This window comes from Vibrio neptunius (assembly GCF_000967495.1).
Classification (GTDB): domain Bacteria; phylum Pseudomonadota; class Gammaproteobacteria; order Enterobacterales; family Vibrionaceae; genus Vibrio; species Vibrio neptunius.
On the sequence record NZ_JXXU01000001.1, the window covers coordinates 230,092 to 287,762 of the forward strand.

The 57,671-nt window shown below is 43.9% G+C and carries 52 protein-coding genes (1 of these 52 running past the window's edge); 14 read left to right on the plus strand and 38 right to left on the minus strand.

Going from position 1 to position 57,671, the window contains the following annotated elements:
* From tnaA to TW84_RS01015, 9 genes are all read right to left on the minus strand, one after another.
* Nucleotides 1–318: the start of a tryptophanase gene (gene tnaA / locus TW84_RS00975; protein WP_045973904.1), read on the minus strand. It extends 1,089 nt beyond the left edge of the window; only the first 318 of its 1,407 coding nucleotides appear in the window; its start codon is at nucleotides 316–318; its stop codon lies beyond the left edge, outside the window.
* Nucleotides 319–587: 269 nt separating this feature from the next.
* On the minus strand, nucleotides 588–1,499 hold the full coding sequence (locus TW84_RS00980; protein WP_045973905.1) for a VirK/YbjX family protein: 912 nt from the start codon (nucleotides 1,497–1,499) through the stop codon (nucleotides 588–590).
* A gap of 85 nt (nucleotides 1,500–1,584) precedes the next feature.
* Nucleotides 1,585–2,361 carry an outer membrane protein OmpV gene (ompV, locus tag TW84_RS00985; protein ID WP_045973784.1) on the minus strand — a complete coding sequence of 259 codons (777 nt, stop codon included), beginning with the start codon at nucleotides 2,359–2,361 and terminating at the stop codon, nucleotides 1,585–1,587.
* A gap of 82 nt (nucleotides 2,362–2,443) precedes the next feature.
* The gene (locus TW84_RS00990; RefSeq protein WP_045973786.1) at nucleotides 2,444–3,751 is read right to left on the minus strand and encodes an ATP-binding protein; all 1,308 of its coding nucleotides are present in this window, start codon (nucleotides 3,749–3,751) and stop codon (nucleotides 2,444–2,446) included.
* A gap of 21 nt (nucleotides 3,752–3,772) precedes the next feature.
* Complete coding sequence (locus TW84_RS00995; RefSeq protein WP_045973787.1) at nucleotides 3,773–4,489, minus strand: response regulator; 717 nt, start codon at nucleotides 4,487–4,489, stop codon at nucleotides 3,773–3,775.
* A 124-nt stretch (nucleotides 4,490–4,613) separates the two neighbouring features.
* Nucleotides 4,614–5,861: an aromatic amino acid transport family protein gene (locus TW84_RS01000; protein ID WP_045973789.1), complete on the minus strand. Its 1,248-nt coding sequence runs from the start codon at nucleotides 5,859–5,861 to the stop codon at nucleotides 4,614–4,616.
* Nucleotides 5,862–6,406: 545 nt separating this feature from the next.
* Nucleotides 6,407–7,027: an IbrB-like domain-containing protein gene (locus TW84_RS01005; protein WP_045973792.1), complete on the minus strand. Its 621-nt coding sequence runs from the start codon at nucleotides 7,025–7,027 to the stop codon at nucleotides 6,407–6,409.
* Between the two features lie 14 nt (nucleotides 7,028–7,041).
* Nucleotides 7,042–8,271: a DUF3440 domain-containing protein gene (locus tag TW84_RS01010; RefSeq protein ID WP_045973794.1), complete on the minus strand. Its 1,230-nt coding sequence runs from the start codon at nucleotides 8,269–8,271 to the stop codon at nucleotides 7,042–7,044.
* A 356-nt stretch (nucleotides 8,272–8,627) separates the two neighbouring features.
* Nucleotides 8,628–9,701: an Lcl C-terminal domain-containing protein gene (locus TW84_RS01015; protein ID WP_157633985.1), complete on the minus strand. Its 1,074-nt coding sequence runs from the start codon at nucleotides 9,699–9,701 to the stop codon at nucleotides 8,628–8,630.
* Between the two features lie 794 nt (nucleotides 9,702–10,495).
* On the opposite strand from TW84_RS01015, the gene TW84_RS01020 reads away from it, so the two are divergent.
* Nucleotides 10,496–11,302 (plus strand): phytochelatin synthase family protein, encoded by an 807-nt coding sequence (locus TW84_RS01020; protein ID WP_045973797.1) that lies wholly within the window; start codon nucleotides 10,496–10,498, stop codon nucleotides 11,300–11,302.
* Nucleotides 11,303–11,358: 56 nt separating this feature from the next.
* Here TW84_RS01020 and msrQ read toward each other — a convergent pair whose 3' ends face one another.
* Both msrQ and msrP read right to left on the minus strand, forming a co-directional pair.
* Entirely contained in the window at nucleotides 11,359–11,961 is a 603-nt protein-coding gene (msrQ, locus tag TW84_RS01025; protein WP_045973799.1) for a protein-methionine-sulfoxide reductase heme-binding subunit MsrQ, read from the minus strand.
* Nucleotides 11,958–12,965 carry a protein-methionine-sulfoxide reductase catalytic subunit MsrP gene (gene msrP / locus TW84_RS01030; protein ID WP_045973801.1) on the minus strand — a complete coding sequence of 336 codons (1,008 nt, stop codon included), beginning with the start codon at nucleotides 12,963–12,965 and terminating at the stop codon, nucleotides 11,958–11,960. The genes msrQ and msrP overlap by 4 nt, the downstream gene beginning before the upstream one ends.
* 176 nt (nucleotides 12,966–13,141) lie before the next feature.
* Here msrP and TW84_RS01035 point away from each other — a divergent pair, with 176 nt between their 5' ends.
* Nucleotides 13,142–13,339: a DUF2986 domain-containing protein gene (locus tag TW84_RS01035; RefSeq protein ID WP_045973803.1), complete on the plus strand. Its 198-nt coding sequence runs from the start codon at nucleotides 13,142–13,144 to the stop codon at nucleotides 13,337–13,339.
* On the opposite strand, the gene TW84_RS01040 is transcribed toward TW84_RS01035, so the two are convergent.
* Nucleotides 13,319–13,801, minus strand: a complete 483-nt coding sequence (locus TW84_RS01040) for a LabA-like NYN domain-containing protein (RefSeq protein WP_045973805.1) — start codon at nucleotides 13,799–13,801, stop codon at nucleotides 13,319–13,321. The genes TW84_RS01035 and TW84_RS01040 overlap by 21 nt on opposite strands.
* Nucleotides 13,802–14,483: 682 nt before the next feature.
* Here TW84_RS01040 and TW84_RS01045 point away from each other — a divergent pair.
* The gene (locus TW84_RS01045; RefSeq protein ID WP_045973807.1) at nucleotides 14,484–15,527 is read left to right on the plus strand and encodes a GGDEF domain-containing protein; all 1,044 of its coding nucleotides are present in this window, start codon (nucleotides 14,484–14,486) and stop codon (nucleotides 15,525–15,527) included.
* 20 nt (nucleotides 15,528–15,547) lie between these two features.
* Here TW84_RS01045 and TW84_RS01050 read toward each other — a convergent pair whose 3' ends face one another.
* From TW84_RS01050 to TW84_RS01070, 5 genes are all read right to left on the minus strand, one after another.
* Entirely contained in the window at nucleotides 15,548–16,213 is a 666-nt protein-coding gene (locus tag TW84_RS01050; RefSeq protein WP_045973808.1) for a DUF2726 domain-containing protein, read from the minus strand.
* A 101-nt stretch (nucleotides 16,214–16,314) separates the two neighbouring features.
* Complete coding sequence (locus tag TW84_RS01055) at nucleotides 16,315–17,118, minus strand: hypothetical protein (protein WP_045973810.1); 804 nt, start codon at nucleotides 17,116–17,118, stop codon at nucleotides 16,315–16,317.
* Between the two features lie 36 nt (nucleotides 17,119–17,154).
* Nucleotides 17,155–17,916, minus strand: a complete 762-nt coding sequence (locus TW84_RS01060) for a substrate-binding periplasmic protein (RefSeq protein WP_045973812.1) — start codon at nucleotides 17,914–17,916, stop codon at nucleotides 17,155–17,157.
* Between the two features lie 105 nt (nucleotides 17,917–18,021).
* On the minus strand, nucleotides 18,022–18,702 hold the full coding sequence (locus TW84_RS01065) for a response regulator (RefSeq protein ID WP_045973814.1): 681 nt from the start codon (nucleotides 18,700–18,702) through the stop codon (nucleotides 18,022–18,024).
* Nucleotides 18,699–20,318 carry a sensor histidine kinase gene (locus TW84_RS01070; RefSeq protein WP_045973816.1) on the minus strand — a complete coding sequence of 540 codons (1,620 nt, stop codon included), beginning with the start codon at nucleotides 20,316–20,318 and terminating at the stop codon, nucleotides 18,699–18,701. The genes TW84_RS01065 and TW84_RS01070 overlap by 4 nt, the downstream gene beginning before the upstream one ends.
* A 339-nt stretch (nucleotides 20,319–20,657) precedes the next feature.
* Here TW84_RS01070 and TW84_RS01075 point away from each other — a divergent pair, with 339 nt between their 5' ends.
* Nucleotides 20,658–20,882, plus strand: a complete 225-nt coding sequence (locus TW84_RS01075) for a hypothetical protein (protein WP_045973818.1) — start codon at nucleotides 20,658–20,660, stop codon at nucleotides 20,880–20,882.
* 43 nt (nucleotides 20,883–20,925) lie between these two features.
* Here the strand turns inward: TW84_RS01075 and TW84_RS01080 are convergent, their stop codons facing one another.
* The 10 genes from TW84_RS01080 to TW84_RS01125 all read right to left on the minus strand — a co-directional run bounded on the left by TW84_RS01080 (nucleotide 20,926) and on the right by TW84_RS01125 (nucleotide 30,466).
* Nucleotides 20,926–22,095, minus strand: a complete 1,170-nt coding sequence (locus TW84_RS01080) for a tetratricopeptide repeat protein (protein ID WP_045973820.1) — start codon at nucleotides 22,093–22,095, stop codon at nucleotides 20,926–20,928.
* Nucleotides 22,092–22,709 carry an energy transducer TonB gene (locus TW84_RS01085; protein ID WP_045973822.1) on the minus strand — a complete coding sequence of 206 codons (618 nt, stop codon included), beginning with the start codon at nucleotides 22,707–22,709 and terminating at the stop codon, nucleotides 22,092–22,094. The genes TW84_RS01080 and TW84_RS01085 overlap by 4 nt, the downstream gene beginning before the upstream one ends.
* Nucleotides 22,709–23,113, minus strand: coding sequence for an ExbD/TolR family protein (locus TW84_RS01090; protein ID WP_019275114.1), 405 nt, complete (start codon nucleotides 23,111–23,113; stop codon nucleotides 22,709–22,711). The genes TW84_RS01085 and TW84_RS01090 overlap by 1 nt, the downstream gene beginning before the upstream one ends.
* Nucleotides 23,110–23,667: a MotA/TolQ/ExbB proton channel family protein gene (locus tag TW84_RS01095; RefSeq protein ID WP_045973828.1), complete on the minus strand. Its 558-nt coding sequence runs from the start codon at nucleotides 23,665–23,667 to the stop codon at nucleotides 23,110–23,112. The genes TW84_RS01090 and TW84_RS01095 overlap by 4 nt, the downstream gene beginning before the upstream one ends.
* Complete coding sequence (locus TW84_RS01100; RefSeq protein WP_045973830.1) at nucleotides 23,667–25,025, minus strand: MotA/TolQ/ExbB proton channel family protein; 1,359 nt, start codon at nucleotides 25,023–25,025, stop codon at nucleotides 23,667–23,669. Before TW84_RS01100 ends, TW84_RS01095 begins: the two co-directional genes overlap by 1 nt.
* A 1-nt stretch (nucleotide 25,026) precedes the next feature.
* Nucleotides 25,027–25,791: a DUF3450 domain-containing protein gene (locus TW84_RS01105; RefSeq protein WP_045973832.1), complete on the minus strand. Its 765-nt coding sequence runs from the start codon at nucleotides 25,789–25,791 to the stop codon at nucleotides 25,027–25,029.
* A gap of 738 nt (nucleotides 25,792–26,529) precedes the next feature.
* A complete protein-coding gene (locus TW84_RS01110; RefSeq protein WP_045973834.1) occupies nucleotides 26,530–27,918 on the minus strand; it encodes a histidine kinase sensor domain-containing protein in 1,389 nt (462 codons plus the stop codon).
* A 2-nt stretch (nucleotides 27,919–27,920) separates the two neighbouring features.
* Entirely contained in the window at nucleotides 27,921–28,586 is a 666-nt protein-coding gene (locus tag TW84_RS01115) for a response regulator transcription factor (RefSeq protein WP_038158988.1), read from the minus strand.
* A gap of 116 nt (nucleotides 28,587–28,702) precedes the next feature.
* On the minus strand, nucleotides 28,703–29,479 hold the full coding sequence (locus tag TW84_RS01120) for an MBL fold metallo-hydrolase (RefSeq protein ID WP_045973837.1): 777 nt from the start codon (nucleotides 29,477–29,479) through the stop codon (nucleotides 28,703–28,705).
* Between the two features lie 114 nt (nucleotides 29,480–29,593).
* Nucleotides 29,594–30,466: a DMT family transporter gene (locus tag TW84_RS01125; RefSeq protein WP_045973838.1), complete on the minus strand. Its 873-nt coding sequence runs from the start codon at nucleotides 30,464–30,466 to the stop codon at nucleotides 29,594–29,596.
* Nucleotides 30,467–30,930: 464 nt separating this feature from the next.
* Here TW84_RS01125 and TW84_RS01130 point away from each other — a divergent pair, with 464 nt between their 5' ends.
* Nucleotides 30,931–31,326 (plus strand): hypothetical protein, encoded by a 396-nt coding sequence (locus tag TW84_RS01130; protein WP_045973839.1) that lies wholly within the window; start codon nucleotides 30,931–30,933, stop codon nucleotides 31,324–31,326.
* Nucleotides 31,327–31,517: 191 nt separating this feature from the next.
* A complete protein-coding gene (locus tag TW84_RS01135; protein WP_045973840.1) occupies nucleotides 31,518–32,621 on the plus strand; it encodes a phosphoribosylaminoimidazolesuccinocarboxamide synthase in 1,104 nt (367 codons plus the stop codon).
* 44 nt (nucleotides 32,622–32,665) lie between these two features.
* Here the strand turns inward: TW84_RS01135 and TW84_RS01140 are convergent, their stop codons facing one another.
* Nucleotides 32,666–33,007, minus strand: coding sequence for a DUF7709 family protein (locus tag TW84_RS01140; RefSeq protein ID WP_045973841.1), 342 nt, complete (start codon nucleotides 33,005–33,007; stop codon nucleotides 32,666–32,668).
* Nucleotides 33,008–33,163: 156 nt separating this feature from the next.
* Between TW84_RS01140 and TW84_RS01145 the strand changes: the two genes are divergently transcribed.
* On the plus strand, nucleotides 33,164–33,877 hold the full coding sequence (locus TW84_RS01145) for a helix-turn-helix domain-containing protein (RefSeq protein WP_275041651.1): 714 nt from the start codon (nucleotides 33,164–33,166) through the stop codon (nucleotides 33,875–33,877).
* Here TW84_RS01145 and TW84_RS01150 read toward each other — a convergent pair.
* Nucleotides 33,869–34,438: a nucleotidyltransferase family protein gene (locus TW84_RS01150; RefSeq protein ID WP_045973843.1), complete on the minus strand. Its 570-nt coding sequence runs from the start codon at nucleotides 34,436–34,438 to the stop codon at nucleotides 33,869–33,871. The two genes, TW84_RS01145 and TW84_RS01150, sit on opposite strands and share 9 nt — an antisense overlap.
* A 164-nt stretch (nucleotides 34,439–34,602) precedes the next feature.
* Here TW84_RS01150 and TW84_RS01155 point away from each other — a divergent pair, with 164 nt between their 5' ends.
* The gene (locus tag TW84_RS01155) at nucleotides 34,603–35,514 is read left to right on the plus strand and encodes a LysR family transcriptional regulator (RefSeq protein WP_045973844.1); all 912 of its coding nucleotides are present in this window, start codon (nucleotides 34,603–34,605) and stop codon (nucleotides 35,512–35,514) included.
* On the opposite strand, the gene TW84_RS01160 is transcribed toward TW84_RS01155, so the two are convergent.
* The 4 genes from TW84_RS01160 to gyrA form a co-directional block, all read right to left on the minus strand.
* The gene (locus TW84_RS01160) at nucleotides 35,511–36,380 is read right to left on the minus strand and encodes a YjjW family glycine radical enzyme activase (protein ID WP_045973845.1); all 870 of its coding nucleotides are present in this window, start codon (nucleotides 36,378–36,380) and stop codon (nucleotides 35,511–35,513) included. The genes TW84_RS01155 and TW84_RS01160 overlap by 4 nt on opposite strands.
* 9 nt (nucleotides 36,381–36,389) lie before the next feature.
* Nucleotides 36,390–37,931: a YjjI family glycine radical enzyme gene (locus tag TW84_RS01165; protein ID WP_045973846.1), complete on the minus strand. Its 1,542-nt coding sequence runs from the start codon at nucleotides 37,929–37,931 to the stop codon at nucleotides 36,390–36,392.
* Between the two features lie 151 nt (nucleotides 37,932–38,082).
* The gene (locus TW84_RS01170; RefSeq protein WP_045973847.1) at nucleotides 38,083–39,966 is read right to left on the minus strand and encodes a methyl-accepting chemotaxis protein; all 1,884 of its coding nucleotides are present in this window, start codon (nucleotides 39,964–39,966) and stop codon (nucleotides 38,083–38,085) included.
* Between the two features lie 404 nt (nucleotides 39,967–40,370).
* Nucleotides 40,371–43,007: a DNA topoisomerase (ATP-hydrolyzing) subunit A gene (gene gyrA / locus TW84_RS01175; RefSeq protein WP_045973848.1), complete on the minus strand. Its 2,637-nt coding sequence runs from the start codon at nucleotides 43,005–43,007 to the stop codon at nucleotides 40,371–40,373.
* A 287-nt stretch (nucleotides 43,008–43,294) separates the two neighbouring features.
* On the opposite strand from gyrA, the gene ubiG reads away from it, so the two are divergent.
* The 4 genes from ubiG to yfaE all read left to right on the plus strand — a co-directional run bounded on the left by ubiG (nucleotide 43,295) and on the right by yfaE (nucleotide 48,244).
* Nucleotides 43,295–44,002, plus strand: coding sequence for a bifunctional 2-polyprenyl-6-hydroxyphenol methylase/3-demethylubiquinol 3-O-methyltransferase UbiG (gene ubiG, locus TW84_RS01180; protein ID WP_045973849.1), 708 nt, complete (start codon nucleotides 43,295–43,297; stop codon nucleotides 44,000–44,002).
* A 466-nt stretch (nucleotides 44,003–44,468) separates the two neighbouring features.
* On the plus strand, nucleotides 44,469–46,751 hold the full coding sequence (gene nrdA / locus TW84_RS01185; RefSeq protein WP_045973850.1) for a class 1a ribonucleoside-diphosphate reductase subunit alpha: 2,283 nt from the start codon (nucleotides 44,469–44,471) through the stop codon (nucleotides 46,749–46,751).
* Between the two features lie 81 nt (nucleotides 46,752–46,832).
* Nucleotides 46,833–47,966 (plus strand): class Ia ribonucleoside-diphosphate reductase subunit beta, encoded by a 1,134-nt coding sequence (gene nrdB, locus TW84_RS01190; RefSeq protein ID WP_045973851.1) that lies wholly within the window; start codon nucleotides 46,833–46,835, stop codon nucleotides 47,964–47,966.
* Nucleotides 47,966–48,244, plus strand: a complete 279-nt coding sequence (yfaE, locus tag TW84_RS01195) for a class I ribonucleotide reductase maintenance protein YfaE (protein ID WP_045973852.1) — start codon at nucleotides 47,966–47,968, stop codon at nucleotides 48,242–48,244. The genes nrdB and yfaE overlap by 1 nt, the downstream gene beginning before the upstream one ends.
* Before the next feature lie 52 nt (nucleotides 48,245–48,296).
* On the opposite strand, the gene TW84_RS01200 is transcribed toward yfaE, so the two are convergent.
* Together TW84_RS01200 and TW84_RS01205 are read right to left on the minus strand one after the other, a co-directional pair.
* The gene (locus TW84_RS01200) at nucleotides 48,297–48,548 is read right to left on the minus strand and encodes a hypothetical protein (RefSeq protein WP_045973853.1); all 252 of its coding nucleotides are present in this window, start codon (nucleotides 48,546–48,548) and stop codon (nucleotides 48,297–48,299) included.
* Between the two features lie 232 nt (nucleotides 48,549–48,780).
* Nucleotides 48,781–50,022, minus strand: coding sequence for a CinA family nicotinamide mononucleotide deamidase-related protein (locus TW84_RS01205; RefSeq protein WP_045973854.1), 1,242 nt, complete (start codon nucleotides 50,020–50,022; stop codon nucleotides 48,781–48,783).
* Between the two features lie 192 nt (nucleotides 50,023–50,214).
* Here TW84_RS01205 and TW84_RS01210 point away from each other — a divergent pair, with 192 nt between their 5' ends.
* Both TW84_RS01210 and TW84_RS01215 read left to right on the plus strand, forming a co-directional pair.
* Nucleotides 50,215–51,111, plus strand: coding sequence for a DUF3943 domain-containing protein (locus TW84_RS01210; RefSeq protein ID WP_045973855.1), 897 nt, complete (start codon nucleotides 50,215–50,217; stop codon nucleotides 51,109–51,111).
* Between the two features lie 183 nt (nucleotides 51,112–51,294).
* Nucleotides 51,295–51,807: a glycine cleavage system transcriptional repressor gene (locus TW84_RS01215; protein ID WP_045973856.1), complete on the plus strand. Its 513-nt coding sequence runs from the start codon at nucleotides 51,295–51,297 to the stop codon at nucleotides 51,805–51,807.
* 37 nt (nucleotides 51,808–51,844) lie between these two features.
* Here TW84_RS01215 and nspC read toward each other — a convergent pair whose 3' ends face one another.
* The 3 genes from nspC to TW84_RS01230 all read right to left on the minus strand — a co-directional run bounded on the left by nspC (nucleotide 51,845) and on the right by TW84_RS01230 (nucleotide 57,333).
* A complete protein-coding gene (gene nspC / locus TW84_RS01220; protein WP_045973857.1) occupies nucleotides 51,845–52,978 on the minus strand; it encodes a carboxynorspermidine decarboxylase in 1,134 nt (377 codons plus the stop codon).
* 188 nt (nucleotides 52,979–53,166) lie between these two features.
* A complete protein-coding gene (locus TW84_RS01225) occupies nucleotides 53,167–54,417 on the minus strand; it encodes a carboxynorspermidine synthase (protein ID WP_045973858.1) in 1,251 nt (416 codons plus the stop codon).
* 18 nt (nucleotides 54,418–54,435) lie between these two features.
* The gene (locus TW84_RS01230; protein ID WP_045973859.1) at nucleotides 54,436–57,333 is read right to left on the minus strand and encodes a pyridoxal phosphate-dependent class III aminotransferase; all 2,898 of its coding nucleotides are present in this window, start codon (nucleotides 57,331–57,333) and stop codon (nucleotides 54,436–54,438) included.
* Between the last annotated feature and the right edge of the window lie 338 nt (nucleotides 57,334–57,671).

The window sequence follows — 57,671 nt, forward strand, 5'->3', positions numbered from 1 at the left end:
ATAAAGCTGCTCAGAACCACGCCCTTGGTGAGTTGGAATAGTATGTCGATATCCAAAAATATCCTCAACTGCTTCCTTCAACACAAAATAGCTTCGGCTGCCACTGTATGCTTCATCACCTTTCAGTGTCGCTGCCTGCATGTTTTGGGTCACAGAGCCAGTTCCACTATCAGTGAGAAGATCAATAAATACGTAGTCGCTATCCAGTAAAAACGGATTGTAGCCAACTCTTTTTAAAGCTTCCTCTCGCTCTTGACGCGTGGTTTTACGTACAGGTTCAACCACTCGGATCCGATAGGGTTCAGGCATGTAGTCCATACGTTGGTCAGTGCTCTTTACACACTGCGCTTTACAAGATTCTAATCGATTTGGCATAGGAATTACCTTCTGTTTATGTTTTTAGTTATTTAAGCGACTAAGTTGCATATCCTTTAGCCGCTAAATCAAACATAGGGTCGGAAGCTAAATCAGAAGAGTAAGTTATATGTAAATAATTCTTAAATCATCGAAATTGCCAAGCCTGACTGAAACTAATATCAGTCGTTAGTGAGCCCGATATTCACTTGGTATTGTACGCTTTCCTTCAATCAGCACACTAACCTACCAAGACGTTCCTGAATTGCGACTTGGGTTTCTTCAAGCCAAGCATAGCGTTTTGTATATAAGCGTCGCTTAGCTTTCTTCAGTACATTGGGATCCTTTCGGGCAGGGCACAGAGGTAGCTGATACAAGTACTTTGAAACCTCTACTCCACCATATTCTGCCCATAATTCAGAATAGTTGTACGTGATACTGGAACGCTTAGAACCTAGATATCTTAACGCTTGGTATACATGGCCTTTATTTGTAATGCCGTACACCGATTCAACACCCCATTCCCGTGCTAGTATCAAAAGCAATTCAAGCATAAGCGCTTTGGGACGCAACCCATACATTCTTTTCGTCAAATCCTTAATAATTTCGCCACGATCGTTAATGTGGTCACCAGGGCCTTGCAAGGCTCCAATATGAATCTCGCGTTTTGGTGAAGACGAAATATTGAAGGCTAAAGTGAATAAGTCATGTTTGTTTTCATCGACCAATTTTAACGCCAAAGAGCCCTCCCTTTCGGGACCCGCACACAACATTAATCTACAATTATTTACCTCCATCAAACACCACCCCTCTTCAGAATAAAAATCGAGGAATGCGCTTCCATACATGAGGTGCAGAGTTTGAAAATGCTCATAGATTTTTGCTGCCCTTTGATGAGGGCGCCACTTTAGACAAACAAATGGCTTTAAAGGCTTTTCAAACATCCTCGGGTTGGTCTCTTTGATGGGGCGAAATTCAGGCTGATCAAACAACTGCTGCATTTGTTGAAGCACATTAGGTTTAAACATTGACCACAAACAAAAACGACCGTTATAACGAAGTTTTTTTAACCCACGAATTTCTGGGTACACACTCTCAGCAACGCGAGGGAGGGATTTCAGGAAATGGAAATAGTTTACAGACATAAATTCACTAATACTGAGAAGCATCGATTAAAACAGAGTAGGTCAGCCTGACATTCCGTCAGGCCTTTATAGACAGTCACTAAGATCAGAAACGATATGCCACAGTAGCACCGACAGCCCACTGGTTGGCGCTATCTACAATTGGAGAGTCCGCAATATTGTCGCCAAGGCGAGTGTAAGCCGTGGTTTGTGTAAGCTCCCAACTGTCATTAATCGGTAGGATAAGCTTGTAACCTAAGTTGTAAGAAACATCACCGCTTCCTTCATATGCCTTGCGAGATTGGGTCGCTTCTTTGTTTTTCACACCAAAGTAGTAGTCGACATAATCTTTGCTTTGATAAGTCAAACCAGCAAATGGGACTAAGTCCATACTACCGACACTCATTGGCAAAAAGTAAGTCACACCAGCCAAGTAGCCATCATTAGTATCAGTAATATCATGCTGAGCATAAGTAGAAATTGTGCCTTGAGATAAGTGGAAGTCAGCATTGATACCAAGGTCAAGACTCGCTTTTCGCTTATCCATACCTTTCAGGAAGTCTGAAGTGTCATGATCATACATCAACCCAGAGGTGCCCAAATAGCCGCTCATGTTGAACATATCACCAGTATTGCCAAGGAATCGGTAGTTGAGTCCTTGCAGGCTAGCATTGAAATCTTCACCTTGGTAACCAAAGTTACCAAGAATTGTCGCATTATGCTTCTGATCCTTGTACAGATCGCTCACTCCAGCGCCGCCAAGTTCAGCAATCCAGCTATTTTCTTTGGTATAGATGTTGCCGTTTCGAATATATGTATCACCAGCAGCTTGGGCTGCCGTTGCCGCGACTATAGTTGAGACTAGAATCGTTAGCTTTTTCATTGTTTTGTCCTTGTGTTAACTTGTTATGAACACTGTACAAAACGATTCTCGCTGACAATATCTTTACTTTGTCACTCCTTTGTCACAGTTTGTCAGGCCCCTCTGACAAACGTGGAATTTGTAGAATAAATTTAGCTCCACCGAGTAAACTAGCCCCAATTTGTGCTCGTCCACCGTGTCGTTCAACGATCAGTTTGACTATCGCTAGCCCTAACCCATAGCCAGTATTAGCTTTACTTCTTGATGGATCTGCGCTGTAGAAGGGGTCAAAAATATAGTTCCAGTGGTCCGTTGGAATTCCTGGGCCATCATCTTCAACGGTAAGTAGGATGGTTTCATTCTCCAGCTTCGCAGAGAGCTGGACTTTCTGATCCGCATAACGCAACGCATTCGAAAGTAGGTTATTAACCGCCCGCTTTAGCAGAGAGGCGTCCGCCTCTAGAAATAAGTTGTCTTCAATCTCTAACGACACCACATTTACTTTGGCATCAGGCACTTTATTAGTCAGGCCGAGCATAAACGGACGGAGTTCAATAGCTTCAATATGCAGCACTGAGTCTGGACGCTCTACCTTAGCAAAGTAGAGAAGTTCATCGACCATTTGTTCCATCTCTTCCGTATCTTCAATAATACTGGCTATTTTATCATGCTGCTGTTGAGTTAGACTCTCATCTTGGAGCATTTCAGCCTGCCACTGAATTCGGAAAACAGGCGTTCGTAAGTCATGGGCGATAGAGTTTGTTAACGAGCGGTTGCTGGTTATAAGGTCGGATATCTTATCTGCCATGTAATTGAAACTGTCATTGAGGGAACCGACACGATGCCTGCTACCCGTCGGCGCTCTTGAGTTAAAATCACCTTTCGCGAATTTCATGGTAACTTCTTCAAGAATACGGACCCGCCTGCTTAAGAACCAAATAAGTCCTGAGCTGTAAATAAAGAACCCACCGAGAATAAAACCCCAGAGAATATCATCATCAAACTCTATGGCTTTACGCAACGCCGATTTCACATCAGGTTGGACGCGATAAATAATATCGGGAGATGACAACATGAACCAGAAATCGCGCTCGTCGTCATAAAATGTGAATGGATGAACACGGTCATTGGTGAAATAGTTCTTTACTTCCTGTGGTACGTCAGAGCTTGGAAAAGCCGTCAACGTTTTCGCCGTATTGGCAATAAACTCGTTCAAAACTATCAAAGCACTATCTTTGCCCTGGTGGTCAGAAATTGTCATTAAGACATCCCTAAATGCAGCACCTTCTAAGTCTTCTAGAACATAGTCATAGTCTGTATTAAGCTGATAAATAATGATTTCATATGCCACCAGACTCAACGTGAACAACACCAACAAACCCAAAAATGCCTCAATGTAGATTCGGCGCATACATCATGATCCTCAAAATCCTCACCAACTATCTGGTACAAACAAATACCCTTTCCCTCTAACAGTGATGATGCGTTTGGGTGTCGCAGAGTTGTCATCCAGTTTTTTTCTGAGACTAACCACTTTGTTGTCGATGGTACGGTCTAAGCCATCGTATTCGATACCTCTCAACGTTTGGGTGAGAAAATCACGAGATAACACTTCATCCGGAGAACTAGCCAAAATCCAAAGCAAATCAAAATCGCTGTCAGACATACTGACCTGAGCGCCGTCAAGAACACAGATTTTACGTGCCTGATTGAGACTGAGCTGACCGTATGTCAGTGTGTTCAATGGTTTGGAGTCAATATCAGTAGACGCTTCACCAAGAGAGTTTCGTCTTAACAGCATTCTCATACGAGCGAGTAATACACGTGGTTTTATCGGTTTACTGACGAAATCGTCGGCACCAATTTCAAGTGCCGCAACATGGTCAAAATCATCATCACTTGCCGTCAGCATTAGAACTTTACCGGAATACTTGGCTCGAATCTGTCTACAAATTGTCAGGCCATCCATTCCAGGCAACATCAAATCAAGTAACAACAGATCAGGCTGATGTTGGACAACTGCCTCAACGGCGCTACTACCGTCTTCGAACGTTGTCACTTCAAAATCTTGTTTAACGAAGTATTCTTCTAGCATTGAGCGAAGCTTAATGTCGTCTTCAACAATAAATAAGGATTGCAAAGAGCTCATCGACTATTTAACCAGAGTTCTGAAATTGAGATGAAGTAATATTAGCTTATAGCTATAAAGATTACCCCAACAAAAATGAGCTCTATGAATTTATTTTGAACATAGTTCAATTGTGAGACAGGCGCTAACTCCCATAAGCAGGTAACCACCCAAGAGAGGATACTATTTGGATAGAAATGATCAGCACACCAAAAAGCAAAACACCAATTAATAACCAGTCACCACCGAACACTCGATATGGATTCGGTTTTTCACTCAACACCGAGGTTCTTAGTCTCACTTTTTTGACGAGTATCGCTGGAATAATGCATGCCCAAACAGCCGCTGCGGCCGCTGCGTAACCAATTGCGACTAAAAAACCAAATGGGAAAAGTAACGAAATAATCAGTGGAGGGACAAAGGTGACAGCCCAAGTTTTGGTTCTACCTTTGTTGCTGTCATCGAACTGAAAAACGTCTGCCAAAAAATCAAAGACTCCTAACCCAACTCCAATGAAGCTGGACAAAATAGCGGCCGCTGAAAATGCACTAATGACCTTATATAGAGCGTCAATAGACAGCGATGTTTTGAAGTGTTGAAGTAATACGTTAATGTCCCCACCCTGAGCAATGATTTCAGGAAACGCAGATCTAGAGATATTGCCATAAACGCTAACAAGCCAAATCACGTAAATACAAAGCGCTATAAAGGTTCCACCCACAATCGCTTTCTGAGCTTTACGCTCTTCCATGTAATAGTCTCGCATGCTTGATACTGTATGGTGATAGCCGAATGAGGCCAATGCGATAGGTAATAAAGCAAAGATATATTGACCCTGAGCGAATTGTGTCTCACTTACTAGAGTACGACCATCAATATTGTTGACGAGGCCAGTAATAGAAAAAACAAAACTACACACCATAAACAACATAAGCATGACCGAAACTCGATCAACCATTTTAGTCGAATGCCAAACAAGAACCGAGAAAAAGGCAACGAATAATATCGAAGCCAGCTTTGGCTCGATTCCCGTATAATCATAAATAATCAAACCGGATGAGGTAATGTAGGCGTATAGCAGAATGCCACCAACAAAGTAGATCATCAGATTATTGATAACACTAATATGCTTGCCCAATAAGTCTTTGGTTACTGTAGAAAAAGACGATCGGTAAGGATAACCTTTCAGTGCCTCTAAGAGTAAGCAACCACTCGCAGACATAATTAACATCGTTAGGGATAGCACAACAACGGACCACACGGTCCATGCACCAGCACCAGCAGCTGGTAAGCCTAACATCCCTGCCCCGACACAAACACAAGCAATAACGCAGGCTCCACCGAATACCGATGGTTTCTTTTTACTTTGAGTACTACTTTCAACATAATCCATATTTTCACCTATAGTCTTCCAATTTCTTGTTTTGGTTCTCCCTAACAAGGAAGCGCCAGAGGTGTAACTCTAGCGCCTAGGTTTATGTTAAAATAAATAATTTTTTGTTAATTAAATATTAAATTAAAAGCTAACCAAACCGATTGCTCTACCACGTATTCACGCTACCCTCACGAAATTGGCGGGAATCTTTTTCGATTCAAATTTATGTAGACAGTTCGTTTGCATGATTAGATCCTTACTAACATACTCAGGTTGAAAAGCGCGTTACTTCAATTAAGCGATCGATTTTGATGGAGGACAACCACTGATCTGAAACCAAATAGGCTCATAGTACAGAAGCGCAAACGCGATGCAGTATCTTGGCATTTTGCTAGATACCAAATTGGTCCATGCCTATTTATGCTTGTTCATAAATACCTGAAATATCCTCATCTACTGATCTAACCTAAAATTAGGATGAGCACAGGGGATAAACATCTGATCTAACGACATGACATTGAGTGGCACACACACGTGTTAGCAATTAACTAGATTAAATTTTATCACTCCCAAGACTGGGAGAATTGCTGGTCTTTGAACTCAGCCGCTATACCGCTGACTTGCTGCATTCTCAACACTTCATCTTTGTCCATACCAAGCTCTTGACATATTCGTTCGTTGCTCCATTCCAGTTGACGAAGTGTCATAACCAAACTAGAAGTAAGCTCAACCTGATGGACACCTCTCGCAATGTTGTGCCTTACTGACGTCGACATACTGTTTTCCAATGATTTATGAAACACAACACACGGAACATAACCCGGAATAGGTTGAAGTTCAGGATGAGATTTCAATAGTTCAAAACGGTGAAAGCCATCGATCAATATATAGCTATCTGTTTTTTCTCTCTTGTTAACGATGATTGGCATCGTTAACCCATCTATTGCAATCGAATGTTTTAGAAGTTTTCCTTCTGGTCGAGCCATTTTATTGGGGTTATAACTATTGGACTCAATGTGATTGACAGACAATAGTCGAACATTACACACAGGGGGAAGTGCTGGAATGGTTTCAAACAGACAAGATGTAATACTATTGTAGAGCTCAACCCAAGTTCCGATGTTATCGAGTTGTTGATTTAAACGGCTAACCTGCTCGAACAAGGCGCTGGTTTTACTAGTCATGTTAGGCTGCCTCCCTAAATTGTATCGCGAACGTTCACATTGCTATGGGGAGTATCAGCCGTTCGATTGTAACCAAACGACAGTCCTCGGCACCAATAGTCATTTTTTATCAACACTTTACATATCCTCCTCCAACTCGGAACTTGTTTTTTTGATTCAAGCTTACTGTCTGCTGAATCAGGAATACATCGAATCCCTTTTTTCGGGCCGTGTTTTCGCCACCACCACAAAAACTTGAATATTCTCTCACGATAGTGCTTCTCCAAGTGGGGAGGCATTGTTTTCAGTAGGTACTTACTGTAAGTACGGTAGGTAAAACCCTCTGGTAGCTCAAAGCGATAGTAGCCGAGAATCCTACCCTGTTCTTTGGTATAACGAGCTCCAAAGTTACAGCCTTCAACTCTTGAAAGTAACTTGAGCCAGGTTTCTGGCTCAAGCTTTTGATATAACCACAGGCCCTTTCTTTGTTCATCCCCAAAAGGCTGGCATAGCCGCTGTTGAGAAAGTGGAACACCAGCTTTTTGCATTGAATCGTAAATATGGTTGTAGTCCCAGCCAAAACGCCCGTTGGCCACCCAAACATCTGACACTTTCCAATCGTAAATAGGGTAAGCCATGAAGACATCTTGCTGCATTTTTGTTGTCCACAATTGATTTTGGTAGTTTCCTTTTTTACGATTCTTTACAGTACTATAGCGATTGAGTGACTCATCGGCTCTGAGGCCTATCAGTACTGCGATTTGCTCTAACTTGCATCGCTGATACCAGTGAGCAAACTCAAAGACAAAATTTTCAAACTCCATACCAGAATAGAAAAATGGCCACGCGTGCTCATTACTCACGACGCCATCTAAATCGGGCATTTCTCTTATCCAACGTTGTTTGCTTTCAGGATCCCAACATAACCATTTAGGTTGAAACTGAGAAACCGAATTACGCAAACTGATCGGCAAACATACCCAATAGGGGTGGATTTTTTGGGTGCCGATCATTCGTCTAATAAACTGCTCCGTCTCCATATACTGAGCTTCAAAATCAACTATCAAGACGTCAATGGGTAAACGCCCTCTTCGCTCTCCTTCTTCGATAACTAAGTTAAGCAACACACCAGAGTCTTTCCCTCCTGAAAAAGAAACATAGAAATGATTAAAATGATCGAAAATATAAGAAATTCTTTTTTTCGCGGATTCAAATACATTCTCATCAAGCCATTGTTTTTTGTTGCCTGTACTGCAATTAGTCATATATTCTATTCCAGTAGTAATAAATAATAACTGTGGCATTAATCGCTTAGCGAATAAAGAGAGGTTGAAGCTAACAACTAAAAGAAAGCTCCTTTTTCATTTAATAAATTTAACAAGAACAACAATAATAAATTATTAATTAATCATTATTTAACCGATTATCTATTCTTTGTAAGAATAAATAATAGTTAATAACTTATCTATGGCTGTATACGAATGTAACTTACTTTGCTGGGGTGACGGCAATAGCTCACTTTTCGTCGTTTGTCGTCGCTTCTTTTCCAGACTTTGGCTAGTTTGGAGAATTAGATGTGATTAGCTGTATGCTTTTGGGGTGACTCTTTGCACCCCATTTTTTATGGTTCTGAAACACAGGTTGCGTAAACTCGCTTCTCGGGTAGCAAGATGAACTTCTGTCCTGTCTGAGCATCGACACTAATGAAATGAAGCCCACCCTTAGATTTCGGCTGAATATATGCCATATCAGACGAATAAAAATTGTACACTGGCCAACCATACGTTGAACCGATAGACATGGAGAGTAATTCGGTCAGTTCTTCAACTTTAGGCTTTCGCCAGTTGCTCCTTCCATTAAAGTTTATCTCTGCCAAATCCGCACAATAGCGGGCATGCTGACCAGATTCATCCAGCTTGATAGCGTGACCAGAGTACTTTGCATTCTGGTCGTATCCGTCATTTCTCATTAGGGCAAATTTATTGGAACCTGAATCTCTTACGCCATCGATCGTAAAACCCGCATGCGTATAACCTGAGTTGTAAACTGTATTATCAGACGAATACCACATGTAGCGCATCACGCTCATCCTAGGTGGTTCGGTAAACCATTTTCCATATGCTTGCCCAGAACTGCCCATGACAATGCGTAAGCATTCTTGTGTGTCATCGACCTTATCGGTATTACCCACCGCTCCACACGTTTCCAACTTTCTTGGCGTCTCAAACAAAATCACTGGAGTGAACAACCCATCGTATTCAGCTTGAGCACTAAATTTGCCCTTGGCCCCAGCAATCAATCGACCTTTTGAGTTGATCGTATAGCAAGGCTCTCCATTGCAGTCTTGTGAGACGACATTCCATAACACTCTATCAGTGACATCTTGCAGCTTAAGATCTCCATCTTGAAGGTATACCTCTATTTGAAAAGGCCTCCCTGACAACTCTTGATTAAACCTTTGAAGATGAGGAGCAGAGTTGAGTGGTAATGATGTTCGAGTAAATTGATAATAAAGTGTTGGCGCATTCACACTGTCGGGGTTGCGACCAACAATGTCACTATCAACAATGTTTATAATATCGACACCCGTATAGTCAGCTCTTCGATCATCAACTTCGTTTTTTGCTAGTTCCCAGATATCGCCACAGCCTGATAGGCCAACCACTATGCTTAGTAAAAACACTAACAGCGTCAACTGATGCACTTGCAAAAAATTATTTATAATATTATTAAAAAACATATTTAATTATCATCTACGATCCTAGTAACAGAATCTTTTTCTAATAAATGGGATAAGTAGGATTAAGGACAATCATCACTAAAAGTTTAAAAAATAGATCTAATTTATTTAAACTTCACATTAATAAAAAACAATCATAAATTTATAATTTATTTTAAAATAATTTAAATTATTAGAACTTTTAGTGTTAACAGTTAATTAAATACAATGATAATAGTTTTTCGTTGCAAAATAGTCATCGAAATTCAGAACAGAACCATGCTTAAACAAATCACAATCAATTGCAGAGTTGTCTGTTGCATAATCAATCAGTCAGCCTCACTTTACGATCATGTAAACATACCATTATTTTTTAACAGCAGCTTGGACCCAAGACCTTTAGGAATACCTCCATTCGTTTTACAAAGTCACTATTACCTTCACGCATAAAACTGACTTTCAAGAACAGGCGACTTTGTTACACAGATATGAAAATAAAATTAATAATTTCATTGGTTTAAGATTCCTCACTCTTTAATCTTTATCATTGCTATTCAAAGCCAATGAACTCTGAGGCAAAGAAAGTTGATGCAACACAAATCAGAGCTTCGCTTTTCACTGCCTCAATATCAGGTAAACACCTGATATTTTTTTTGTGTCCTATTTCTATACTTCTGTCGAAATTCCCTATTGATTAGTAACTAACAAGCTTGTGGGGTTTACAACATCAAGACACACAGCCCTAACATAAGCAATCAGAATACTACCCTATGAAACACGCTATAAAATTGTCTCTGACAACATTGATTGTTGGCTGGAGTATCAACGCCTTGGCGGCAACTATTGTCTATTGGGACAATCCAGACTCTTTTGAACGTTTGATGTCGTCAGAGAACAAAGCGGACTTTACTCGCCTTTCGGTTTACTACCAACCGCAAGAAAACAAAATGTTTTGCGGTGTCGCATCGGCCGCGATGGTACTTAATGCACTGCGTGTTGATAGGACACCAGAGCAAATTCCATTTGACTCAAGTCAGTTCTCAACATTGGAATCCGGCTACCTGCCAAATGGCGGTGGCAATGTTGAACATTCAGATAAATCCTATGTCAGCTGGTCTCCCCTATTTCACCGTTATACTCAAAACACCGTGTTAATCCACTCGCCGAAATCCAGAATTGAAATCCTAGGCAAGCCCGCGAAAGGCAGCCAGTTTAACGACTATGGGTTGCAACTTTCTCAATTCGTCGATCTGGTTAAATCCAATGGAGCTAAAGTTGTCAGCTACGAGCTACAAAACATTGACGATATCGACGCAATTAAGGCCAATATGGTCACGGCACTGAATCAACCAGAACATTATCTGGTGGTAAACTACGCTCGAAAATGCGTCGAGCAAAAAGGTGGGGGGCATTACGCGCCAGTGGCTGCTTATGATGGAGGTTCGGATTCATTTCTCATTTTAGATCCTAACAACGCAGACTACCTATGGCATTGGGTTGATGCCACCAGCATTATCAAAGCGATGAATACAATCGATGTCAACAGATACCGAGGCTACGCCATTATCTCAGACTAATAAAAAGGCCAGCAAACCGTTTGGTTTGCTGGCTTTTCAACACTTCCTTTATACGATTAGCGAAGTAATCGCTGCTTAAGTGTTGTCCAGCGAATCGCAAGTAACACAAGAGCTATCAGAATATAGATCGTTGGTTCAGTGACCTCAGACTTTACCGACCAGTAGAAATGTATCGGTGCAAGCAGCAAGGCTAAATAAACCCAATTATGTAGCTTTTGCCATTTTGCTCCCAGTCTACGCTGCATCGCTTTGGTCGATGTTACAGACAGCGACAACAATATCAGCCACACAGCTCCACCTACGGTGAGGTAAGGACGTTTGATGAGCTCCGAAGCCAGTAAACTCCAGTCCAAACCCAGATCCAGCGTCGCATAGGCGACTAAATGTAACACCGCCCAGAAAAAGCTATATAGCCCAACCAATCGTCTGACTCTGACTAACGCCCCTTGCTTGGTCCATTTCGCTAATGGCGAGACCAATAAAGAAGCAATCAACGTATTGAGCGCACTGATACCCGTGTAGTGGATGATTCCCTGTACCGGGTCTCCACCCAAATCACCCCCGAGAGCCTTGAGCACCAACAGCAGCAAGAAACTCAAAGACACACCATGGATAACTACCTTCAGCCATGTAATCGCCTTCGGAGACAACCTCATCAATAGAACTTCCTTAAGTCCATATTCTCGTAGAGATGTGCAACTTCTTCTTCATAGCCATTGAACATCAATGTAGGCTGTCTGCGGCTGCTAAACAAGTTACCTTCGCCGATAAAACGCTCGCTAGCCTGACTCCATCGCGGATGATCGACCTGTGGGTTCACGTTGGCATAAAAACCGTATTCATGGGGTGCGAGTCTATTCCAAGTGGTTGGTGGCTCTTGATCGGTCAAACGAATACGCACAATAGATTTAATACTCTTAAAGCCATATTTCCATGGCACAACTAAGCGCAAAGGTGCGCCATTTTGGGGAGCTAAGGTTTTGCCATACAAACCTACTGAGATAAGCGTTAACGGGTTCATCGCTTCATCTAGTCTCAGGCCTTCAACATAGGGGTAATCGATACTACCGCCCCAAGAGTTCTGGCCGGGGAACTGTTCAGGGTCGTAAAGGGTTTCAAAAGCAACGTATTTCGCTTCACTCTTCGGATTGGCCATTTTGAGGATTTCAGACAACGGAAAGCCAATCCAAGGTATATTCATTGACCACGCTTCTACGCACCTTAGGCGATAGATGCGCTCTTCGAGTGTGAACTTATTGAAGATGTCTTCATAGTTCAACGTTATCGGATTACCGACTAACCCATCAACTTTGACACTCCAAGGGTCGGAAACAAAACTACCTGATTTCTCCGCAGGATCAGACTTCCCTGTTCCAAATTCATAAAAATTATTGTATTTCAGCACCTTGTCTTGAGGTGTTAGTGAAAGATCAGCCTGGTATTTATCGGGCTTTGAGGCAGATAAATCAATACGGCGATCTTGAACAGGCTGCTCTTTTGATGAGAACAGATCCAAAACACCCGCCTGAGAGTTCGCCGCCAACGGCACACCGACGACAGCAATACCTAGTTTTTTTAAAATGTCTCGTCGCTCTTTATACACCGACTCTGGTGTTGCCTCGTTTTCAGATACCGCCCAGCGATATTTTTTCTTTATCCACATAGTCTTCCCCTGATACGACTTACTCACTGAGCAAGAAACAAATCGATTGTTCAATGATTTAACCAGACCGTACTAACGTCAAATCTCTTTCATCAAACGGCAGATAATCTTGTTAAGGTGAAGTGTGGTACAAAGTCTGTTACTATGCGCGCCCCTTTGAATACTGGGCGACAACGATGAACCGTAAGAAGAAAATTAACCAGATCCTAAAAGCGAAGCAAAAAAAGCAAAACGCTAAGCTACATAAAAGCAACAAGCCTCGCTACATTTCTAAGGCGGAAAGAGCAAAGCTTGAAGCTGAAGAAAAAGAACAGCAAACCGCTGCACAAGCAGAAAATGAAGAAAACGCAAACTCAGGTTCGTCTGAGCAATAACTCCTCTTCAATCGGAATGAACTTATCGCACACGTCGATTAGCGACTGTGCGCTAAGGCCCGGTACACCATACACATCCACTTTGGTTCCAAACCTTTCTTGGACACGTTTGACTAGTACGTCAAAGTCGCCATCTCCAGATAACAGAATGACTCGGTCAACCTCGCTGGCAGCTTCATACACATCCAAAGCAATACCCACATCCCAATCCCCTTTGGCACTGCCATCTTGCCGTTGAATAAATGGTTTCAGTTTAACGTTAAAGCCAATACCACGAAGGATATGATGAAACTGTCTTTGTTTGGGATCATGTGAAGCAATCGCATACGCGTGAGCTTCAGTGACGTCTCGACCTTCCGTCGCAACGTACCAAAACTCATTGTAGTCGAAGTTTGCGCGGTACTTTTCTCGTGTTGTGTAGTAGATGTTCTGGACATCAACGAAAATGGCGACTTTTTCCATCAGGAATCCTGCTTAATCAATGACGCAAGCATAGTAACAGTTATTTTCATGCAGCAGTTGGGTTTCTCATGATTCAGACACGAAAATAACAGATAAGATAGAGATGAAACGGATGCTCGGTGCTTTAAAGAAGACAGAAGCTTACGTGGTGAAACCTCCTCCTTGTCAATAAAGTGTTTTATTTATCGAACCCGCCATGTTCTCAACAGCAGGGAAGATCTGGAGCGTTACGTGAAATAGTTCAACAGTTGCGAGCCTTCGACTTCTTATCTTCCGTCCATTAACTACAAAAAAATCATTATAATCAGGTCAAATCTGTCCAATAGTCTTATCAATGATACAAACTTAAGCCAACTTAAGTCTCAAAGTAGTATTTATCGATATTTTGTCGCATTTTTGTTATTCAAAATACGAAATGAAAGCTATTAAAAACAGTGACCCCGGTTCACTATTTGATAATTTTACGATTAATTCGAGACTAGTTAAAACATGATATAATTTGACTAATTTATATACATTACATTAACTTGCGCACATATTACTTGTACATTTTTAATACGCCGTATCATTTATAGTCTTTAAAGTGTGATCTTTATTCAGTCTTACGCTTGATTCCCGATACGAAAAGCATACTATTGTCTGATATTCGTACTTAGGCATATTGCTACAAAGGCTACTCAAGATGGAGCTTGACATATTTAACCCTTCCAGACAATTACGTCGAGCAGTCTTGTTCTGGCTAAGTATGCTTCTTGCCTTAATGTCGTTGATTATCGCCACAATTAATGTGTTTTTTGGCGTTTATCATCTCTTAGCAATCACTCAGAGCCTTTTTTGTAGCTTTTCTCTCTATGTAGCTTTGAACAGCTACCGAAGCTCTGCTTCTCTTTTGCTTTCAAACTGCTACGTCTATAGCATCATCAGTTTGGTTTGTTTTACCACACGTGTGTATCCGATAGAGAATGGAGTGTTCCTCTGGAGCTTCCTTTATCCTGTTCTTTTTTACCTTATTCTTGGTAAACGCTACGGATTTATCGCAACCCTAATAGGCTTCATTAGCCAGCTATTGATCGTGGTTGATAAATCTCTCAATGATGGCGTTTTGGGCTATTTTGATCTCATCATTAATTTTACCTTCGCCTACCTGAGTGTATGGTTAGCCAGCCACATTCTCGAAGTTAAGCGAAAAACATCAGAAGCTTCACTGGGTCAACTTGCGTCACGTGATGCACTCACTAGTGTTTATAATCGCCACGCCCTTATTCATAATTTTGAACGCTACCGACAGGAAAGCGAAACCTTACCCTTGTCGCTTCTAGTTTTGGACTTGGATTACTTTAAACAGGTCAATGATGAATTCGGTCACGATATTGGCGATAAGGTGCTAAGGCAGACAGCCGCCTTAATTGACGGGTTGAGTGATGAACACTTAGTGTATCGTATTGGTGGTGAAGAATTTTGCATAGCCCTACACAACACCAATATCCAACATGCTATGATCAAGGCTGAACAAATCCGTATGGCAATTGAACGCTATCAATTCAACAGTAAAGAACAACCCATCTATCTCACGGCAAGTATAGGTATTTATCAATGTGATCTTTACAACAACCTAGATAGCGTACTAAAAGAAGCAGACAAAGAGCTGTATAAAGCGAAGAAGAATGGACGCAATCAAGTCATGGTTTGCAATGAAAAAGAACAAACCATCATTACCTGCTCTTGATGGCTATCGCCTACCAGTCATCACTCGTCCACTCCATCTTCATCGAACACAACATTGTAATTTTCTGTATAAGTACACTGAGGTTGACGGCTGCAGGTAAAAAAGCGCCGACCTTTGAATTCTCCTTGAGAAGCAGTCTTTATCACCATTGGGCTTCCGCACCGTTTGCAGAAACGAATCTCTTTTTCAGGTTCTATGAGATCAATATGAGAAGCTAGAAGACGCCTTAGTTTACCCACCTGATAGCTGTGTTTAACTGAAGTACCAATCAGAGGAATACCTGACGACTTACACACGTGCATCAATAGTTTCTGCCGCTCTATCTTACCTTTATCTAACGCTCTTCCGTTATCGAGTTCGATGGCGACACGCACTTGTAGTGTCCGTGGATCGCAGACCACATAATCAAAATAACTTTTAGCAATCCGATTGTTAGCAATAAACCATTGTTTTTTGTCGGTAGCGAGCGGTGCAACGATATTCGTCATGTTCACTTTTGACATCACCACTCCGTGTTGACCAACAGCAGTTATCAAGGCGTTATAAAACGCCGATTCCTGCATATTCATTAACGGGCCTTTTTTTTTATAACTACTGTCTTTGAGCTCATCTTGTTTTAGATAACGCTTTTGTACAAACACAAAAAATAAAACCAGCAAAACAACGATGATAAACACACTTTCCATTTCGCCTTAACTACTCCAACCATAGAAGAACCACATGAAACTCTTAGAGAATTTATACGCTAACTTGGTGAATCTGTCAGTTTTTATATGGAAACAGGCTGCTATTTATGAGATCCCCCCTCAGGTAAACGTAGATTTATCACCACCCGCTGGTCAGGCTGAATTTGTTCATATGTCACCTGCCAGTATTTTTTCAACAATCGGTCCATCAATCCACTCTGTTTGGCCTGCAGTAGCGCTTTCTCAATAATGGGTTGATAGTGTGCTGCTTGTTCAGATAGATAGAAATAAAAGTCCTTTTCATAGGTTAGAATCAAACGCTGTTCTATCGCTAAATGAGTATTTTGAGAGGACTCTGCGAGAATTTCGGTCATGCCTCTAGGGAAGTAATTGACCTTACCTTTGAGTGAAAGTTTGGAGTACAAATCGCGCCATTCTCCATCTTGCAAGTACACTGGTAGTTGATTGGCGTTCCATACATCAACGTCAAACCACTGGATCCCCAAACCTGCGACCAACCCCGACCTTTGCAAATCATTAAGATTGTTAATTTTATTGAACTCACTTTGTAGCTGTGGAGGTATAAGCAATACCCTTTTACCAATCATGCCATCAGTTAGTGGTACTTTGACGGGTACATATTCATTGTTCCTATCTTCAGTAGCCAACAGCCAAGTTAAGGATAACTGATTACTCGCCACCATTTTTATCGATCGTTTCTGTGGAATATGCTCTTGCGGCACCCTAATTGTGACACCGTAACCAGAATCAGACAAGGATTGATAAAGAAGTTCATGATAGTACGTATGTCCACCATCCATCTGCGATGGTAATATTAACACCACTTCCTGCTTAGCAAATACGCTCTGACATAGCACACACAGAATAAAACCAATTAAACGCATCTCTACCCTTCCTGAAAGTACAATCGCCATTCACAATCAACGATAACTATCGATGATCTCTTGATACTTTGAGACGCCAGCTTCGTTAAGCGAGCTTTTCATTTCATGAATACCGCGTTGCAGTTTCTCAACCAGTTGGTCCTCCACTGCTAAGTTAAAAGCATAGTAGAGTTCCCCTTCTCGAAGTACAAATACGGCCTCAAAATCGCCAGTGTCGTAGCCAATTTGCTTTATCCACCAATTGGCAACATTTTCTTCGTATGCCCACAAGTCAATGCGATCTTTTGCTAACTGCTTAGCCAAGGTTTCAGCAATGGAGGTTTCCTGCATAGCACCTCTTGGCACCCCAAGCTCTAACATTAACTGCTCACCCACATCGTCACGAATTACACCAATTCGGTATTGCGCAAAATCCTTACTGTTTTTAATACTAATATTACGTGACTTTTTGGCCAGCACCACAATCCGTGTTGAACTCAAAGGTCCAACCCATTTGAACAGATGTTCACGAAGCTTCGTTCTAGTGGTAGAGAACAGTACTGTATCAGGCTCAATCAATGCGGTTCGATAGGCTCGTGCCCAATGGCTGACCTCAATATCTTGTTTGTTGATTTCTATCCCTTGAGATCGTGCAGCAGCGGCCAACAAGTCTACAGAAATGCCTTTTTTTTCACCATCTTGAGTAAAGTTATACGGGGGATACTCTTCGGTCAAAAACTGAAGGTCATTGAGCTCTATCGCTCCAATCGGAAATGAGAAAAACAAGAGCGATAAAGACAGGCTGATTAACGATTTCATAGCCGCCTCTAACAGTGAAAATGTTACATCTATCAATAAACTGTAGAGGTGGATACAAAATACGTCTAGGTAATTGGGGGAGAATTATTTGAGCCCAAGTGGTCGTTACAATCGTTTGTAGCAGCGCTCGGGTCTCCCGACCGTACCGTAGTTTAGATCTGCTTGCAACTCGCCAGAGCTGATAAGGTATTCTAGATAACGTCTAGCGGTTGTACGGCTCGCGCCGATACGCTCTCCAGCTTCATCCGCTGTTATACTTTCAGCACCAGAAAACAACGCACGTATTTTGTCTAACGTAACACTGTCGATGCCTTTAGGTAACCTTTGAACCCTGGATTCCTCAGTAGATGGACTCTGTAACATCTTATCCACCAAGTTTTGATCAAGATCTGAGGCACTCGTGAACTGATGCTTTTGTATTACGTATTTCTTTAATGCAGCTTCCAGACGCGGAAATACAACGGGTTTCAGTAAATAATCGACAACACCACCACGCATCGCCTGCTGCAATGTATCCACATCACGAGCAGCGGTAATCAGAATAACGTCGCAGCTTTGGTTCCTAGAACGCAATGCCTGTAAAAGCTCCAACCCGGTTCCATCAGGAAGATACACATCAAGCAATAGGAGATCGGGATTAAGCACATCAAGCTGTATCTCGGCTTCGACTTTCGTAGTCGCAATCCCGATCACCTCATAGCCTTCCATCTGTTCCAGATAACGCTGATGCAATTGAGCAATGTTGAGATCATCTTCAATAATCATTACTCGTGTTACGGATGTCATACCTGTTCTTCCTTTGGTAAATACACTGTCGTTCTAGCTCCATGCTGTTCGTTATTCGTGATGTCCAATAGGCCGTGGTAGCGCAGTGCTAAATCATTAACCAAGTAAAGTCCCACTCCTCGATTTGCCTGCCCTTTTGTCGACACACCTCGTTCAACCAGATGCTTAACAGAGAACTCGTCTGGTAAACCACAACCTTGATCCATGACTTCGAGAATGATTTCATTCCCATAATCACCTATGGAAACTTCAATATTCCTTCGCGCTGGGGCAAACATGGTATCCAAGGTCATAGCACTTCGCGTAGCATCAAAAGCGTTATCAATTAAATTGCCCAAAATAGTCACAAGATCTTCTGCATTAATACGCTCTGGCAAAGGTTCAAGCCGGGAACCTTGTTCTACTATAAGCTCAAGTCCCAGCTCGCGTGCACGTTCGGTTTTACCCAGCAGCATACCCGCGATCAATGGCTCTTTGACGGTTTCACGTAGGAACTCAATCAAAGATTGATAATGTGCGGTTTCTTGGCCAATAAGATGCTGAACTGCATCCAACTCTCCCATTTGAATCATACCGCTAATGGTATTAAGTTTATTTCGATGTTCATGAGTCTGAGAGCGAAGCATTTCAGCATATTCTTTGGTTTTAGCTAACTGCTCTGAGAGCTCATTCAATTCATCTCGCAGTCGAAAACTGGATACCGCGCCCACAACCTTACCGTCTACAACAATTGGTCTTCGGTTAGCTATTAACTTCTGCTTGTTGAGGTAAAGGTATATGTCATGATCGATGTGGGCTGTAGTGAGAACAGTATCAAGATCGCTCTCGGGCAATACCTCTTTTAGCGGCTTATTCAAGCAATGCGATTTTTCCAATCCTAAAATAAGGCACGCACTCTTGTTGATAGAGCGCAGCTTGCCCGATTGGTCGATCGTCAAGATTCCTTCTTTAAGCGTTTCCATTGTCACGTCTAACTCAACATACAACCGACCTATTTCTTCAGGTTCAAAGCCAAGAATCGCTTTTTGAAAGCGACGCGACGCATAACTTGATAAAATAGCGTTCGCGGCAACCACTAGTAATGCCATCAAAAGCAGAAAGACCAAAAAAGGCTCTACTCTGTCCTGAAGACGGTCAATGAGATAACCGACTGATACAACGCCTATAATATTGCCATCTGAATCAAAAACGGCCGCTTTTCCCCGAACGGAGTAACCCAACGAACCTTGGGCAAAAGAAATATAGTTTTCACCTTCAATCAGAGCACGATCGTTATCGCCACCTTTCATTGGTTTACCAATGCGATCGTCGACAGGGTGGACAATACGAATACCGTCTTTATCACCAATCACAATAAAGGCAGCACCTATTAACTCGGTAAGACTTCGATAACGAAGCTGATACTCCGAACCACCACCTTCTTGGATCATTTGGGCAACAAAAGGAGAATTTGCTAGAAATGAGGCGACACCGAGGGCCTGCTTGCCCATTTTTTCTTCTTGCTCTTGCTTAACATAGAAGAAACCAGCGGCAACAAGCAATAGCAACTCCATCAAGCCAGAAAGCGTCATGATAATCAGCATTCGCTTACGAAAGCTGATACTACTCCATTGCATAAACTCTCCCATTTAGCTTAACGAGACTAACATCCAATTAACATTTATACGAGTTAATGGGCAATATTTTGTGAGACCAATAATCCAAATCATCGCTTACCGCTGTGAACTGACTCCCGACAATTCACTCGGCTTGCCAGTTTGCAACATACTTGACATAAAACCGGTAAAATAGTTGATTTTGATCACTAAATTAATAGAACGTTTTTTGTACTACCCATTCATTTAGGTTGTATAATTATTAAGCATAAAATTTGTAGAAATGGTCAACGCGGGCAGCAAGCACTAATAACAATGTCACAAACAGCTGTCTACACTCCAATGTCAGAGGGAAAGACGATGAAACGGGATATGTTTGGCATCTGCCTGTCACAATCTATGCTGTCACATAATCTGTCCAGCACCTTCACTCATGTAAGGGCTTACGAGAAATCCGATTTAGATAATGACGTCAAGGTAATGCATGCCTTTCCACAATTGTCAGGGCAAGAGTTGCTAACGACGATTAAATCTTCCAAACGGCTGCTTTGGCGAGCGGAATATGTCTGCTTAAATCAGAAGTAAGCAACAACAACAAGGGAAGCACATTGCTTCCCTTTTTTAACAATTACCCTGTCGTCTGTTGAGCGGCAGTTCTAAGTTGAGACAAGTATTTAATCCAACTCTTTGCTTGGCTTGAAGGTTCGATGTTGTTGGCTCTCTTCGCTTGCACCAGTGCTTTCTCAAGCAGGTTCAATTTGTACAAAGCCCGTGTTTTAGCCAGCGCCACATCTGCGTTACGGCCTTTGACTTTATCTAACACCGCCAAAGAATCTTTGTAGTAGCCTTGCTGAACCATGAGCTGAGCGACACTCCAGTAATACTTAGCGTCTCTCTCGGCTGCTCGCTTCCAGATAAATAGAGATTTATCCCACTCTTTCGCCAACTGCCAGTAAGTGGCTTGCTCAGATAGTAACTGAACATCCGTTTGCGCTTCTTCCAATTCACTTATCTCAATCGCCGCCCTTTCTGGGATACCACGCTTGGCATACATCTGGGCCAGCATACGCCTGTCACCCTGACTCAACGATAACCCATTAACCTTTGCAAGCGCCAACGTATCTAGCGCCTCCTTATCTCTGCCAACTCTCATTTGCAGGCTAACCAGTTGGCGCCACCAGCCTAGTTTCTCCGGCTGGAGACTAATCAGCAACTCAAGAGTTGGAATCGCTGCGCTCCAACGTTTCAGCTCTAGTTGAGCACCCAGCTTAAGTGACAGCGGCTGAATAATGTCATTTTTCTCAACTTGTAGGTACTTATCGATCGCAGGGACCACTTTCTCCCACTGACCTAGCTGATAGTGCGATTGAGCAATTCGCAGCCACAAGTCCAGAGCTTTTTGGGTTTCGGGTACAGACTTAACTAACTGGTAATAGTGTTTCAGTGCCTTAGCAAACTGTTGATCATTAAGATACAGATCAGCCAGCATACGTTGGCTGATCCACGCCTGTTCGTCACGCAACAGACCACTTTCAACCGCATATTCCATTTTAGAAATGGCTTGCTTGGTATTGCCGTCTTGCCAATAAAATACCGCCAACATACGAGCGATGAACGCCTTGTCGTAGGCGCGCGAAGTGTCGATTTCTTTAAGTAAGGTAATTGCCTCTTTCAGCTGTTCTCCCTGAGCCAGTTCATTGGCTTTCTGAACACGAACCGCCGTGTATTGAGTCAGCTCCTGAGCCAAGGCGCTTGGCGAAGCCAGAAGCAAAGCAATAAGGACTAATCGTTTCATCATTTGGCTAACTTAAACTCCAGTCTCACAGTTTGGTTTTCCTGAGGTACAGCAACTCCATCCACTACTCTAGGCTGATACTTCCACTTCTGCAGCGCCTGTATCGCATTCCGTTCAAACATGCGTTTCGGATTGGCTTCGACAATATTGATATCTCTCGGCTTACCCGTTGGATCGATAGTGAATTTCAGGATCACATAACCTTCGGCTTTACGCTTTAGTGCTTTGGCTGGATAACGAGGCTCGACCCGATATAAAGGCATCACTTGTTGATTGACACCAAAGTCACCAAATGTTGGAGCACTGATCGCCAAACCTTCGATGCTGGTATTCAGGCCAAGCGACGGCTGTGAAATCGGTGAAATCTGCGACAATTCGGTATTGGCTTGAGAAGTTGGCATCTGCTCTGGCACTTCTGGAGCTTTCGGTTGCTCTGGCACCGTTCGCTGGCGACGTTGAATATCTTGTTCATTTTCCACCATCACCATATTAAAGCTCAACGATTCACTTGGCTCAGGGGCTCTGCGATGACCGCTGTCCACCATCCATGCCATAAAGCTGAAAATAGCTAGCGCACATACAGCAGCCAGTGGCGTTGCCATTAACAAACGTCCCACTACTTCTTCTCCGCTGCCAGCGCTATGTTCTTAACACCAGCACCTTTTGCCGCATCCATTACTTTCACTACAGTACCGCTGTAGGCATGTTCATCTGCCTGAATGACCAAAGAAGCGTCAGGTTTATCCAGCAACAAATGCTCTAGTGTCGCTTGTACACGTTCAATATCAACGTTGCGCTTATCAATATAAATGTCGTTTGCAGAAGTCACCGCGACAAAAATGCCCGCATCTTTCTGACTCACCACATTAGATGCCTGAGGGCGATTCACTTCAACACCAGATTCACGTACGAACGAGCTGGTAACGATGAAGAAGATCAACATGATAAAAACGATATCGAGCATGGACGTCAGGTCAATCTGAGCTTCATCTTGTTTATGGTGACGTCGACCGAGTCTCATCGCTGACTCCTTAAAGATTTTTCTAGTTTAATTTCTCTTAACTGGCAGGCTTTCATTAATCGCGCATGGAAAAACATGCCTGTTAACGCTGCAACCATGCCAGCCATTGTTGGTAATGTGGCTAGTGAGATACCAGAAGCCATCAATTTAGGGTTGCTGCTGCCTTGGTTAGCCATGACATCAAAAACGGAGATCATTCCCGTCACTGTGCCCAGCAAACCCAACATTGGGCAAATGGCAACCAGAACCTTAATGATATTCAGGTTTTGATACAGCTGGCTGTGTGCTTGTGACAACCATCCTTCGCGGATAGAGCGAGCATACCAAGACGTTTGGTCGCTCCGTTCACGCCAAGCATCGACCCAATTTGCTCTGTGCTTTGGAAATTCGACAAACAGATAAATGATGCGCTCTAGAATCAATAGCCAACTTAACGCTACCACGCCAGACAGCCACCACAGCACCTGACCACCCTGCTGCATAAAGTTTTGCAACGAAAGTAGCCAGTCACTGCCAGCTATTGCTTCAGGTAACAATGCGAAGATTGCATCCATCAGGCAACATTCCCTAGTGCTTCCTGAGATGGCTTGAGATCTTTCTCAGCTTGTTCAGCGACTAGGGAGATTCCCTGCTTCTCAAGGATGTTGCGAATCGTTTCGGCTTGCGAGCTCAGAATGTTATGAGCCAGCAGAAGAGGCATAGCCGCGACAAGACCAAGTACGGTGGTCACAAGTGCCATAGAAATACCACCTGCCATGACTTTAGGATCACCATTGCCAAACTGAGTAATGACCTGGAAAGTCTCGATCATACCCGTAACCGTGCCCAGAAGACCAAGCATTGGTGCCAGAGCAGCCAGTAGCTTGAGCATGGACAAACCTTTTTCCAACGTAGCTTGCTCATCAACTACAGCTTCAAGCAAACGTAATTCAAGCGCTTCAACACTGAGGTTTTTCTCTTTGCCATAAACGGATAACACACGGCCAAGTGGGTTATCGCCCGGATTTTGAGGTGACTTCAGTTGAGCACGAATCTTCTGGCGCGCGATAGACAAACTTACGCCACGTACTACCGCAATGATCAGGCCAATCGCAAGCAGGCCAACAATGATCTTACCTACCACACCACCTGCTTGTAGCCTGTCCATCAGGCTTGGGCTATGTGCTAGTTGTTCCAGCATCACGCCACGAGAAGGATCAAGAACAATATTTTCAACCTGACCACCTACCAAAGGAGAAAGGGATGAAATGGTTGGTGCTTGCTCTGGTTGCTTAATGTAAGCCTGAGCCTCACCTTTTGTGGCATTCCAGTTTAAGTAGCCTTGCGCGCCAACTAAGCCAATCGAACCAAGCCGAAGGGCTGATTCCCTTTGAGCCACCCCTTCACCGTTAACAAAACGGACTTCGGTTGATGCCACTTCACCGCTGGCTTTGATCTGCTCTTCCAACGCTTTCCAAAGGCCTGTAAGTTGATACATAGAAGGCAGTTTTGTCGCTGCGACAATCTCTTTAACCACACCAGCATGAGCTTGTGCATCAGCTGAGGTCACTGAATACTGCAGTTCAGACTCCAATTCTTTGGCGTTTTGACGCACAACGCCAAACACTTCACCTAGACTTCCTGTCTCTAAGCGGAGTTTTTCTTCCAGGCGAGCTAAGGTATTTTCGTTGTCACTGAACTTTGCTGCCAGTTTGTCATTTTGCGTTTGCAAATCGTCACGCTGCTTGAGCAGTTGTGCTTTGAGCGCTTTAAGTTCTTTTTCAGTCTGTTTAAAACCGGACTCGCGAGCCATGTTATGTTGCGCTTGCTGTTGATTTTCAGCCTGAGCTTTGTTGACCAGTTCAGAAGAGGCTTGAACGTTGAATGACAGGCCAGCAAGAGCGAGAAGGGAAGCAATTAACGTACGTTTCATATTATTTTGCCTCCGCGACGTTGAGAGAAACTGGGAGAGTAATCAAACTTGGCGCCGCTTGCTTCGCTGCGATGTTAAACGCTTTGTCTAACTCTGATTTCATCGAGCTATCGGCACTTTGCCACTGCTTATCAGACTGGTTCCATGACCAAAATTTCGTGCCGTTCAAGCTGCGAGCCACCAGTGAAACGCGACCAAGATGCAGGATGTCGACTTCACGCGAGCCTGCATCTACCGTAATCTGGTCTTGATACAGACCAAGTTTGGTGCCGTAATCAAGCTCTATCTGATACGCCTCTAGAATACGGCGATACTTTTCCGCATCGCTCACATCAGCGCGAGTCATCATTCTTTCCAATTTTGCAACACGCTCTTGGCGCTGGTCTTTTTTGATCGGCATATCATCAGCAATCGACGTTTTGAGACCTGCGATCATCTGATACATCAGTGGAACGACACCCTGACGAGTGTTTTTTACCTCATCAATCTGCTTTTCAAGATTGCCCGCTTCCTGCTCTTGGCTTTTGACTAATGCCGTCAGGTGAGAACGATAAACCTCAAGATTTTTCACCTCTTCCTGAAGTTGTTCAATTTCAGCTTGCAGGCTAAGTGTATTTTCAGCACTGACATCAATACGTTTCTGACTCGCCGCGGATGAGGAATTGGTTTTACTTTGAATGGATAGAGCGCTATCAAGGCTCGAGGCCGTTGCACTGAAGCCTGCTGTCGCAACCATCAACGCCAAACTGGTTTTAAATAAATTCATAACGTGTAATTTTCAATGATGTCAAACTGATTAGTGAGAAGCAATCTCATTTTCACTCGCCCGACATAGTAACGCGATTACATAAAATTTCAATCAACCATATGCTCAATATGCATTTAGGGGAAAGAACGTATCTTTCCCCTAATGTATCAAGGTTGATTAACCGTATTGTGTTTTAGTATTTAATTTGTAGAGTCGCCACATAGCTTCGACCTTCATTTATACATCCAAACGCATAGCCGAAACCGCTAGCGAGAAACGCTCTGTCACAAAGCCTTATGCTGACAATTCCACATCGCGGTGTTCTTGCTGACCGTTTTGAGTCTTAATGTAATTACCTGTGGCTGTGCCTTCAACATCCATAGTGCTAACTGACTCTTAGTAAACATATTCATCTCCAAATTAAAAGACGACCCAAAAAGCCGTTTAACCAATTATTTCGCCGAGAATATAAGTGTTAACAAATCTCATTTGCATTGAATTTACATTCTTTGCATTCGTAAGTTTATCGATACAGAAATATTAAGTTCGCTGGTGATTGTATGCCTCTAGCGGTGTAGGAATAAGTTGGACTGAAAGCCTAAAAGGTGAGCAAATGTTATGGGCGTGATTAATTTTATTTTGAGAACAGTAACGCCTGTCACAACGACGGCAGCACTCTCATACTTAGTTAGGCCATGTCGTGTATATGTGGGTATTAATATGGAAACCACATATTCCCATAATAAAACACAACCATTAACGCCCTATTTTTATTGGGAAATAGAGCTGAATGCTCAGGCCATAAGGCGAGCGATTCTGCGCCCTGACCTCGCCTTTCATTAAAGTCATGGCTTCTTTGACAATTGCCAATCCTAAACCATAGCCCCCCGACTGCTTGTCGCGTGCCGACTCTATTCGAGTAAATGGGCTGAAGATATCCTCTAGCGCTGTTTCCGGAATACCTGGCCCATCATCCGCGACGTCAAACACTAAATACTGATTTCCGTGTTCGGACGTTAATCCAATCGACACCTCGATGAGGGCATCCAACCCTGCATACTTCATTGAGTTTGATATCAGGTTACTAAGACAGCGCAAAATTAAACGCTCGTCAGCATGCAACATAGGAAGAGATGGCGCTACATTGAGAACCAGTGTTTGATCCTCTCCTAACTGAAGTCGGCTTTGGTTTACTTGCGTGTTGGCAATACTTTCTGGGCATACTGGTTGAACGTCTGTGACGTAACGAGAATTCTCTAATCGACTGAACTCTAAGATCTCACCCACCAGTTTGTCCATTTCATCCACTTCTTTTTCTAGTCGATCAACCAAAGCTTGCTCTTCTTCACCAGCTTTTTTGCGCAGTAAATGTAACGCTAAGTTTTGTCTAGCTAAAGGCGTTCTCAGCTCATGAGACACATCTCGAATCAGCCTTCGCTGCTTCTCAGCCAAAGAGTGAATCTCCTGGGTCATACCATCAAAATCATGGGCGAGCTGGTTAAACTCTGTAATATTGGAGTTCAATTCACTGACAACATTGACGCGAAAATTGCCCTGAGAAAGCTTATTACTTGCTTCACGTAACCGGTCTAGAGGCCGCTGTAACTTGCGTGCCAATATCTGAGAAAAAAGAATCAACATGATAATGGCGATGATAATTTTGCTCACTGTCAGATAAACAATAAAACGGTGGGCCGGATGGACTTCACTAGGTAGCTGAATTACCAAGGTGTTTCTTTCTATTAGCGGGATACCTATCAGGGGTTTGCTGACTTGATCATTGAGTGGCCCATCAAGCTCACGCAAGAAACGCAGCTTGAACTCAAAATGTGGATGCATCTGGCGATGAGAAAGCGGCTTATGCTCTTCATTCAAAACGAACAGATAAAAAGGCTGCGCATTTGCCCAGTCAGCCAAGTCGTCCATGTCCCCTTCTTCGATCAATACATTAGCCTCTTCAGCTAACGTTAACATCTGCGCTTTCAGTGCTGGCGGCACTTTTAGTACCGCTTTCATTAGTGCTTGCTCCGCTACAGCTTGAAGAAGCAATATTGAAATGATAACAGCGGACATGTAGCTGAATAACTGAAAGACCAGCGCATCCTTACGCGTTGCTATAGCTTCTGGGCATCGAACAGTAAACACGGCTAGCCTCTGACAGAGTCGACAAAGCTGTAACCTTTGCCACGTACTGTTTTGATGTGTTGTTTCGATAAGCCCGCTTCAACCAACTTGCGCCGAACATTGCTGATATGCATATCTAGATTGCGGTCAAAGGGACTAAGTTCTTTTTTCAGCACTTCAATCTGAAGCTCTGCTTTGGAAACCACCACGCCATCATTGCGCATAAGGTAGTTGAGTAAATCGGATTCTGTGCCTGTCAGTGGCACGCCGGACAGGTGTTCAGCAAAGCCTACACTGCTCTGACAGCCTGATTGGCGCTGCTTTTCCAATCCAACTCGGCGGAATATCGCCTTAATACGAGTCAACAACTCTGGCACTTTAAAAGGTTTAGCAATGTACTGGTCTGCACCCGCCTGATAACCGTCAAGCATCGACGCTTCATCATTCAGTGCCGTTAACATCAATATCGGCGTGGCAAATCGTTGGCAGATACGCTTCGCGACCTGCATGCCGTTGAGTTTAGGTAACATAACGTCAAGGAGAACGAGATCAACAGGCTTTTTCTCAATGTATTGCAGCGCGCTCTCGCCACAATGAACGCTCTCTACTTGATAGCCTTCTGCAGAGAGCACGTCCACTAGCAGTGCACACAGTTCAATATCATCATCAACGACTAGAATTCGGGACATCTTGTTAAATTGCAAATGAAAAGATTTCGCATTCTAATCTGCATTATTATCAGTGACAATACTGTTCTGTATCCACTCCCATTGTTGTGCTATTTCTTGTTCAAATAGACTGTCATTCAGCGTTTATCCTTGACTCCAAATGCCCACAAGGCGCCAAGTATACCTCGTAACTTCACTTTAGTTGCTCTCCAATGGGTGGCTGGAGTACGCGGCGCTACTCTGAGTAAGTGGTCATAAGCACTTTGGTCAAACTCGACCTCACCTCCATGAGCCAGTAACAAAGTTTTAGGCGCCATTTCGTATATGCGTTGGAGGGATTGCCGGTACTGATTAGGATAAAAAATAGGAAAAGGGGCGATCAGTCTTTTCTTCACTTCCACCATTAAGTCGGCAACATAAAGGATATCTTGCTGCTCATGATGAAGAGATAAATCTCGATCAGTATGACCTGGGGTCTCTAACACTTTCCAATCTTCAAAGCAGGGAATGGCTTGTCCATCCGTGAGCTTAATATCAGGGTGTAGATTTCGTGAATACCATAATTTTCGCTTAGGACGCTTCATTCTCCCTGCGACCCAGCGAGCCAAGGCCAGATCCGTCAAGTGCATTAAGATACCATCCCAACCACCGTACCATTGCTTGTCTTTCTCAGCTGATACAATTTTGCAGCCCGTCAGCTCTCTCAGCTTATGAGCAGCTCCAGCGTGATCTGGGTGCATGTGGGTCACAACCACCACCTTGAGGGAGTGAAAAGGCTTACCGAGTGTTTCAGTGATGTAGCGCTCTAAATATGGAACATCTGCCCTACTCGCCCCGTCCAGTAGCATAAGCTTATCCGGATACTCGGCTAAGTACATTTTCTGAATATAACCATCAATGGTATGAAGCTTCATTCGAACTGCCAATTTAACAATGTATTTACATTTTCCAATTTAGCAATACGCCAATAAATGAACAGCGCAAACATTTCACGATGTGACATCGGACCAGTAGCCGAGATATAAGAATTAGCGTTTAAGTCTCAAGAGACGCCCATCTGTGCGGTAGAAAATCAGAGCGAGCAAAATCAAACTACACCCTAGCAGTTTGTTGGCCGAGAGCTGTTCGCCATACCAAAGAATACTGAGTATCACGGTCCATATCGGCTCTAGTAGCATGATAAGGGCAGCATTTCCTGGATTGCTGTGTTTCTGGCCAAGCGTCTGCATCACGTATCGCAAGCTGGTTGCAAGAACAGCACTGGCAGCAAACCATCCCCAAATGCTGGCATCCACACTAATCGGCACGGTCTCAAACACAGCAGAAGCCGTTAAACCAATCACGCCAGTAACAAACAGTTGAATACAAGTCAGTGTCAGTACTGGTAAGTTTTGTGCTAGGCGGCTATTCACATTGAAATGCAAAGCAAGTAAACAGGCATTGGCTAAGAACCAGAGTTGCCCAGCTGAACTGTTCCACTCTCCTTGCAAAGAAAGAAACGCAAGGCCAGATACCGCAATTGGCATTGCAATCCAGAAAGCACGCTTTGGCCGCTCCTTGTACAGGCCCCAAGCAACAATAGGAACAATAATCATAGATAAGCTGACAATAAACGCCCCTTCACCAAGGGTCTCACTGACTGCGATAGCATGTACCCAAGCAAGAAGCGCAAGGGCCAGAATACAACCGCCACCCATTGCTTGAACAAGCTGTTTTAGGCTGAGTTGTTTAAGTGATTTGAAACAGAAAGGAAGCAAACATATTGAAGCAACCACAAAGCGTAAACCGACAAAGCCAAATGGTGGTAAACCTTGAATCGTTTGTTTGGAAAAAATCCACCCTAAACCGGCCAATGCGGTAGTGGCTACGAGGATCCAAGCGGCTTTGCTTTCTGAGTTCAATACAAATTCTCTTTAATTATTATTCTGTTAATTGTCGAATGCCCGATAGTCGCAGATTTGTTCAAGAATTACCAAGAAAAGTCTGATCCTATTTTCGTACCCAATACTACATATGCAGAGAATATGGTGGCCCTTGATGAAAAGAATCCCCCGACACCAAAATCATATGTGACTCAACATATGCATTTCTTTACTTGCCACGTTACTAAACGTTATTCAGGCACCTCGAAAACCACTGTATAACACTGTATGAGAAAAAGTGTTTTAGATCACATTTTCTCATGCTTTTATCTAATCACATCACTAGGTTCGAGACAATATTTTAACTTTAAAAACAGACACTTAAAAAACGCATTCAGACATCCCACAAAATAAACGTACAAAAAGACAACAAATATTGCTTGATCAACTGATACAATAAAACTACTGTATATACATACAGCATGTATATAAGGACAGTAATTATGTTTCAGGTACACACTCCAAATCGCTTAGTTTCCAAATTCAATGTATTGGCTCAACCAACTCGACCAATGAACATTGCAGACTCGACGCTCAGCCGTTTAGCAGGGTTGTCTAACCAGAAGCAATGGATATTGTTCACCGCAGAATGTCCTCGTCCAGATTACGAGCAGTTCTCTTCATACAATGTCAGCTGTAAAAAGATTATTCAGATGAAATCTTCGCAAACACAGACCGAATTTGAAATCGTAGTGAAAGCAATTAAATCCGGTAATGCCAGCGCTGTTGTCGCATCAGATAATATTGAACTCTTAGAACAATCATTACTTCGTGATCTCGCGTGCCAATACCATTGCGAAGTCTTTTTTGTTGAAAACCAATTCAAGCAACTCCACTAGTTTCATTTGCACTGTTTTACGCCTCTCGGGTTGAGAGGCTTTTTTTTGCTCATTTCTATCCCCTCACTACCACTCAAGAGCAAACGTTTGCTTTTTATCTGGAAGGTTAATTTAGTTCTGGTATGATTCTCTGCAAATCGATTGCCTCTCACGGGCAACCTTCCATTTTTGACAAAGATAGGAATGTCTAAATGAGTCTCGCTGATCAAGTTCTTGCTGTTAATGATGATCTTCCCATTCGTACCAACAAACCCGTTCATAGTGGCAAAGTACGCTCTGTATACTGGCTAACAGAGGAAGACAGCCAACGTCTGATTAAGGAAAAAGGCTATGATGTTGCGGAAGATGCACCGCTTGCCATTATGGTCATCAGTGACCGCATCTCTGCATTCGACTGTATCTGGCACGGACAAGGTGGATTAAAGGGCGTTCCCGGTAAAGGTGCTGCACTCAACGCAATTTCCAATCATTGGTTTAAACTCTTTAAACAGCATGGCTTGGCGGACAGTCACATATTGGATATTCCTCATCCTTTGGTGTGGATCGTGCAGAAAGCGAAACCAATAATGATTGAAGCGATTTGCCGTCAGTACATTACAGGTTCCATGTGGCGCTCATATGAGAAAGGCGAACGAGAGTTCTGCGGTATCGAGTTACCGGAGGGCCTAGAAAAAGATAAAGCGCTTCCAGAACTGCTAATGACACCTTCAACAAAAGGTATTTTAAAAGGCATTCCGGACGTACCTGAGGCGGATGACGTCAACATTACTCGCCAAAACATTGTTGATAACTTCGCAGCATTCAACTTCTCCAAAGCAGAAGATATCAGTCAATATGAAAAGCTACTGCGCGAAGGTTTTGTTGTCATTAGCAACGCATTGGCAGAAATCGAGCAAATCTTTGTCGATACTAAATTCGAATTTGGCTACGTAAAAGATGCTGCGGGCAAAGAAAAACTTATCTATATGGATGAAGTCGGTACACCTGACTCATCGCGAATTTGGGACGAAATCGAATACGATGCGGGCAACATCGTAGAAAACTCGAAAGAAGGCTTCCGCCAGTTCTTACTTAACCACTTCCCTGACCCTGATATTCTGCTCAACAAAGAGCGCATGCCTGAGCGCGAAGCTTTAGCTCGCAATAATGAGCTTCCGCTCGAATCATTGATGGACATATCACAAACTTATACAAGTATCGCAGAGAAGATCACCGGACGACCAATCAAACTGAGTGCCAATCCGAAACAAGAAATTATCAATGTGCTAAGCCAAGAATACGGTTTGGTTGACTAGAAAATAACGCCCAAGTCATCACTTGGGCGTCTTTCTCTAACTTACTATCCCTTAAAACCTTCTACGGTCACCTGTTCAATGTAAACCTGAGCCAAATGGCCTACAAAGCAACGGCCCGGATTATCCCCTAGGATCCATTCTTCTGGCGTAAACAATTCAAACAACCCAAAGCTTGCCAATGCTGGAATGGCTAACTTTAAATCTTGCTCTACTTCGCCACGCTCCCCTTGGTTGTATCTGATTATATTGTGCAGCATCGCCCCAACGGTTCCAGTTGGAATCTTAGTGCCATCTTTCAATGTTACTATCGGCAGTACCTGACCTTCAGCAACTATTTTGTGGTTAACCGCCGAAAGCTGCTGTGCTAGAGATGTATTCTTATCCATTTCTCAATCCTCTTTTGATTGCTGTTACCTAAGGTTTCCAAGTCATCACGCTTGCAACCTCAAACACAGGGATAGAATAACGACTAACGAACAGGCATAATTTATTCAAATAGACATAATATTTACTTATTACGCCACATGAATTGCATTGAGTTATTGAAAATTCATCACCCAGCGGCATCTGAAACCGAATGGCACCAGCATGAATATGCGCAGCTTTACTGGGTGAGTAAGGGTATATTTACGATTGAAACAAGTGATCAGCAATGGACGATAACTCCCGCATGCCTTGGCTGGATTCCTCCCCATTTACAACACAGATCTGATGTTGTATCTGACATAGAAGCGGTCATGATCTACGTACCTTTAACTTGGCTCAATGCCTTTCCGCAACAAGCGAAAGTCATTAAATCCAACCCCCTTATTCAAGCTCTCATTGAGCGAATGACCCATTTCGATTTCTCAGCAATGACAGAGCCTCAACAGCGACAATTTCAAGTTCTGCTGGATGAGGTTCACCTTGCTCCTGCAAGTAATCTCTATTTACCTCTCCCCAAGGAAGCAAAAATGCGCCAAATCGCCGATAGTCTATTAGAAACACCAGATGACGCTCGCTCGCAAACAGAATTGGCGCATGATTTTGGTACCAGCACACGAACTTTGAGTCGACTGTTCAAGAAAGAAACCGGGATAGCTTTTGGATTCTGGCGGCAACAAGCCAGACTCATCAGCTCATTGCCTTTGTTGGAGAAAGGCTTAAGCATCACTTGCGTCGCACTGTCCTGTGGCTATAGTAATACCAGCACTTTTATCACTGTTTTTAAAGCGCGGTTTGGCGTCACTCCAAGTGTGTATTTCGGTTCACGGTAATGGCGTTTCAGTATCTGCCACAACTCGTAATAGAGGCCAGTTCTCCACCCAGCGCTTACTTTTCACCCTTTGATGAAACAATACTTCTGAGCGCTTAGGATTATGCGTCACTTTCAAGGCAAACAAACTATCAAAACCAAATGATGAAAGGCACTGGTACTTACCGCCGGCAAGCAGTCTAATTGCCACCGCGGTTTCTTTTTCCGGCCAGAAGCTCATCGCATCAATCAAATCCGTATACGCTCGATCACCATTGCGCTCATGCATCATGGCTTGGTTTCTAACCTGCCAGTTCGCGTGCGGCATTAACTCCTGAAGCTTCCATTCGTAAGCCTTGTATCGTTCTGGATCGGATTCATCCAAATCAAAATAGATGACATCAAGATCATTGAGTGGTGTTGGGCTTTCTTTGTGGTGTAGCTCATCCCACACTAGGTTTCTGACAAATCCTGCCGCTAAGAAAGCATGGGGGATCTCAGATTCAGTAACACACGCTAAAGCGCGCATCCGAAAACTGTCTTTTTCAAGCCATTGGATTATCTTGTCGCTGTAGTTTTCCATTTTGTCCTTCGGAATTTTTCATTGTGTCTAATCCTAACATGACGTGATTAAACGGTTCCTAGATAAATCGACCACTTACGACTGATAGAATGTTTGATCAGGCTCGTATCTAATTTGAGCTATCAAAGGTATAACAGGCCCATCTTTCTTTTGTGGCCTTTTCAATGGATTACGTTGCCCTTTCCCGAATCAGCTTAAAGCACCTGACGGTATTACATGTACTGTTAAGTACACATAGTGTCAGTGGCAGCGCTCACGTTTTATGTGTTACCCCATCAAGTGTGAGTAAAACACTCAGCCAGCTTAGAGAACAACTTAAAGATGAACTCTTCTATCGGGAAGGAACGTCACTGGTACCCACACCTTTTGCGTTATCTGTTGCCAAAGACGTACACAAGATCCTTGCTTGTATGAACGGAATACTCCACCAAGGGGAGTTTGAACCTAAGAATTTTTCCGGAACGGTATCACTTTCGATGCGCGAGAGCACCTTCGAGCTTTTTTCTGGGAGAATCACCAAGATTGGTCGTCAACTAACATCAGCCAACATCCAGATTTTCGCTAAGGAACAACTCAGCTTTGATGCTCTGCTACGTGGACAAGTTGATTTTATGATTTTGCCTCACGATATCAGTCAACCGCCGACACGCAGTCGTGACCTAGTCTGGGAGCAGATTCAGGAGGATGAAATGGTCTGCTTGATGAGGCCAACGCACCCTCTGGCTAACCAATCGATTAACACTGAGCAGTACCTTGCTTACCAGCACATCGGTATTTTAGATAAGGACCTGTCCGCCCCCTACTTTGAGCAGAAACTCACACAACAGTATACATCGAGAAACATCGCCATTTCCGTCGCTGATTTTGGCTCAGCGGCGGTTATCTGTCACCAAACTGATTTGTTACTGACTTGCTCAAAAATGTGGGCAGAGAGATCGCTGCAGGCAGAGGCTTTGATTCAAAAGCCTCTGCCGTTTTCCTATGGAAAAGTGGCTTACAGCTTGGTCTGGAACCTAGCGAGCTTGAATGACCCAGCTCTGAAATGGTTGCACTCCCAGCTGATTAAACCGGTTTAAACATAAACACTGGGTAGCTGAATGTACTGGTGAATCAGTGGTCGTAGAGCATCACGAAACTGCAACATTTGCGATTCTGTACATTTCGGCCACTCTAGCGCTTCCCCCATTACTCCATGATGCTGAAATGCATTAAGCCGCACAATAACGTTGTCAGGCAGAGTATTAATAAGACGTGCGACTTCTGTGACTTCTTTGTCCAGATCACTTCTGTTAGGGACATGCAGTAAACGAAGCTCATGTAATTTTTGCTTGTCTGCCAAATAACGTATTGACTGAACCACCTTGTGATTATCACGCCCCACCAACCATTGATGTGTCTCTTCCTGCCAAGATTTAAGGTCGATCATTACACCGTCGAGATAAGGCAGCACCCTATCCCAACCTGACTCACCTAGGTAACCATTACTGTCAATGAAACAGGTAAGATGGCAAAGCGCCTTGTCTTCTTTGATGTATTTGAATAACTCAACAATAAAAGGCAACTGCATTGTCGCTTCACCACCAGATATCGTGACACCGCTGAGAAACCACTTTTGCTCATATATCATCTCGATGATTTCTGATACCGAGTAGTGACGCACTTTAGGGCTGGACCGATGTGTGCACACATCGATGCACTGGTCGCAATGCGTACATTGGTTCTCGTCCCATACGACTTTATTGTTGGTGTCGAACGACAGAGCATTTTCCGGGCACCCTTGGACACAATCCCCGCAGTGATTACAATAGTTAATCGTATGGGGATTATGGCAGTTAATGCAGTTAAAATTGCATCCCTGTAGGAAAAGGACCAGTCTATTACCTGGCCCATCCACACACGAGAACTTGAGAATACGGCTAACGATGGCCTGCCTTTCGCTCATATGCTTACCCTATTTGTAAACAGGCTGGCTTTCCATACTCACAACTCGCGGAGCTCTATCCAAAATCCCTGTATTATTGGCTGCTTCAGCGCCAAGGAAAGTCGTATTTTTGCGCGAACCTTGCTCTGAGAACTTATCTATATCTGACAGTTTGATCATATAGCCCGTTACTCGCACCAAGTCATTGGAAGCCACATTAGCCGTGAACTCTCTAAATCCCGAACTCAGTGCCCCTTTACACAGATCGAACATTGCTTCTGGGTTTGACTTCACCGTTTCATCTATTGTCAAAATATCACTAATACCAGAGGTGTAATACTGATGGTGCTTGGCAGTCGCTTGTACATAAGCCACAGGGTCAGGCTCTGTGCCATAGGGAATGCGAACTCCCGGAGTTACGCCTTGATCAAGGCTGATCCCCCCTTGAGCATGTAGAAGCGCTTTACCTTCAAGGCCGTATTTCACCTCTGAGCCTTGCACGATTTCAGCCAGTCTTTCAGAAATTAGATGGCCTAGCTCGTTCGCTTCTAGGTCATGCCCATAGCAACCCTTTTCTCCAGATTTCTCCATAAGAAGATTAACCGCTTCAGCCATACCGTAAATACCAAACATTGGCGCAAAGCGTTCTTCGTCAATCAAACCTTCTTTGGTCAAGAAACCTTTAAAGAAATTCGACTTCTCATGCAAATGAGAACTTCGTGAGTTCATCAACTCGACCAATAATTCACTGTAATAAGGCAACAGTTGATTGAGGAAGTCTTCCGTGTCTGATGCTAGGTTCGCCAACAGCTTGAGATTCAATCTGACTAGGGTGTTCGACCCACCAGCCAAAGGCAGAGAGTTATAGCAACTCACAATACCAAAGCGCTTTTCACCGTAGCTACTCGCGTGCATTGGATAATTAGCAATATGAGGTTTACTGCACTCACAAATGTTACTTGTTGCCTGACGTAACAAATCATCCGGTGTCACGTTAGGGTCATACATAAAGGTCAGATTTGGTGCGATTTGCTTTAGCTCAGCATCTATTTTTAGGATCGTTCGACAAATGATGTTATCTGAGGGGCCAATATTAACGTGCATAAAAGCATCAGGCAGTGTTCGGTCTAACATGATCCAGAATCGCTTGAGCTTCTGATAAATCGCCTGTTCACTGAATTCACCTACATAAGGAAGCAATACATCATCAAGCTGCCCAAGATAAACCGGTATATTCGTCACTGACGGTACATGATGATATATGATTGTCAGCAGGTTAATCGCTTCATCAAAATCACTCGCTGGCTCTAGCTCGAGATACTCAGACCCTTGTTGAAGAAACTTAGCATAGTCAGGCAAGACATAGCGTGGCTTAAATGGTGCATGGCCTTCAAACATATCGCATAAAATACCCTCTTCCATTGCAAGACGAACAGGCTCTGAAATTGGCATATAAGGCAGACTTGCTTCTGCTTCCAAGGCTAAAAACTGATTCTTCTGTTTAGGATTTAATTTGGCATCAGTGACAATTTGTTGCACACGATGTTGGAAAGAGTTGAGAGCGTCAGACATTGTATATTCCTTATTGTTTTTAAGGATTTTAGATGCACATTCTCTTTGTCGACAATTGAAATATATTTAAACCCTCTTTTCCAATTTGGAAAATCATGGCAAATAAAAAGGCTCGGTAGTAGACCGAGCCTTTTCTATTTTAATCGGATACTTACAACTTGAATCGACCAATTTCCTGTTCAAGTTTATGAGACAAATCCGAAAGCTGAGCGGCTTGAGCTGCAGCGTCATGAGCTTCGTCAGCAAGTTCGTTTGATACATCACGAATGCCGACCGTGTTACGAGTGATCTCCGAAGTCACTGATGCTTGCTCTTCTGCAGCAGAAGCAATTTGTGTCGCCATATCACTAATTTGTTCAACCGCCGATTGAATCTGAGTTAAGCTCACTGCAGCTGAATCTGCGTCTGTTACACTAGTATCTGTAAGTTGACGACTGTCATCCATAATACCAACTGCTTTGCCAGTGGTACTTTGCAGCGTTTCGATCATTTGCTGAATTTCTTGAGTTGAAGCGTGTGTACGTTGGCTTAAAACTCGAACTTCATCGGCAACAACCGCAAAACCACGGCCTTGCTCACCAGCACGTGCAGCTTCGATTGCTGCGTTCAGTGCTAGTAGGTTCGTTTGCTCAGCGATCCCCTGAATAGTAGATAGAATGGTGCTGATGCTATTACCATGAGCTTCAAGTTCCAGAATAACATCAGTGGCAACTTGTACTTCCTGCGCTAGGTTCTGAATAGAAGACTGAGTCTGTACGACTTGCTTACTACCGTGGACACACGCCGTCACAGCTTCGGTTGAATTTTGTGCAGTATTGTCTGCATTACCTGCAATCTCTTGTGTTGCCGCTGCCATTTCATTGATAGCTGTCGCCACCATGTTAATTTCATCTTGTTGGAGACGAATTCTGGCGCTTCGCTCTTCCGCATGCTCTGCCGTCAGCTTAGCTTGCTCAGACAGTGATGCAGATACATGACTCAACTTGGAGACCATGGCGTGCATATTACCTACAAAGGTGTTGAAGTTAGTTGCCAGTTGGCCAACTTCGTCGTCACTACGAGGCTCAAGGCGTTGGGTAAGGTCACCTTCCCCGGAAGCGATCTCTTCAAGAGCACGAGATACGCGTCCAAGATCGCGGAACAGGAAGCTTACTAGCCAAGAAACCACAGCAATAACCATTATTGTGATTATCGTTGCCGTTAGCAGCAGGTTCTTAAGCAAAGCGGTATGGGCCGCTTCTTCAGTTTGGCGATCCATCTCAATCGCGAAAATCCACTGTGTACCTGGAACCTTCTTAAAGAAATAGAATTTCTCCTGACCATTACGCTCTATCACTTCCATTGTCCCAGAGTTCGCCGCTTGCTCAATGGCGCTCATGGTGAACTTTTTAGACAGTGTAGTCACGGGGTCAAGAGATAGATCTTTGTTCGGGTGCGCGAGGAATGTACCGTTTTGAGTATCAATCAACATTGCATAGGCATTTTCACCTGCATCCAAATTGATAACGTCATCGATAAGTTGATCGATCAATACATCAGCACCTACTACGCCTACCAATTGGCCATTACGGCGAACAGGTTCTGCGATAGTAACTAACAGTGCGTTGGTGATAGCATCTTTGTACGCTGTGGTAATGATCTGACGACCTGCCGCATTGGCATCTTTATACCAAGGACGAACACGTGGATCGTAATCCGCTCGGTTACGCTCAGGATGAGAGCGGTACATCGCACCTTCTGGAGTACCTAGAAAAATATCATCAAAGCCACCCGCTTTACGGGCCTGCTGAAGAAAAGGAACAACGTCTTGTTCTTGGCTGTAATCGTTAAATGCTTTCGCAATATCTTCACGGATAGTAATCCAGTCCGATATACCCTCTGATGCTGTGGTGGCTAGGCTTTCTGCTCTGGCATTTACGCCATTGCGAGTTTGTTGGAAGAGTTGGTCGGCAGAAAGCCAAGTCAGCGCACTCGCCATGAGTACAACGGCTAATAAACTAGAGCCGATGAGTTTTTGTTTTAGTGACAATTTCATGATCATTAATATTGGTTGTGGAACAGACAGAAGCTGCGAATTTTATAGGCAAATGTGCGTGCGTGCACGTAATATTATTGAAAATTTATTTAACCGTAACTATTTGTAATAACGCTATTTTTTTGGCGTCAGAGCCTTGTCAGAAACAATTCTATCATTAGTGAGTGGAGTGTGATTATAGATCAATAACTTATTGGCTTATGACGATGCGTTAACTGGCTAAACCACAAAAACCAGTAGAAAAGTGCCAGTTGAGAATACCTTTTCATGCCCCTAAATTGGCAGCACTGACTCCTTTTTTTGTCGTTTATTGACCATTACCTAAGAGATTAACCAGACAACGTAGGCCAATTAGGGATACAAAAAAGCCGGGTTAAAACCCGGCTTTTGAATGGCGTCGAAGACTATTCTTGTTCGCCTGCGTCAGTATCAGAGTCTGGCATAGATTCTGGAGAGACTTCAGAAGCTTCACCTTCCTGAGCTTCTACTTCTTCACCTTCAGGCAAATCAGCTTCTTCCACTTCATCAATACGCTGCAAACCTACAACGTTTTCGTCTTCAGCTGTGCGGATAAGAGTAACGCCTTGCGTGTTACGACCAACTTGGCTAACTTCAGCGACGCGTGTACGGACCAGAGTTCCAGCGTCAGTGATCATCATCATCTCGTCGCCTTCTTCTACCTGAACCGCGCCAACAACGTTACCGTTACGCTCAGACACCTTGATAGACACAACGCCCTGAGTTGCACGACCTTTGGTTGGATACTCAGCCAGCTCTGTACGCTTACCGTAACCATTTTGCGTCACTGTCAAAATGTCACCATCGTTAGAAGGCACAATCAGTGATACAACCTGATCATCGTCAGCCAGCTTCATACCACGTACGCCTGCCGCAGTACGTCCCATCGCACGAACTTTATCTTCGCTAAAGCGAACCACTTTACCAGCTTGAGAGAACAACATGATATCGCTACCACCATCGGTGATATCAACGCCAATCAATGAGTCATCTTCACGTAGGTTAACCGCAATCAGACCATTAGAACGTACGTTGGCAAACTGATCGAGAGAAGTCTTCTTAACCGTTCCATCACCCGTTGCCATAAAGATGAACTTCTCTGGGCTGAATTCAGAAACAGGTAGAATTGCCGTAATACGCTCGTTCTCTTCCAACGGAAGAATGTTCACAATTGGCTTACCACGTGCTGTGCGGCTAGCTTGCGGTAGTTGGTATACCTTCAATCGATATGTTTTACCACGGGTAGAGAAACATAGGATGTTATCATGAGTATTAGCAACAAGCAGACGCTCGATGTAATCCTCTTCTTTCATCTTAGTTGCACTCTTACCTTTACCACCACGTCGCTGTGCTTCGTAGTCGCTGAGTAACTGGTACTTAACGTAACCTTCGTGCGAAAGCGTCACAACAACGTCTTCACGAGCAATCAGCTCTTCCATGTCGATATCATGAATTGCTGCGGTGATTTCTGTGCGACGTGCATCGCCGAAACCATCACGAACCGCTTCAAGCTCTTCGCGGATCACTTCCATCAAGCGCTCAGTACTTGCAAGGATGTGCATTAACTCGGCGATTTCTTCTAGAAGCTGCTTGTATTCGTCAAGAATCTTCTCGTGCTCTAGGCCCGTTAGTTTCTGTAGTCGAAGATCTAGGATCGCTTGTGCTTGCTGCTCAGTCAGGAAGTATTGACCATCACGGATACCAAACTGAGGCTCTAGCCACTCTGGGCGAGCCGCATCTGTACCTGCACGCTCAAGCATCGCTGCCACATTGCCTAAGTCCCAACCACGAGCTACTAGACCTTCTTTGGCTTCCGCTGGTGTTGGAGCGCGACGGATCAGTTCAATGATTTCGTCAATGTTTGCAAGTGCAAGTGCCAGACCTTCAAGGATGTGCGCACGTTCACGAGCTTTGCGTAATTCGAAGATAGTACGACGAGTCACCACTTCACGGCGGTGGTCAACGAAGCACTTCAGCATATCTTTCAGGTTAAACAGTTGTGGCTGACCGTTGTTCAGCGCAACCATGTTGATACCGAAAGTCGTCTGTAGCTGAGTATTGGCGTACAAGTTGTTCAGAACAACTTCACCTACCGCATCACGCTTACATTCGATAACAATGCGCATACCGTCTTTATCAGACTCGTCACGTAGTGCACTGATGCCTTCAACTTTCTTATCTTTAACCAGCTCGGCAATTTTTTCGATTAGGCGAGCTTTGTTAACCTGGTACGGAATCTCTGTGACAATAATGGTTTCTTTACCATTCTTGTCTGCTTCGATCTCCGCTTTAGAACGCATGTAGATCTTACCGCGACCTGTTTTGTATGCGTCTACAATGCCTTTACGACCACTGATAAGCGCTGCCGTCGGGAAATCAGGACCAGGAATATAATCCATTAGTTCATCAATAGTGATCGCTTCATTATTGATATAAGCCAGGCAGCCATCGATTACCTCAGTCAAGTTGTGCGGAGGAATGTTGGTTGCCATACCTACTGCGATACCAGAAGCACCATTCACCAGTAAGTTAGGAATTTTTGTCGGGAGAACGGCCGGGATTTGCTCCGTACCATCATAGTTAGGTACGTAATCAACCGTTTCTTTGTCTAGGTCAGCCAGAAGTTCATGGGCGATTTTCGCCATGCGGACTTCGGTATAACGCATTGCCGCCGCTGAGTCACCATCGATGGAACCAAAGTTACCTTGGCCATCAACAAGCATGTAACGGAGTGAGAACGGCTGAGCCATACGTACGATCGTGTCGTACACAGCGCTATCACCGTGAGGGTGATATTTACCGATTACGTCGCCAACTACACGGGCAGATTTTTTGTATGGTTTATTCCAGTCATTACCTAGTACATTCATCGCGAACAAAACGCGGCGGTGTACAGGCTTTAGGCCATCACGCACATCTGGAAGAGCACGACCAACGATAACGGACATCGCATAGTCAAGGTATGAACCTCGAAGCTCATCTTCAATGTTTACGGGCGTGATCTCTTTAGCTAGATCGCTCATAGAGCCAATATCCCTCTATTTATAGATCGTATGTACAATACGTTTAAGGTGCAAAAATATAACACACAAATCGACAGTTCGGCATTACTTTCCCTCTCCTTTTATCAGGTTGTGAGCTTGGTTGTGAATCAAATGCTGAGAAATTGCACACTCTGAATTTATCCCGCTGATTTGTGGCTATATTTTCACCACGCCTTGAGAAAAGTGATCCCTCCTATGGAGAGTTAGGAGTTAAGCGCTATAATGCTTACCTGTTTCAAGGAAGTCGTTAAGCAAATAGAGTAGTTATGACCCAGTCACAAAATGTCGATCCAAACGAAATCAAAAAATTTGAAGAAATGGCCTCACGCTGGTGGGATTTGGAGGGTGAATTCAAGCCTCTGCATCAAATTAACCCACTACGGCTCAATTACGTATTGGATAACGCGAATGGCTTGTTTGGCAAAACCGTCCTCGACGTTGGTTGCGGTGGTGGTATTCTTGCTGAAAGTATGGCGAAAGAAGGCGCAACAGTGACTGGCCTTGACATGGGTAAGGAACCGCTCGAGGTCGCTCGATTACATGCACTAGAAACCGGCACACAGCTGACTTATATTCAGAGTACAATTGAAGACCATGCTCGTGACAATGCAGAAATGTATGATGTTGTAACCTGTATGGAAATGCTCGAACATGTGCCAGATCCTCAGTCCGTCATCAGTGCGTGTGCTGCTCTAGTTAAGCCCGGTGGTCATGTGTTTTTCTCCACACTAAACCGTAACTTTAAATCTTATCTGTTTGCTATTGTAGGTGCGGAAAAGTTGCTGCGTATTGTTCCAGAAGGCACACATGATCATGAAAAGTTTATTCGTCCAGCTGAACTCATTAAGATGATTGACCATACCGAACTGACAGAAATGGGGATCACAGGTTTGCGTTACAACCCATTAACAGATAGCTATAAGCTCGGCAATCAAGTGGATATTAACTATATTGTTCATACGCAAAAGCACTAATAAAAACTTATAGCATACTAAAATAAACTCCTAAAAAAGCGGTGGCATATTGCCCCGCTTTTTTCGTTGTTTTTCCTCTGTTTTCGTGGGTCTGATTCCAAAATGTACAACCAACAAATCACGCTCAGAATGGTTGAAAGATCAAGGAATTTTTTTTTGTTTGTGGTTACTTCTAAACCGATCCTAAAACGGTAATTTTATACAATCAATTGGGCCCTAACACCATCGGTTAGTATTCACTTACTGAAATTTTTAATTTTGTTAGTTATCCACAAGTCATCCAAGATCTCCAACTTGAAAAGCCCCCCAGATAGCACTATCTTGTAAGTCGCACAGCAATGCACCCCTATATGTTGTGTTTAGACTACAATATATAGATAGACTTTGATCACAAAGCCGGTACATTTTTTACAAGAATTACACGAAAACACGGCTTTTATCAGTTTTGTTAGGGAAATTAAGCAGAATGAACCAACAACTAACCGTTACTAAACGTGACGGCCGCAAAGAAAGTATTGATCTGGAGAAGATCCATAGAGTGATTACCTGGGCTGCAGAAGGCCTAGATAACGTTTCTGTTTCTCAGGTAGAACTGCGCGCTCACATTCAGTTCTATGATGGAATCACGACTACTGATATCCATGAAACTATTATCAAGTCAGCGGCCGATTTGATCTCAGAAGAAACACCAGATTACCAATACCTAGCTGCTCGACTAGCCGTATTCCACCTGCGCAAAAAAGCGTATGGACAATACGAGCCACCAACGCTGCATGACCATGTTTCACGCCTTATTGATATGGGCAAATATGATCAGCACATTTTGGAAGACTATACAAAAGCTGAACTAGATGAGCTGGATGCTTACCTAGATCACAAGCGTGACCTAGACTTCTCCTATGCAGCCGTTAAGCAGTTGGAAGGTAAGTATTTCGTTCAGAACCGTGTATCTGGTGAAATCTACGAAAGTGCTCAATTCCTGTATATCCTTGTAGCAGCGTGCTTGTTTGCTAAGTATCCAACAGAAACACGTCTTGACTATATCAAGCGTTTCTACGATGCGACTTCGACATTCAAGATTTCGCTACCGACCCCGATAATGTCTGGTGTCCGTACGCCAACGCGCCAGTTCAGTTCATGCGTTCTGATTGAGTGTGGGGATAGCCTAGATTCCATCAACGCCACAGCAAGTTCTATCGTTCGCTACGTTTCTCAACGCGCTGGTATTGGTATTAACGCTGGCCGTATCCGTGCTCTGGGTTCAGAAATACGCAATGGTGAAGCATTCCATACTGGCTGTATTCCTTTCTACAAGTACTTCCAAACTGCTGTAAAATGCTGTTCGCAAGGTGGTGTTCGTGGTGGCGCAGCAACCGTATTTTATCCTCTATGGCATGGTGAATCTCAAGCATTGATGGTGCTTAAGAATAACCGAGGCGTAGAAGAAAACCGTGTTCGTCATATGGACTACGGTGTTCAACTCAACCGTCTAATGTATCAACGTTTGGTTGAAGGCGGCAACATTACGCTGTTCTCCCCATCAGACGTACCGGGCCTATACGACGCGTTCTTTGAAAACCAAGATGAGTTCGAACGTCTTTACGTGATGTATGAAAACGACCCATCAGTGAAGAAAGAAACAGTCAAAGCTATCGAGATGTTCTCTATCTTGATGCAGGAGCGTGCTTCTACAGGTCGTATCTATATTCAGAACGTTGACCACTGTAATACTCACAGCCCATTTGACTCTGAAGTCGCACCTGTTCGCCAGTCTAACTTATGTTTGGAGATTGCTCTTCCAACGAAACCTCTGACAAACGTAGAAGACGACTCAGGTGAGATCGCACTATGTACGCTTTCAGCATTCAACTTAGGTGCTATTACGTCTCTTGATGACTTTGAAGAGCTCTCTGATCTGGTCGTTCGCGCGCTTGATGCTCTGCTGGATTACCAAGACTACCCACTACCCGCAGCTTACAAGTCAACGATGAACCGTCGTACCTTGGGTGTGGGCGTCATTAACTACGCATACTACCTAGCTAAGAATGGTGTAAAATACTCAGACGGCAGCGCTAACGGCCTCACACACCGTACTTTCGAAGCCATTCAGTACCACCTACTGAAAGCCTCTGTAGCGCTTGCAAAAGAGCAAGGTAAATGTCCTTTGTTCAATGAGACTAACTATGCGAAAGGCCTTCTTCCAATCGATACGTACAAAAAAGACGTTGACTTGGTTTGCGATGAACCGCTTCATTACGACTGGGACGGTCTTCGTGAAGAGATCATGACTCACGGCCTGCGTAACTCAACACTAACGGCGCTAATGCCTTCAGAAACATCTTCACAGATCTCAAATGCGACAAACGGTATCGAGCCTCCACGTGGCTACGTATCTGTAAAAGCATCGAAAGACGGTATCCTGAAGCAGGTTGTTCCTGAGTTTACTGAATACAAAGATAACTACGAGCTTCTTTGGAATATTGGTTCTAATGACGGTTATCTACATCTGGTTGGTATCATGCAGAAGTTTGTCGATCAGGCAATTTCAGCCAACACTAACTATGACCCAAGCGGTTTCGACAGTGGTAAGGTGCCAATGAAGAAACTGCTCCAAGATCTGCTAACAGCGTACAAATATGGTGTAAAGACACTTTACTATCATAACACTCGTGATGGTGCGAGCGATGACCAGAAAGACGCTGTACAACCACAAGACGATGATTGCGCAGGCGGTGGTTGTAAGATCTAATCACTAGTTCATTATTGAACTAGCAAGGCTTAACAGATTATTTGCCCCTCGCTTGAGGGGCTTAAAAGGAATTGAGGCATTATGGCTTACAGTACTTTTAACCGAAACAAAAATGACCAACTGAAAGAACCAATGTTCTTAGGTCAGTCAGTCAACGTCGCTCGTTACGACCAGCAAAAATTCGAGATCTTTGAAAAACTGATCGAGAAACAACTATCTTTCTTCTGGCGTCCAGAAGAAGTTGACGTATCAAGCGATCGCATCGACTTCAACAAACTACCAGAACATGAAAAACATATTTTCATTTCTAACTTGAAGTACCAAACATTGCTAGACTCCATCCAGGGTCGTAGCCCAAACGTTGCTCTACTTCCTTTGGTATCGCTACCAGAGGTAGAGACGTGGATTGAAACGTGGTCGTTTTCCGAAACAATTCACTCGCGTTCGTACACCCATATCATCCGTAATATCGTGAATGACCCTGGTTTGGTATTTGATGACATCGTAGAAAATGAGCACATTTTGAAACGTGCTGAAGACATTTCACACTACTACGATGATCTGATTCAAATGACGAATGACTATCATCGCTACGGTGAAGGGACACAGACAATCAATGGTAAAGAAGTGAAGGTGTCACTTCACAACCTCAAGAAAAAGCTTTACGTATGTCTGATGTCTGTAAACGCCCTAGAAGCGATTCGTTTCTATGTCAGTTTCGCGTGTTCATTTGCATTTGCAGAGCGTGAACTTATGGAAGGCAATGCGAAAATCATTAAGCTTATAGCTCGTGATGAAGCGCTGCACCTAACAGGTACACAGCACATGATTAATCTGCTGCGTAATGGTCAGGACGATTTTTCCTTCATGCAAATTGCTGAAGAGTGCAAACAAGAATGTTTTGATCTATTCAAAGCCGCGGCTGAACAAGAGAAAGAATGGGCAGAATACCTGTTCAAAGATGGCTCTATGATCGGTCTCAACAAAGATATTCTTTGTCAGTATGTTGAATACATCACTAACATCCGTATGCAGGCAGTCGGCCTTGATGCAGCGTATCCAGAAGCAACGTCTAACCCTATTCCATGGATCAACGCTTGGTTATCTTCAGATAACGTACAAGTTGCACCACAAGAAGCGGAAATATCATCTTACCTAGTCGGTCAGATCGATAGTGACGTACGTGCAGATGACTTTAAGGATTTCGAACTGTAATGCCCAACATAAAAATCAATGGAATCACTGCGATTCAGTCTAACCCTTCCAATACCATTCTGGAAACAATGGAAAAAGCAGGGATTGAGCCTGAATACAATTGCCGAGATGGGCACTGCGGCGCTTGTCGTTGCAAGCTGCTCAAAGGTGAGGTGGAATACATTGGTTTTGCGATGGCGTATACTCAGAGTGACGAAATTTTACCCTGTATAAGTAAAGCTAAGTCAGACATCGAAATTGACGAAGTCCATTACACTCTAAAAGAAAAAAGTGCATAACTATGCACCAAACATAAAGCCCGGCTCGCTATGCCGGGTTTTATTTTACTATTTAGGCACGAATCTGAATACCGGATAAGAACTCATCGGCAGTCAACATTGACACTGCTTTGTCGGCAATCTCTCGTCCGTCGTCATCAAACAAAGACAAGCGATAGCCTAATGAATTTTCTTGATTTTTTTCTTCCGGAGCATGGAGCCACATAGAAATAACGTCTTGGTTATCATCGCTAAGTGCTTCTCCTAAAACCACTTTCTGACTCGCCACTTGATACCAAACCATTATTTTTGAATGATGGAACATGCTAACCTCCCTGAGCAATATCTGCGACGAACTATCATTTTAAGCACAATTAAAACAAATGCACGTGGCAAATCAGAGACAAAGTTGGCATCTATTTAAAATCATCGATTTAAGCTATAGATGATTTTCTTCTAAGAAATATTTATGAAAGCATGCAAGTAATAAGAAGCATATTCATTCACTTATTACTGCATGCTGCTCGGTACAGATTTGACAGTTATTTAAGGCTATTCTAGTCCTGAATAACACTTTGAGGGACGTACATCTCTTTATCGCGATTCAACGAACTGTAATTCGGAAACATGGTTTTTCCTGATAAATAGCGCCTCAGCATATCCGCAGCAACTGTGGTAACAATAGTCGTTTGGTCTGCTCTAGAAAAACTGCGATTAAATGTTAACGTTTGACCCCACTCCCCCTCTCTTGCTGAAATCGCAACAGAGAAGGTTCTTTCCGTGACTTTACCAGTAGCGATCGCTATATCTGTTGCGCATTTGTCTTTCGTCGCTGCTGCAAGAGCGAAGGCAGCAGCTAGATCATCATTATCGCTCTTACCCACGTCTACTTTATTGCCCAATACCCAGCCATGCCCACAATAGTCTGCAGCGGCTTCATTGGAGTGGAGCCATAATGACAGGTTACCATGTGTGGATTGCTCTGCTGTAGAAATTGACAGCTTCTTATCTAGAATCAGATGACCAACATTGTCTTGCATCGTTTCGTCAACACTAACAACATTCGCTTCGATCAGGTTGTAGACCAATTGGAGCAACTTGACACGATTATCCAAATCATCCCTAGGGCCGAACAATTTGACCTCAATAAAAGGCAGGTAAGAGCGATAACCTAAGAAATAGCCTTCGGGAAGATGAACTTTATCTAGCTTGTCTGACAGTGCAGACTCGGATGTGCCAAAAGTATGGAGTTTACTGCATTCGTAACCCACAACGTCGCTATGACGCTGTTGCAAATGTGGCAAAATCTGTGATTCTACCATCAGCTTGAATTCACTTGGGACACCTGGGGTGAAGTAAAAGTCACAATCGTTAAAAGTCAACAGAAAGCCACATGCGGTACCGATAGGGTTATCCAAAACCAACGACCCATGGGGCAACATAGCTTGCTTTCGATTGCTCTCTGGCATCGCAATACCGCGAGCACTGAAGAACTGCTCCAGTTTTTCCAGCCATTCCGGATATAACTCTAGTTCCGTATCTGACGCTTGTGCGGCAGCTTCAGCACTCAGATCATCAGAAGTGGGCCCCAAGCCACCGTTGACAATCACGACGTCACAGTTAAAGCTCAACATCATCAACTCTTCTACTAAAGCGGACTGACTATCACCTACCGTCGAGCGCTTAGAGAGAGAAAAACCTTGCTTAAAGAACTTCTCTGACAACCAAGCCGCGTTGGTATCAACGATATCGCCGTGAAGCACTTCCTCACCGGTACTTAACATCGCTATCTTCAACATAATTATTTTCCTTTTTAGGAAGCCTCTGGTCCTGAATCACAAACAAAGCCCTTAAAACTGACCATTTCATTGTTTGAGTGTTATTTAGAAGTCACGTCTCTTAATTAGGACATTTTCCGGTTTCCATTCCTCTGGCTTTGGTGGATAATTGTGAGCCTGATCATTATAAGATATAGACTGTGGAGTTTATCAGTGTACATAAAACACATCACCGCTTTGATGTTGTCGGCTTCTGCTTGCGCCAATGCCAATACCTACGACGCTCCCAACTATATTGACTCTTCACTCAATCTAGATAACAGCGAAAACTACAGCCTTTTCAGTAACTCTTATTCATATAAGACTAGCAATAGTTATGCCTTAGGTTTAACTGAAAACGATTTAAAATTGGAAGAGCCTGAACTCCCTAAATATCTCACCGTGCAAAGTAAGAAAGACTGGGATTACCTTAAGGGTCAAACTTACACGATTTTAGGTCTTAGTGTTGCGACGGTGGGCCTAATGACACTGCTGCCAGAATCGATTACAAAATGGGATGAAGAAGATCGTGATTTGAGCGGTTTAGGAACGAAGTGGAAAGATAATGTCACATCCGGCCCAGTATGGGACCGAGACGACCATTTTCTTAACTATGTCATGCACCCGTACTTCGGTGGCGTTTATTATACCGCCGCCCGTCATTCTGGATTCAACGAGTTTGAGTCTTTTCTTTATTCTGCCACACTATCTACCTTCTTCTGGGAATATGGTGTAGAAGCTTTTGCAGAAGTGCCTTCGTGGCAGGACCTCTTCATTACCCCCTTCTTTGGTGCAATAGTGGGTGAAATGATGTTTGAAGCAGAACAAGACATTGTCTCTACAGGTGGCGAAGTGTGGGGCTCTCAAACCATGGGTGATGTAACCTTGTTCTTCCTCAACCCTGTTGGTCATATTCACGGTTGGGTTAGCGATGCTTGGGGTGGTAGTGCTGAGTTCCAGTACAACAGCAAACCTTGGTTTGGCAATCAAGATGCCGCTCAATATGCCATGGATGCGGGTGCCAGCTACGATAGCGTATTTTATGGCGTCGAGATGAAAATCAGTTTTTAATCTGACACTTGAACAAAAAAAGCGGCAGTGAATTGCCGCTTTTTTTGTGTCTGCCATACCATAATGGTCAAGACAATCCGCCATCAGGTCAAAAACTTGACCTGAATCAAGCCTAACTTCCGCCCTGCTCCTAAACTAAATTTAGTCCTATATAAAGAATTGCTTGCATTCAGGAGGCCCGTTATGAATAGTACTTTTATCGTCAATTTCGTCGGCAAAGCAACACCTGCCACAATCAAGCAGCTGGCGGCTATCACTCACGAAAATGGAGGAAAGTGGCTGATCAGTAAAGTAAACTTTATCGAAGACCAAGTCGCGGCAGTCATCAAAGTTGAATTGCCAGAGGAAAAAGCGGAGTGCGTTAAAGAAGCGTTTAGCAGCCATGACGATCTGCTGGTCCAGTTTGTCGATTCAGATAGCCACACACACAATGCAGATGCTATTTATCAACTTCGATTAGACTCCAATGACCGAGCAGGCATTGTTAATGAGATCACCCATGTTCTAGACAATCAAGGCATCAATATTTTGGACATGGACTGCCAACGTGTGTTTGTTGCTGGTGGTGGTGGCGTAAGTTCAAGCTTATTTACAGCAAACATCGCTTTGAAACTGCCAACTCAGGTCCAGATAGATGACGTCGCAAAAGAGCTGGAAGCTTTAAGCGAAGACACTAGGGTCATGGTCGAAGCATAAAACAAGAGCAGCTTCATTGGCTGCTCTACTCGGTAGGTTACTGAACACTCCACTGTGAGAGCGAACGTTTGAAGTCAGCATAATCAAACTCATTGAGCTTTTGAATTTCACCACTCGAACGTTCACAGTATACGGAAGGCATCCTTAATCCATTAAACCAGTTAAGCTTCACCATGGTATAGCCCGCACTATCTAAGATATGGAGGCGCTGACCAATTTCCAGTGGTTTATCAAAGCGAGTCTCACAGAACTGATCACCAGCCAAACATGAACAAGAGCCAATCACATACTCATGTTCACCTTTATCCGTCGCCTCTAGAATGGAAGCGGGTTCATTGTAAATTAGCGTATCCAAGCGATGAGCTTCAGTTGCAGAATCTACAATCGCTGTTTTTTTAACATTCTCAACGATATCCACCACAGTCACGACCAAGTCTGTCGTTTGAGTAATGATCGCTTCACCCGGCTCAAGGTACATTTGAACACCGTGCTTATCAGAGAAAGCTTTAAGCGCTAAGCCAAGTTTTTCAATGTCGTATCCCGGCCAGGTGAAGAACACACCTCCGCCCATACTGACCCAGTCAAGCTTATCCAAGTAGTGGCCAAACTGCTCAGAAATAGAGCCCAGTAGACCGATAAACGCGTCGACGTCTTTGTTCTCACAATTCATGTGGAACATCACACCGTCAATATCCTCAAAGACTTCTGGATCAATATGGTCCGCTTGCACACCAAGGCGAGAAAACTGACGTGCTGGATTGGCTAAATCTTGCCCAGCATAGCTCACGCCAGGGTTAAGGCGTAAACCAAGCGAAGCCTTTCCTTCTACAATGTGTCGATACGCAGCCAATTGATTTTGTGAGTTAAAAATCATTTTGTCGCAAATATCAGCCACATCACGTACATCATCCTCACTGTATCCGACACTGTATGCGTGAGTTTCACCACCGAAAGTTTCATGCCCCAACTTAACCTCGAATGGGCCAGAACTCGTTGTGCCATCTAAGTAAGGCTTGATGATGTCGAAAACACCCCATGTAGAAAAACACTTCAACGCCAATACCAGCTTCACACCCGAGATTTCCTTGAGCTGTTTGGCTTTTTCTAGATTTTCGACCAACTTATCTTCATTGATCATAAAATATGGTGTTTTCAGTTCGTTTTTTTGCATTTTGTATTCTTACCTAATTAATACCGTAAAAATCGAACAAAGCCGACACTGGTGCATCGGCTTGGATGTAGTAATAATAACCAGTGCCATTCATGATAACGACGAAGGACTGCAGTTAGGAATCTCTAAAACCCAACAAAAGATTCCGTATCACGCTCGTTCCTCACTGTACGGAATGACAAATATATTTACTTCAGTTCGTGAATGACTGGTAGACCTTGACCCGGCTCTAGTTCCTGAACATGCCAATCAAGACCAATGCTTGGCATAGTTTCAAGGAATGGGTCTGGGTTGAGCTGTTCCATATTAAACACACCTTTATCCGCCCATTCACCACGGAAGAACTGAAGTGCAGCGGTGATCGCTGGTACACCTGTGGTGTAAGAAATTGCTTGGTGCTCTACGTCTTCGTACGCGACTTCGTGATCGGCGTTATTGTAGATAAATACACTACGCTGCTTGCCGTCTTTCGTTCCCTGAACCCAAGTACCGATACAAGTTTTACCTGTATAGCCCGGTGCAAGAGAAGTTGGGTCTGGCAGCAATGCTTTAAGCACATGTAGAGGCTGTACAACCGTACCATCGTGAAGCGTCAGCGGATCTGGACTTAGTAGTCCGATGTCACGCATGCAGTTGAAGTAGTTTAGGTATTTGTCACCAAAACCCATCCAGAACTCGATACGTTTAGCGGGAATGAATTCTTGCATAGAACGAACTTCATCGTGCGCCATAGAGTACACTTTGTGCTTGCCCACTAACGGGAATTCAAACTCAAGCATACGCGAGTGACACGGGACTTGTTTCCACTCTTCATTTTCCCAGTAGAAAGAATCACCTTGAATTTCTAGCATGTTGGTTTCTGGGTCGAAGTTGGTCGCGAACTTCTTACCATGGTCGCCAGCATTCACATCCATTACGTCAATCGTGTCGATTTCATCAAACAGGTGCTTCACTGCGTAGGCTGCAAATACCGACACCACGCCAGGATCGAAACCAGCACCCAAAATGCCCGTGATGCCCGCTTCAGCGAACTTCTCACGGTAGCCCCACTGCCAATCGTAAGCTTGAGGAACTTGCTGGCCTTCAGAGCACAGGTCAACAGCAACAGAGGTATCTAAGTAGTTCACTTTGGCTTGGTAACAGGCTTCCATGATCGTCATGTTAACCCAAGGAGGACCAGCGTTAATGACAAGGTCAGGCTGAACTTCTTTAATAAGAGCGACTAATGCATCAACGTCATCCGCATCAACAGCCCGCGCTTCCAGTTTCTTCGATGGATCTTTCAGGTTGTTTTTCTTCTGGATAGATTCGATGATTTTTTCACATTTACTCACGGTACGTGATGCAATCGTAATGTCACCCAGAACGTCGTTGTTTTGCGCAGCTTTATGTGCAACTACCCAGCCAACACCGCCTGCACCAATCTGTAGAATTGCCATAGTTTTCCGTTACCTTAATTACGCCAGCTCAGCGGCTAGCTTATTGATTTTGATTAGTAAAGATTCAAAATCAGCCATCGTCAGGCAAGGATTAAGAATCGTAAATTTCAAAGCGGTTTTACCATCAACAATGGTTTCACCTAATACCGCAACGCCACGAGTTAACGCTTCCAGTCTTACAACTTTATTCAGCTCGTCCAGATCCGCGACTTGAGCATGTGCGACACGGAATAGCACAGTCGACAACGATGGCTCAGCCAACAATTCTAGGTTGTCGTCGCTACGAACGAGATCCGCGACTTGCTGAGTTTGTTCGAGAAGATGGTCATACATGGCGCCCAATGTATCTGGGCCGACATTCTGCATCGTCATAAAAACTTTCAATGCATCGAATCGCTTCGTCGTCGCAATCGACTTGTCCACCAAGTTAGGCAACTCATCATGCTCACGGTTGAGGTAATCCGCATGATGCAGCAGATACTTAAAGTTATGTTTGTCTTTGAGTAACAAAGCTCCACAACTGATGGTTTGATAGAACAACTTATGGAAGTCGACACTGACTGAATCTGCGCGTTCGATACCCGCTAGACGCTCTTTATGGCGGCTTAAAATCAGTGCTCCACCATAAGCACCATCAACATGCATCCACATCTGGTGTTTTTGCGCCGCGTCGGCAATCACATTCAAATCATCAATAGCGCCATGATCAGTGGTGCCTGCCGTTCCAACGATGGCGAATGGAATTAATCCTTGAGATTTCGCCTTACTAATCACGTCATCAAGCTGAGCAACATCCATCGTGCCGTTACTATGAGCGTCAACAGTTAACACCGCTTTCTCGCCCAGTCCCATCCAAGAGGCTGATTTCTGTACCGTGAAATGAGACTTTTTCGAACAGACGATACGCAGTTTGTCGGCATATTCCGGCAACCCCAATTTCTGGATAGAGTGTCCTGACAGCTTGTCTGCAATCCAGTCACGAGCCAGCATTAAACCCATTTGATTGCTTTGGGTGCCACCACTGGTAAATATGCCATCAGCCAGTTTGCCAAGCTCGTATTTCTCACACAGCCAATCCACCACTTTCTGCTCAACATAAGTCGCAGAAGAGGCTTGGTCCCAGGAGTCCATTGACTGGTTTAAAGAAGCAATCATCGCTTCTGCTGCCACTGCAGACATTAACGGAGGGGTGTGAAGGTGAGCAATACAGTCAGGATGCTGAGTAAAAATAGCATTCTTTGCTACCAGATCAGCAGTATCAGTGATCACATCCGTCAGGCTGGCATTTTTGTTGTTTAGATCAACTGCATTAATCGCCTGCTCTAACTGCTTTGGTTCAAGACCTGAATAAGGCGCATCCACTTGTTCAAAGACCTGTTTCATTGCCGCAGTTGTGTGGTTCATGACTTTGCTGAACTCATCACTGCCAGACTCACCGGTATGAATAAAATGCTGCTTCCATTGCTGATTAGCGTCTTGTGGCTCAACATGACTTCCACCCGCAACCAGAATCGCCTCTTCCAGCACTCTAAGTGCAAAGTCGATCTGCTCAAAGGTGATGATCAATGGTGGCAGGAATCGAATCACCGAGCCATCACGCCCACCTTTTTCAACCATCAGTCCGCGCTCAAGGGCTGCTCTCTGAATCGCCAAGGTCAATTCACCATCAGCGACTGGTTCACCAAATTTATTGCGTTCTGTACCGGGTTTACGGATTTCCACACCAAGCATTAGGCCTTTGCCGCGGACTTCAGCAATACAGTTGACGCGTTTCTGAATCGACTCGAGCCCTAAACGCAAGTACTGACCAGCAACGTTCGCGTGCTCAACAAGATTATCTCGCTCGATGATTTCCAGTGCTTTCGCCCCAGAGACCATGGCTAGCTGATTACCACGGAAAGTGCCCGTGTGCTCACCAGGCAGCCAAGTATCATGTTTTTTATTGATGACTAGGAGCGACATTGGCATACCGCCACCAATCGCTTTGGATAGGCAAAGAATGTCTGGCACAATGCCTGCTTCTTCAAACGCAAAGTTGTAGCCTGATTTACCCACACCACACTGAATCTCATCAAAAATCAGTAAGATACCGTGCTCATCGCAGATACGACGTAGCTCTTTCAACCAGAACGCAGGAGCAGGTACAGCGCCGCCCTCGCCCTGAATAGGTTCAACAACCATAGCGGCTGGTTTCATGATGCCAGCTTCATCGTCATTGAGTAGACGTTCAATATAGCGAATACCCGCTCTTGCACCTTCATCTCCACCCAAACCAAACGGGCAGCGCAGGTTGTATGGGAAAGGCATAAAATGTACGTCCGACATTAGGCCTGTGCGACGTGCTTTCGTCCCTAGATTGCCCATCATGCCCATCGTGCCATTTGTCATGCCATGATAAGCACCACGGAAAGCAAACATGGTATTACGACCTGTGGTTTGCTTCGCCAGTTTGATTGCGGCTTCAACAGCATCCGCACCTGAAGGGCCACAGAACTGGAGTACACAGTTATCACTCAGTTCTTGAGGAAGAAAGTTCTTCACCGAGCGAATGAAATTGGTTTTTGCTTCTGTTGCGATATCCAGTGTCTGATAAGGCAGCCCTGAGTCAAGCTGGTCTTTGAGTGCTTGATTGATTTCAGGATGGTTATAGCCCAGAGCCAAGGTGCCAGCACCAGCAAGACAATCCAAAAATATTTGACCGCGAGTGTCTTCAACCAGTGCGCCATAAGCTTGTTTGATCGCAATCGGAAGACGACGAGGATAAGAACGTACGGCAGATTCATGCTCGGCCTGATCTTGTAACACCACATCAGGTGTCAGATCATAAACGCCCTCTACAACAGGAATCTGAGTGGAAAATGGTGTTGCGATAGCAGTGTTATTCACAGAGTTATCGACTTCAAAGGCTATGCTCATGATTTAATCCCTTTGAAATGTAAGTCTCCTGCCAAGTCTGCAATGCAAACAGCAGGTACAGTTATCCCTTTCGTGTTAGCAACTTAAGAAGCAGGTGCACGAAATCGTTCCATCATTTCGATGGACTACATGTTCAATTGATAAATCAAGGTTCAGTAATGCTGCTGTTTTGTAAAACAGGGCATTTAGGAAGAACTAAGCTGATTAGTGGTTGTTTGTTATGTGAGTTCAATGTTGGGTTTCCCATAAACATGTCGCTACCGCGACAACAGTATCCCGTCTATCGACAAAAGGACTTGCCGATACCTACCCTACGCAGTGTTCACTCAGCCTGAATG

What these genes read in the sequence shown, in the direction of transcription:
- TW84_RS00980 (WP_045973905.1), bottom strand. Translation starts at nt 1,499, where the DNA reads ATGTCTGTAAACTATTTCCATTTCCTGAAATCCCTCCCTCGCGTTGCT.
- TW84_RS01060 (WP_045973812.1), bottom strand. Translation starts at nt 17,916, where the DNA reads ATGAAATCGTTAATCAGCCTGTCTTTATCGCTCTTGTTTTTCTCATTT.
- TW84_RS01160 (WP_045973845.1), bottom strand. Translation starts at nt 36,380, where the DNA reads ATGAGCGAAAGGCAGGCCATCGTTAGCCGTATTCTCAAGTTCTCGTGT.
- TW84_RS01215 (WP_045973856.1), top strand. Translation starts at nt 51,295, where the DNA reads ATGAATAGTACTTTTATCGTCAATTTCGTCGGCAAAGCAACACCTGCC.
- TW84_RS01150 (WP_045973843.1), bottom strand. Translation starts at nt 34,438, where the DNA reads ATGGAAAACTACAGCGACAAGATAATCCAATGGCTTGAAAAAGACAGT.
- TW84_RS01040 (WP_045973805.1), bottom strand. Translation starts at nt 13,801, where the DNA reads ATGGAAAAAGTCGCCATTTTCGTTGATGTCCAGAACATCTACTACACA.
- TW84_RS01225 (WP_045973858.1), bottom strand. Translation starts at nt 54,417, where the DNA reads ATGGCAATTCTACAGATTGGTGCAGGCGGTGTTGGCTGGGTAGTTGCA.
- msrP (WP_045973801.1), bottom strand. Translation starts at nt 12,965, where the DNA reads ATGTGGATAAAGAAAAAATATCGCTGGGCGGTATCTGAAAACGAGGCA.
- TW84_RS00995 (WP_045973787.1), bottom strand. Translation starts at nt 4,489, where the DNA reads ATGAGCTCTTTGCAATCCTTATTTATTGTTGAAGACGACATTAAGCTT.
- nrdA (WP_045973850.1), top strand. Translation starts at nt 44,469, where the DNA reads ATGAACCAACAACTAACCGTTACTAAACGTGACGGCCGCAAAGAAAGT.
- TW84_RS01120 (WP_045973837.1), bottom strand. Translation starts at nt 29,479, where the DNA reads ATGAAGCTTCATACCATTGATGGTTATATTCAGAAAATGTACTTAGCC.
- TW84_RS00990 (WP_045973786.1), bottom strand. Translation starts at nt 3,751, where the DNA reads ATGCGCCGAATCTACATTGAGGCATTTTTGGGTTTGTTGGTGTTGTTC.
- TW84_RS01045 (WP_045973807.1), top strand. Translation starts at nt 14,484, where the DNA reads ATGGAGCTTGACATATTTAACCCTTCCAGACAATTACGTCGAGCAGTC.
- nspC (WP_045973857.1), bottom strand. Translation starts at nt 52,978, where the DNA reads ATGCAAAAAAACGAACTGAAAACACCATATTTTATGATCAATGAAGAT.
- TW84_RS01200 (WP_045973853.1), bottom strand. Translation starts at nt 48,548, where the DNA reads ATGTTCCATCATTCAAAAATAATGGTTTGGTATCAAGTGGCGAGTCAG.
- TW84_RS01000 (WP_045973789.1), bottom strand. Translation starts at nt 5,861, where the DNA reads ATGGATTATGTTGAAAGTAGTACTCAAAGTAAAAAGAAACCATCGGTA.
- TW84_RS01080 (WP_045973820.1), bottom strand. Translation starts at nt 22,095, where the DNA reads ATGATGAAACGATTAGTCCTTATTGCTTTGCTTCTGGCTTCGCCAAGC.
- TW84_RS01100 (WP_045973830.1), bottom strand. Translation starts at nt 25,025, where the DNA reads ATGAAACGTACGTTAATTGCTTCCCTTCTCGCTCTTGCTGGCCTGTCA.
- TW84_RS01135 (WP_045973840.1), top strand. Translation starts at nt 31,518, where the DNA reads ATGAGTCTCGCTGATCAAGTTCTTGCTGTTAATGATGATCTTCCCATT.
- TW84_RS01050 (WP_045973808.1), bottom strand. Translation starts at nt 16,213, where the DNA reads ATGGAAAGTGTGTTTATCATCGTTGTTTTGCTGGTTTTATTTTTTGTG.
- TW84_RS01035 (WP_045973803.1), top strand. Translation starts at nt 13,142, where the DNA reads ATGAACCGTAAGAAGAAAATTAACCAGATCCTAAAAGCGAAGCAAAAA.
- TW84_RS01095 (WP_045973828.1), bottom strand. Translation starts at nt 23,667, where the DNA reads ATGGATGCAATCTTCGCATTGTTACCTGAAGCAATAGCTGGCAGTGAC.
- TW84_RS01055 (WP_045973810.1), bottom strand. Translation starts at nt 17,118, where the DNA reads ATGCGTTTAATTGGTTTTATTCTGTGTGTGCTATGTCAGAGCGTATTT.
- TW84_RS01140 (WP_045973841.1), bottom strand. Translation starts at nt 33,007, where the DNA reads ATGGATAAGAATACATCTCTAGCACAGCAGCTTTCGGCGGTTAACCAC.
- TW84_RS01090 (WP_019275114.1), bottom strand. Translation starts at nt 23,113, where the DNA reads ATGAGACTCGGTCGACGTCACCATAAACAAGATGAAGCTCAGATTGAC.
- yfaE (WP_045973852.1), top strand. Translation starts at nt 47,966, where the DNA reads ATGCCCAACATAAAAATCAATGGAATCACTGCGATTCAGTCTAACCCT.
- TW84_RS01065 (WP_045973814.1), bottom strand. Translation starts at nt 18,702, where the DNA reads ATGACATCCGTAACACGAGTAATGATTATTGAAGATGATCTCAACATT.
- TW84_RS01010 (WP_045973794.1), bottom strand. Translation starts at nt 8,271, where the DNA reads ATGACTAATTGCAGTACAGGCAACAAAAAACAATGGCTTGATGAGAAT.
- TW84_RS01205 (WP_045973854.1), bottom strand. Translation starts at nt 50,022, where the DNA reads ATGTTGAAGATAGCGATGTTAAGTACCGGTGAGGAAGTGCTTCACGGC.
- ompV (WP_045973784.1), bottom strand. Translation starts at nt 2,361, where the DNA reads ATGAAAAAGCTAACGATTCTAGTCTCAACTATAGTCGCGGCAACGGCA.
- TW84_RS01020 (WP_045973797.1), top strand. Translation starts at nt 10,496, where the DNA reads ATGAAACACGCTATAAAATTGTCTCTGACAACATTGATTGTTGGCTGG.
- TW84_RS01070 (WP_045973816.1), bottom strand. Translation starts at nt 20,318, where the DNA reads ATGCAATGGAGTAGTATCAGCTTTCGTAAGCGAATGCTGATTATCATG.
- TW84_RS01075 (WP_045973818.1), top strand. Translation starts at nt 20,658, where the DNA reads ATGAAACGGGATATGTTTGGCATCTGCCTGTCACAATCTATGCTGTCA.
- TW84_RS01105 (WP_045973832.1), bottom strand. Translation starts at nt 25,791, where the DNA reads ATGAATTTATTTAAAACCAGTTTGGCGTTGATGGTTGCGACAGCAGGC.
- ubiG (WP_045973849.1), top strand. Translation starts at nt 43,295, where the DNA reads ATGACCCAGTCACAAAATGTCGATCCAAACGAAATCAAAAAATTTGAA.
- TW84_RS01005 (WP_045973792.1), bottom strand. Translation starts at nt 7,027, where the DNA reads ATGACTAGTAAAACCAGCGCCTTGTTCGAGCAGGTTAGCCGTTTAAAT.
- TW84_RS01170 (WP_045973847.1), bottom strand. Translation starts at nt 39,966, where the DNA reads ATGAAATTGTCACTAAAACAAAAACTCATCGGCTCTAGTTTATTAGCC.
- TW84_RS01130 (WP_045973839.1), top strand. Translation starts at nt 30,931, where the DNA reads ATGTTTCAGGTACACACTCCAAATCGCTTAGTTTCCAAATTCAATGTA.
- TW84_RS01230 (WP_045973859.1), bottom strand. Translation starts at nt 57,333, where the DNA reads ATGAGCATAGCCTTTGAAGTCGATAACTCTGTGAATAACACTGCTATC.
- TW84_RS01115 (WP_038158988.1), bottom strand. Translation starts at nt 28,586, where the DNA reads ATGTCCCGAATTCTAGTCGTTGATGATGATATTGAACTGTGTGCACTG.
- nrdB (WP_045973851.1), top strand. Translation starts at nt 46,833, where the DNA reads ATGGCTTACAGTACTTTTAACCGAAACAAAAATGACCAACTGAAAGAA.
- gyrA (WP_045973848.1), bottom strand. Translation starts at nt 43,007, where the DNA reads ATGAGCGATCTAGCTAAAGAGATCACGCCCGTAAACATTGAAGATGAG.
- TW84_RS01165 (WP_045973846.1), bottom strand. Translation starts at nt 37,931, where the DNA reads ATGTCTGACGCTCTCAACTCTTTCCAACATCGTGTGCAACAAATTGTC.
- TW84_RS01155 (WP_045973844.1), top strand. Translation starts at nt 34,603, where the DNA reads ATGGATTACGTTGCCCTTTCCCGAATCAGCTTAAAGCACCTGACGGTA.